Annotated in this window: 45 protein-coding genes; 24 read left to right on the top strand and 21 right to left on the bottom strand. The window is 70.8% G+C overall.

Annotated elements, in window-relative coordinates:
* Positions 1-382: 382 nt before the first annotated feature.
* The 8 genes from GV126_RS12570 to GV126_RS12535 form a co-directional block, all read right to left on the bottom strand.
* Complete coding sequence (locus GV126_RS12570) at positions 383-1,156, bottom strand: enoyl-CoA hydratase/isomerase family protein (RefSeq protein ID WP_159665715.1); 774 nt, start codon at positions 1,154-1,156, stop codon at positions 383-385.
* On the bottom strand, positions 1,153-2,364 hold the full coding sequence (locus GV126_RS12565; RefSeq protein ID WP_202036480.1) for a cytochrome P450: 1,212 nt from the start codon (positions 2,362-2,364) through the stop codon (positions 1,153-1,155). Before GV126_RS12565 ends, GV126_RS12570 begins: the two co-directional genes overlap by 4 nt.
* A gap of 125 nt (positions 2,365-2,489) precedes the next feature.
* Entirely contained in the window at positions 2,490-3,851 is a 1,362-nt protein-coding gene (locus tag GV126_RS12560; protein ID WP_159665709.1) for a cytochrome P450 family protein, read from the bottom strand.
* A gap of 13 nt (positions 3,852-3,864) precedes the next feature.
* The gene (locus GV126_RS12555) at positions 3,865-4,425 is read right to left on the bottom strand and encodes a GTP-binding protein (protein WP_159665706.1); all 561 of its coding nucleotides are present in this window, start codon (positions 4,423-4,425) and stop codon (positions 3,865-3,867) included.
* 3 nt (positions 4,426-4,428) lie between these two features.
* Positions 4,429-4,812, bottom strand: a complete 384-nt coding sequence (locus GV126_RS12550) for a DUF742 domain-containing protein (protein ID WP_159665703.1) — start codon at positions 4,810-4,812, stop codon at positions 4,429-4,431.
* Positions 4,809-5,657 (bottom strand): roadblock/LC7 domain-containing protein, encoded by an 849-nt coding sequence (locus GV126_RS12545; protein WP_236569969.1) that lies wholly within the window; start codon positions 5,655-5,657, stop codon positions 4,809-4,811. The genes GV126_RS12550 and GV126_RS12545 overlap by 4 nt, the downstream gene beginning before the upstream one ends.
* The gene (locus GV126_RS12540; protein ID WP_159665700.1) at positions 5,654-6,838 is read right to left on the bottom strand and encodes an ATP-binding protein; all 1,185 of its coding nucleotides are present in this window, start codon (positions 6,836-6,838) and stop codon (positions 5,654-5,656) included. Before GV126_RS12540 ends, GV126_RS12545 begins: the two co-directional genes overlap by 4 nt.
* A 982-nt stretch (positions 6,839-7,820) precedes the next feature.
* Positions 7,821-22,913, bottom strand: a complete 15,093-nt coding sequence (locus GV126_RS12535; RefSeq protein WP_159665697.1) for a helicase-like domain-containing protein — start codon at positions 22,911-22,913, stop codon at positions 7,821-7,823.
* A 441-nt stretch (positions 22,914-23,354) separates the two neighbouring features.
* On the opposite strand from GV126_RS12535, the gene GV126_RS12530 reads away from it, so the two are divergent.
* From GV126_RS12530 to GV126_RS12515, 4 genes are all read left to right on the top strand, one after another.
* Positions 23,355-24,167: a ParA family protein gene (locus GV126_RS12530; protein ID WP_159665694.1), complete on the top strand. Its 813-nt coding sequence runs from the start codon at positions 23,355-23,357 to the stop codon at positions 24,165-24,167.
* Complete coding sequence (locus GV126_RS35740) at positions 24,164-24,610, top strand: hypothetical protein (protein WP_201299835.1); 447 nt, start codon at positions 24,164-24,166, stop codon at positions 24,608-24,610. Before GV126_RS12530 ends, GV126_RS35740 begins: the two co-directional genes overlap by 4 nt.
* A gap of 454 nt (positions 24,611-25,064) precedes the next feature.
* Positions 25,065-26,201: a hypothetical protein gene (locus GV126_RS35735; protein WP_185948446.1), complete on the top strand. Its 1,137-nt coding sequence runs from the start codon at positions 25,065-25,067 to the stop codon at positions 26,199-26,201.
* A gap of 186 nt (positions 26,202-26,387) precedes the next feature.
* Positions 26,388-26,555 carry a hypothetical protein gene (locus GV126_RS12515; RefSeq protein WP_159665691.1) on the top strand — a complete coding sequence of 56 codons (168 nt, stop codon included), beginning with the start codon at positions 26,388-26,390 and terminating at the stop codon, positions 26,553-26,555.
* A 44-nt stretch (positions 26,556-26,599) separates the two neighbouring features.
* Here GV126_RS12515 and GV126_RS12510 read toward each other — a convergent pair whose 3' ends face one another.
* Together GV126_RS12510 and GV126_RS12505 are read right to left on the bottom strand one after the other, a co-directional pair.
* A complete protein-coding gene (locus tag GV126_RS12510; protein ID WP_159665688.1) occupies positions 26,600-26,800 on the bottom strand; it encodes a hypothetical protein in 201 nt (66 codons plus the stop codon).
* 408 nt (positions 26,801-27,208) lie between these two features.
* Positions 27,209-27,577 (bottom strand): hypothetical protein, encoded by a 369-nt coding sequence (locus tag GV126_RS12505; RefSeq protein ID WP_159665685.1) that lies wholly within the window; start codon positions 27,575-27,577, stop codon positions 27,209-27,211.
* Between the two features lie 457 nt (positions 27,578-28,034).
* Here GV126_RS12505 and GV126_RS12500 point away from each other — a divergent pair, with 457 nt between their 5' ends.
* Together GV126_RS12500 and GV126_RS12495 are read left to right on the top strand one after the other, a co-directional pair.
* Entirely contained in the window at positions 28,035-28,232 is a 198-nt protein-coding gene (locus tag GV126_RS12500) for a hypothetical protein (protein ID WP_185948452.1), read from the top strand.
* A gap of 9 nt (positions 28,233-28,241) precedes the next feature.
* Complete coding sequence (locus GV126_RS12495) at positions 28,242-28,775, top strand: hypothetical protein (RefSeq protein WP_159665679.1); 534 nt, start codon at positions 28,242-28,244, stop codon at positions 28,773-28,775.
* Positions 28,776-28,838: 63 nt separating this feature from the next.
* Here the strand turns inward: GV126_RS12495 and GV126_RS12490 are convergent, their stop codons facing one another.
* Positions 28,839-29,708, bottom strand: a complete 870-nt coding sequence (locus GV126_RS12490; RefSeq protein ID WP_236569968.1) for an ATP-dependent DNA ligase — start codon at positions 29,706-29,708, stop codon at positions 28,839-28,841.
* Positions 29,709-29,992: 284 nt separating this feature from the next.
* Between GV126_RS12490 and GV126_RS12485 the strand changes: the two genes are divergently transcribed.
* A complete protein-coding gene (locus GV126_RS12485; RefSeq protein WP_159665673.1) occupies positions 29,993-30,367 on the top strand; it encodes a hypothetical protein in 375 nt (124 codons plus the stop codon).
* Entirely contained in the window at positions 30,367-31,596 is a 1,230-nt protein-coding gene (locus GV126_RS12480) for a hypothetical protein (RefSeq protein WP_159665670.1), read from the top strand. Before GV126_RS12485 ends, GV126_RS12480 begins: the two co-directional genes overlap by 1 nt.
* An 80-nt stretch (positions 31,597-31,676) precedes the next feature.
* On the opposite strand, the gene GV126_RS12475 is transcribed toward GV126_RS12480, so the two are convergent.
* The 5 genes from GV126_RS12475 to GV126_RS12455 form a co-directional block, all read right to left on the bottom strand.
* Positions 31,677-32,189: a hypothetical protein gene (locus tag GV126_RS12475; protein WP_159665667.1), complete on the bottom strand. Its 513-nt coding sequence runs from the start codon at positions 32,187-32,189 to the stop codon at positions 31,677-31,679.
* Between the two features lie 151 nt (positions 32,190-32,340).
* On the bottom strand, positions 32,341-32,628 hold the full coding sequence (locus tag GV126_RS12470; RefSeq protein ID WP_159665664.1) for a hypothetical protein: 288 nt from the start codon (positions 32,626-32,628) through the stop codon (positions 32,341-32,343).
* Positions 32,629-32,721: 93 nt separating this feature from the next.
* Positions 32,722-33,201, bottom strand: coding sequence for a transcriptional regulator (locus tag GV126_RS12465; protein WP_159665661.1), 480 nt, complete (start codon positions 33,199-33,201; stop codon positions 32,722-32,724).
* A gap of 98 nt (positions 33,202-33,299) precedes the next feature.
* Complete coding sequence (locus tag GV126_RS12460) at positions 33,300-33,767, bottom strand: hypothetical protein (protein WP_159665658.1); 468 nt, start codon at positions 33,765-33,767, stop codon at positions 33,300-33,302.
* 58 nt (positions 33,768-33,825) lie between these two features.
* On the bottom strand, positions 33,826-34,017 hold the full coding sequence (locus GV126_RS12455; RefSeq protein ID WP_159665655.1) for a hypothetical protein: 192 nt from the start codon (positions 34,015-34,017) through the stop codon (positions 33,826-33,828).
* A 1,346-nt stretch (positions 34,018-35,363) separates the two neighbouring features.
* Here GV126_RS12455 and GV126_RS12450 point away from each other — a divergent pair.
* A complete protein-coding gene (locus GV126_RS12450; protein WP_159665652.1) occupies positions 35,364-35,738 on the top strand; it encodes a hypothetical protein in 375 nt (124 codons plus the stop codon).
* A 275-nt stretch (positions 35,739-36,013) separates the two neighbouring features.
* On the opposite strand, the gene GV126_RS12445 is transcribed toward GV126_RS12450, so the two are convergent.
* Complete coding sequence (locus tag GV126_RS12445; RefSeq protein ID WP_159665649.1) at positions 36,014-37,396, bottom strand: hypothetical protein; 1,383 nt, start codon at positions 37,394-37,396, stop codon at positions 36,014-36,016.
* Positions 37,397-37,848: 452 nt separating this feature from the next.
* Positions 37,849-38,652, bottom strand: a complete 804-nt coding sequence (locus tag GV126_RS12440; protein ID WP_159665646.1) for a GntR family transcriptional regulator — start codon at positions 38,650-38,652, stop codon at positions 37,849-37,851.
* A gap of 296 nt (positions 38,653-38,948) precedes the next feature.
* Here GV126_RS12440 and GV126_RS12435 point away from each other — a divergent pair, with 296 nt between their 5' ends.
* The 11 genes from GV126_RS12435 (at position 38,949) to holA (ending at position 47,683) form a co-directional block, all read left to right on the top strand.
* On the top strand, positions 38,949-39,236 hold the full coding sequence (locus GV126_RS12435) for a hypothetical protein (protein WP_159665643.1): 288 nt from the start codon (positions 38,949-38,951) through the stop codon (positions 39,234-39,236).
* The gene (locus tag GV126_RS12430; RefSeq protein WP_159665640.1) at positions 39,233-39,496 is read left to right on the top strand and encodes a hypothetical protein; all 264 of its coding nucleotides are present in this window, start codon (positions 39,233-39,235) and stop codon (positions 39,494-39,496) included. The genes GV126_RS12435 and GV126_RS12430 overlap by 4 nt, the downstream gene beginning before the upstream one ends.
* Positions 39,496-39,681, top strand: coding sequence for a hypothetical protein (locus GV126_RS12425; protein WP_159665638.1), 186 nt, complete (start codon positions 39,496-39,498; stop codon positions 39,679-39,681). The genes GV126_RS12430 and GV126_RS12425 overlap by 1 nt, the downstream gene beginning before the upstream one ends.
* Complete coding sequence (locus GV126_RS12420) at positions 39,681-41,123, top strand: DUF2637 domain-containing protein (protein WP_159665635.1); 1,443 nt, start codon at positions 39,681-39,683, stop codon at positions 41,121-41,123. The genes GV126_RS12425 and GV126_RS12420 overlap by 1 nt, the downstream gene beginning before the upstream one ends.
* A 163-nt stretch (positions 41,124-41,286) precedes the next feature.
* A complete protein-coding gene (locus GV126_RS12415) occupies positions 41,287-43,656 on the top strand; it encodes a hypothetical protein (RefSeq protein WP_159665632.1) in 2,370 nt (789 codons plus the stop codon).
* A 206-nt stretch (positions 43,657-43,862) separates the two neighbouring features.
* Positions 43,863-44,678: a hypothetical protein gene (locus tag GV126_RS12410; RefSeq protein ID WP_159665629.1), complete on the top strand. Its 816-nt coding sequence runs from the start codon at positions 43,863-43,865 to the stop codon at positions 44,676-44,678.
* A 117-nt stretch (positions 44,679-44,795) separates the two neighbouring features.
* On the top strand, positions 44,796-45,185 hold the full coding sequence (locus tag GV126_RS12405) for a hypothetical protein (protein WP_159665626.1): 390 nt from the start codon (positions 44,796-44,798) through the stop codon (positions 45,183-45,185).
* Positions 45,186-45,310: 125 nt separating this feature from the next.
* Complete coding sequence (locus GV126_RS12400) at positions 45,311-45,865, top strand: hypothetical protein (RefSeq protein ID WP_159665623.1); 555 nt, start codon at positions 45,311-45,313, stop codon at positions 45,863-45,865.
* A 92-nt stretch (positions 45,866-45,957) separates the two neighbouring features.
* Positions 45,958-46,203, top strand: coding sequence for a hypothetical protein (locus GV126_RS12395; RefSeq protein ID WP_159665620.1), 246 nt, complete (start codon positions 45,958-45,960; stop codon positions 46,201-46,203).
* 120 nt (positions 46,204-46,323) lie between these two features.
* Positions 46,324-46,689 carry a hypothetical protein gene (locus tag GV126_RS12390; RefSeq protein ID WP_159665617.1) on the top strand — a complete coding sequence of 122 codons (366 nt, stop codon included), beginning with the start codon at positions 46,324-46,326 and terminating at the stop codon, positions 46,687-46,689.
* A gap of 4 nt (positions 46,690-46,693) precedes the next feature.
* The gene (gene holA, locus GV126_RS12385) at positions 46,694-47,683 is read left to right on the top strand and encodes a DNA polymerase III subunit delta (RefSeq protein WP_185947962.1); all 990 of its coding nucleotides are present in this window, start codon (positions 46,694-46,696) and stop codon (positions 47,681-47,683) included.
* A gap of 265 nt (positions 47,684-47,948) precedes the next feature.
* Here holA and rpsT read toward each other — a convergent pair whose 3' ends face one another.
* Positions 47,949-48,215 carry a 30S ribosomal protein S20 gene (gene rpsT, locus GV126_RS12380; RefSeq protein ID WP_028422158.1) on the bottom strand — a complete coding sequence of 89 codons (267 nt, stop codon included), beginning with the start codon at positions 48,213-48,215 and terminating at the stop codon, positions 47,949-47,951.
* A gap of 235 nt (positions 48,216-48,450) precedes the next feature.
* On the opposite strand from rpsT, the gene lepA reads away from it, so the two are divergent.
* The 4 genes from lepA to hemW all read left to right on the top strand — a co-directional run bounded on the left by lepA (position 48,451) and on the right by hemW (position 56,020).
* A complete protein-coding gene (lepA, locus tag GV126_RS12375) occupies positions 48,451-50,319 on the top strand; it encodes a translation elongation factor 4 (protein WP_159665611.1) in 1,869 nt (622 codons plus the stop codon).
* A gap of 329 nt (positions 50,320-50,648) precedes the next feature.
* Positions 50,649-52,523 (top strand): AMP-dependent synthetase/ligase, encoded by a 1,875-nt coding sequence (locus GV126_RS12370; RefSeq protein WP_159665608.1) that lies wholly within the window; start codon positions 50,649-50,651, stop codon positions 52,521-52,523.
* Between the two features lie 344 nt (positions 52,524-52,867).
* Positions 52,868-54,742, top strand: a complete 1,875-nt coding sequence (locus GV126_RS12365; RefSeq protein WP_159665605.1) for an ATP-binding SpoIIE family protein phosphatase — start codon at positions 52,868-52,870, stop codon at positions 54,740-54,742.
* 45 nt (positions 54,743-54,787) lie between these two features.
* Positions 54,788-56,020 carry a radical SAM family heme chaperone HemW gene (gene hemW / locus GV126_RS12360; protein ID WP_159665602.1) on the top strand — a complete coding sequence of 411 codons (1,233 nt, stop codon included), beginning with the start codon at positions 54,788-54,790 and terminating at the stop codon, positions 56,018-56,020.
* Positions 56,021-56,109: 89 nt separating this feature from the next.
* On the opposite strand, the gene GV126_RS12355 is transcribed toward hemW, so the two are convergent.
* Positions 56,110-56,913 (bottom strand): DUF3097 domain-containing protein, encoded by an 804-nt coding sequence (locus GV126_RS12355; protein WP_159665599.1) that lies wholly within the window; start codon positions 56,911-56,913, stop codon positions 56,110-56,112.
* 32 nt (positions 56,914-56,945) lie between these two features.
* Positions 56,946-57,671, bottom strand: a complete 726-nt coding sequence (locus tag GV126_RS12350; protein ID WP_159665596.1) for an MBL fold metallo-hydrolase — start codon at positions 57,669-57,671, stop codon at positions 56,946-56,948.

Genomic DNA, 57,671 nt, shown 5'->3' with positions numbered 1-57,671 from the left:
GTGTTTGGCGCTGCTATGACTTCGTCGGTGCCGGAACACGATGGTCCAGCGCTTGTAATGACGTCGGCGCCCGGTGGTGTTGGCAGGACGCCTGTGTTGGGAGCCAATCGTCTTGCGGGCCGCCTAGGTATCCAGGGGGTCGTCCGCACTGCCCATCCCGAGGGTTCGCCGTTGACCCGGCGCCGCAGCGGGGCGAGATCCAAGGACCCCACGGGCTCGCAATTCGTCGAGGTCGGGCAGATGAACGCTGGGCAGTGAGTCAAGAAGGTCGGCCTGGGCGGCGCGGATGCTCCGAGAGGGTGCGTCGGGGCCGGTGCCAAGGGTGCGGCGGCTGGTCACAGCGATCATCGTACGAGGGTTCCGCTCGCCGCGGTGCTGCTCGCTACGACCGCGGCCGGGCGAGCTGAGCGGTGAGCAGGTGGGCATCGAGCAGTGCGACGTCCGCCGTGCGGGCTGCACGGGAGTAACCGGCCAGCATGCGCTTGGTGAGCGTCACAGCCTCCGGCGAGCGACGGACGAGCGGCCTGACCCACCCGTTGATCGCAGCGTCCAGTTCCTCGACCGGCGCCACCTTATGCAGTAGGCCGAGTCGGTGAGCGGTGTCCGCACCGAAGGTTTCGCAGGTCAGCATGAGTTCCCGGATCCTGGCGGCGCCGGCTTCGACGATCAGGCGGCCCATGGCGCCGCCCCAGGCCGGCGGCAGGCCGAGCCCGATCTCCGGCATGCGGAACCGGCAGGTGTCCGCCCCGGCGCGCAGGTCGCAGAAGGAGGCCAGCGCCAGGCCTGCACCGACCACATTGCCGTGGAGTCGGGCGATGGTGACCGCGTGCGTGTTCTCCAAGGCGTCGCAGACGCGGTAGGCCTTGTCGGCAATGCGACGCAGAGCGGCACCGGTGGGGTCCTCTTCCAGCGCCGCGCGGTACTCGGTGCGGTCGGCGCCTGTACAGAAGTTTTCTCCGGAAGCGCTGAGGATGAGCACCCGGATGTCGGGCCGGTCGTGCAGACCCTCCAGGACGGCTCTGAGGTCGTCGAGTGCTGCTGCTGACAGGGAACCGTCCTCGACTGACGGGGCGAGGACTACTTGTAGGACGGGACCGTCCTCGATGATGTGCAGGGCCTTGTGGGGGAGAAGGGCGTGGAGATCGATCGTGCTCATATCAGGGTTACGTCCAGGTTCAGCAGCCGCCTGAACGCCACGCGAGGGGCCCAGGAAGGTCGTCGTGCGAGGGCCAGACGCGGGAAGCGCGTGACCAGCTGATGGAGCAGGGTCTGGGCTTCAAGGCGGGCCAGGGGGGCGCCGAGGCAGTAGTGGATGCCGCCACTGAAGGCGAGATGCGCCGGTTTGCGGTGCAGGTTGAAAAGCTCAGGATCCTCATGCTTGGCCGGGTCGCGGTGGGCCGCCGCGACCATGAGGTGGGCCATTTCGTCCTCGCGGACCTCTACACCGCCCAGCACGCAGTCCTTCGCCGCCACGCGGCTGATCACATGCGTGGGTGGGTCGTAACGCAGGGCCTCTTCCACCGCCGCCGGCACGAGGTCGGGCTGAACGGCGAGCCGGTCCCACTGCCGAGGGTGCTCCAGGAGGAGGAGGGTCGCGGTCGACAGCAGCGTAGAAGTCGTCTCCAGCCCGGCCAGAAGCACGAAAAGCGCCAGGAGGTAGACCGCCTCGTCTGCCCTGTCGCGGTCGCTCTCCAGCGTGTCCCACACCGTTATCCAGCGGGAGACGGGATCGTCGCCCGGTTGGCGGCGGCGCTCGTGCACCAGGTCGGTGAAGTAGACGCGCAGCTCTGCCGTGGCTGCGTCGGACAGTGCCAGCTGGCTGGCCGAGGGCAGCAGTTCCTGGGTGAAGACCTGGTCGTGCGTGAGTGCACGGAGCCTGGGAAAGTCCGCGGTGGGCAGCTTGAGCCAGTGTCCGATCGTGGCCACCGGCAGCTCCTCGCTGACCAATGCGTGGAAATCGGCCTCACCGTCCTGCAGTCTCTCGGCAAGGGAGTCGAGAAGTCGCCTCGTAATGTGGCTGACAGGGGCTCGCAGCTGCTTGAGGGTGCCGCGGTCGAACATTCCTGCAGAGCGGCGCACCCGGGTGTGCTCTGGGGGGTTGAGCGCCGGCAGGGTCTTGCTCATCTCGCGTGAGGAGGGCGCCCCCCAGCGGGTGCCGGTTCCCTGTCGCTCCCGCCAGTCCGCGTCGGGCTCCAGCCAGTTCCGGCTGCGCAGAATCTGGTCGCACAGCTCGTAGCTGGTGACGATGTGCCCTCCCCAGGGGGCTGCGATGACTTCGCCTTTCGAGCGCAGTTCCGCGTAGAGCGGGAACGGATTTGCCTGTCCCTGCTCGGTCCGTAGTCGGGAGAAGAGCGAGACAGTCAAGCGCCGACTGGCGGTTATCGCAGTCTCCACGACGGCCCTTTCATGATCTGGTCACCAGCCGCCATGCATACCCTTGCATGGCGGCGTACATACAAGATGACCATTCAACAAGGCAGTTGCCTTCGTCACTCTCCTCTGGTCCATGCCAAGAACTTGCTCCACAGACCCGGCTTGGGCTTGGCCGCGGCCGCCGACGACGTACGGCGAGTGGTGTCCGCGTCGGCGGGGGCGGACGCGGTTGCCTGAGGCGCGGGGGTCGACGCCGGCGTCGGCGTCACGGTGCGGGGAGTGAAGCGGACGGGCAGCTCTACCAGAACACGGCTCCACGGAGCAGGAACCCAGTTCAGGTCCTTGAGAGGGACACGGGCCTCGACGTCCGGCAAGCGGTTGAGGAGGGACTCCACGGCGGCCACGGCGATGGTGAGAGCCGGGTCCTTGGCAGGGCAGGCGTGCGGCCCAGCACCGAAGGCAAGATGCGCTTTCGCGCTGAGCTGCTCGCGGTGTTCGGCCAGCTGAGGGTCCGTGTTGGCGGCGGCGAAGCTGATCAGTACCGGGTTGTTCGCCCTGAGGACCCGGCCGCCCAGCTCCACGTCCTGCGTGGGGTAGTGGCCCGCGTAGTTGGCGATCGGCGCATAGTTCCACAGGACCTGGGTGACCGCGTCCTCCACGGGCCGGTCCGCCTGCCAGTCCTCGCCGATCATGAGGGCGCTAGCGGTGCCGATTGCCCCGGTCAACGGGGCAGTGCCTCCGGACAGCAGCGTGACCAGCTGATGCAGCACTTCCTCGTCCGTCAGCTGGGCCGAGTGCTGCATCAGCCGGGTCGTCACGTCGTCGCCGGGCCGGCGGTGCTTGAGGGCGATCAGCTCGGCGAGAGCCTCGCCCAGTACCTCGTCCGCGCCGACCGTACCGGCGAAGATGCCGGTGATCCCGGTGATGACGCGGTCACCGATCTCGGGCGGGCACCCGAACAGGTCGCTGAAGACCAGCAGCGGCAGAGGCTGCGCGTACTCGGCCATCAGCTCTGCCTCGCCGAGGCGGTCGCTGCTGAAGCGGCTGATCAGGTAGTCGGCCGACTGCCGGGTCTGCCGCCCGAGCTGGAGCGAGCTGATGTGAGCGAGGCTGTCGGTGACGGCCTCCCGAAGCCGGCCGTGCGCCGCCCCGTCACTGAACAGGGCATTGGGCCGGTAGCCCATCATGGGCAGTGCAGGGCTGTCCTGGGGGATGCGGCCTTCCTTGAGCGCGTTCCAGCGCCGCGAGTCCCGCACGAAGGTTGCCGGGTTCTGCAGAATCCATTTGGCGGCCTCGTAGCTGGTGACCAGCTCGACCTCCACGCCCGGTGCGACGTCGACCGGCGCGCTGGGTCCGAGGCTGCGCAGGTAGGCGTAGTGACCGTCGGGGTCCGCTCCGAACTGTGAGCCGTAGAGCTGGGTGTTGCCGTGTGCGGGGCAGCCGGCCGGCGGCCCCTGTATGTCGGGACGATGCTCCATGAGGGGTGAGCTCCTAATCGCTGAGGGACAGCAGATGTTCCACGAGGGTGATCAAAGCCTGTGCCGCCGACTTCTGGTCGCGGACGTCGCAGTGGGTCACGGGGGTGTCCGCGGACAGGTTCAGCGCCTCGCGCACCTCCTCAAGGGGGTAGTCCGGCGTGCCCTCGAAGCGGTTCACGCCGATGGCGTAGGTCAGGCCGAACCGCTCGACCAGGTCTAGGACCGGGAAGCTCTCCGAGAGTCGCTCAGGGTCGACGAGGACGAGCGCGCCCAAGGCACCGCGGGACAGCTCCTCCCACATCTCCTTGAAACGCTCCTGGCCGGGCGTGCCGAAGAGGTAGAGGACCACCTCATCGCTGAGGGTCAAGCGGCCGAAGTCCATGGCGACCGTCGTCGTGGTCTTGTCGGGGGTGCCCGACAGGTCATCGAAGGGGACGCTGGCTTCGGTGATCTCTTCCTCGGTGCTCAGCGGCTCGATCTCGGAGATGCTCCGGATGCACGTCGTCTTCCCCACCCCGAAGTGCCCCACCACGAGCACCTTCACTGCGGTGGAAACCCCTGAATCCAGGTACACCAATCACGCTCCGAATCGGGCTCTGAGGCCGTCGAGCACGGCGTTGAGCACGTCTCGATCCACATGTTCCGCGCGAGGAATCGGCTTCCTCGCCGCGATCAGGCCACGCTCCTCCAGCTGTGCCAAGAGGATCCGTACGATCCCCAGCGGCAAGTGCGTATGCGCCGCCACCTCCGCCACGGACAGGAAACCGCCCGTGACCAGCTCCAAGACCTGACGAGCCTCGGGGGAGAGAGTGCGCGCTTCAGCGGAGGCATCCTGGCTGGCCGACACCAGTGTCGTCCGCTCGTAGGCGTGCTCCGGCGGCAGGGACCGCCCGTTCGTGATCACGAACAGTGGGACTAATGCCGAGGTCAGCTCCAGTCCCGGTTCCGGCTCGTCGGTCACCTGCGGCTCGCCTCCTTGCTCGCTGCGAGATGAGTGCTCAAGCGCGGTACGACGTCCTCGTGCAGCTGCGTGGCGAACTTGGCGATGTCCGTCTCCGGCTCGGCAGCTGCGGCGAGCAGGGAGCCGCCTCCTGCGGGGACCAGGAAGACCCACCCGTGGGAGAACTCGATGACGGTCTGGCGCCAGCGTGCGTCCTGGACGCCGGCGAACCTCGACGTGGCGCGGCTGTACGCGTGGAGGCCCTGCATCGCCGCCGAGATGGTGTCCACCAGGTCGCGGCTCATACTCGTGGTCGCGCCCCGGGGCAGGCCGTCGCTGCGCAGCAGCACGGCATTCCGTGCGCCACGTACGTCGCCGAAGGCCGCGTCCAGGTCCGCGATGGCGATACCCGCCCCGGCGCCACCTCCTGCCCGCTCCCGCGCTCGATCAGCCTGCTCGGCCCAGGCATCAGCTTTGACCCGGGGAGGGGTGGTGAGGTTGGTGCCGAGGCGGGCGACGAGCCGGTGCATGCGGAAGCTGATCGCGCCCATGTCGACGTCAGGCTCCGCCGCGGCCGCCAAGTAGGCGCCCTGACCGGCTCCGATCAGGAAGACCCACCCGTGAGAGAACTCGATGATCGTCTGTTCCCACGTCGCTTCCGGCTCCATGCCGGCGAACTTCGCCGCGGCGCGGCTGAGGGACTGCATGCCCGACATGGCAGCGGAGATCGTCTCCACGGCCCTACGGTCCATACCGTCGCTCGCCCCGCGGGGGATACCGTCCGCGGACAGCAGGACAGTGTGCAGCGCCTTGGGCACGTTGTCCACGATGTCCTGCAGCATCCACGACAGGTCGTCAGTCGTCATGCGTCATCGGCTCCTTCGGACGGCGCGACGGTCAGCTTCCGGCCCGACAGCGTGCCCCGCTGGAACGCGCCCAGGCTTCGCCTGGCCGCCTGGCCCGCCTCCTCCGGCTCGGGGGACGCCGCCGTGGTGGTGTCCCGGTCCGGGACGCTGGCCACGGGTACCTGACGCGCGCCGCGCCGCGGCAGGCCGTGCGCAGTGCGCGGCGCCGAATCCGATGGTGGGACCGGTCCGCTCACATGGCCTGTCTGGACCGTCTCGGTCGGCGGTGCCGTTTCCTCCATGGTCCAGAGCTCCTCAGGAAGCAGGACGACCGCCCGCACGCCGCCGTAGCGTGAGACACCGGTGACGTCCACACGGAAGCCGTACTGTTGCGCAAGCAAGGCGATGACGGGGAAGCCCCACTTGGGCTGGTTTCCCAGTTGCGACAGGCGAGGCCGGTAGTCACCCGACAGCAAAGCGGTTGCCTGCTGCCTGTCCTCGTCGCTCATGCCGACACCGGCGTCATCGATGATGATGCACAGATTCTTTTGAACCCGCTGGAACGTGACCTCGATAGGAGCGTTCTGCTGCGAAAAGCTGGCAGCGTTGTCAAGAAGCTCGGCGACAGCAAGCGCGACGGGGGAAACAGCGGACGCCTTCAGGGCGAAGCCGGTCTGCTGCATGATGGCGACCCGCTCGAAGTTGCGGATCTGCCCCATCGCGCTACGCACCACGTCGTACACGCTCGCAGGCCTGTTGCGGCGGCCCAGCGGCGCGCCGCACACGACCGCGATACCTTGGGCCTTCCGTGACATCTGCGCATTGGCGTGGCTGACTTCGAGCAGGTCGCCCAGGACGGAATGGCCCCCGTACTTGCGCTGGATCGCCTCAAGCAGCGTCTGCTGCTCGGCGGCCAGGCTCTGCAAAAAACGCGCGGAACCCTTGAGGACAGCCTTGGTGCTCTCCTCGGCCGCCTCCTCGGCTTGTCGAATACGCTCGGCGTGCTCGTCCTTGAACTGCTGCAATTCGCGGCTGAGGGTGGCGATTTGCTCGTCCGCGCTGCTCAGCTGTTGGTTGAGTTCCGCCTCTATCTCGGCCTTTCTTTTCGCTACGGCCTTGTTGCGACGACTGAGGATCCCGACCGCGGCGATCGCAATGACCGCCACGGCAACCAGGAACCAAACAAGTGCGTCTTCAGTCATGGAAACCTTTCCTGGCGTATGGCTGCGGCCGTTGGCGGACGGTCCCGCACGGGATTCCGTGGCCGGCATCAATACAGCGCCTGAGGCGAGTGGTCCAAGGTCGCAGACGCGTGGATGCTACCACCCGGTTAGGCGGACGCCCGCACCTCATCAACGCCCAACTACCTGTTGCTTGAGGGGCGTTGCCTCCACACTGCGGGCTGGGTCACAACCCGGGTGTGGCCGTGGATCAGGGCAGCAACGTTACAGCTCGCGAAAGAGTAGATGGAACGTGAATGGAGGCGGGTGAGGGGGCGGGAAAAGAAGGCCGAATAGGTATCCGCAGGGCATATCGACTCAAACAGGTGGATTCCCCGAGAATTGGAAAACCGGGGGCGCCGAGGCGGCAGTTCCTCGCTCCCGGCGAAGTCACTGCTTTACTGCGCGCTCTTTGTGCGCACTCCCCGGTCGTTACGGAATAGTGGCCAGCCGAGTAGCAGGCCTGCGCGGTGCAGTAGCTGCCCCAGCCGTGAGGGAGCGGCTTCTCGCCGGGGTTTACGTGGCGGGCCGTCTCCCGGCCGACGGTATCGCTGTTGTGCGCGTAGGGAGGCCGGCGGGAAGGGGAGGGGTGCCTGGCTGGGGTGCGGTGTGCCGACTGCCGGGCGGACGGTGGGCTGGCCGCCGTACTGCCGCCGTCGTGGATGCGTGAGCGTGAGCAGACCTTGCCGTCGGGGATGGGCTCAGGGGGAGCAGCTGCTGCCGCGATGTGGCTGAGCCCGTCATCGCTTGGCCAGCGGTGCCGGCATCGTCGTGGCTGAGCGCCCGTCTGCAGGCCGGGGGGTCAGTCTCTCGAAACGGATCCCCCGGGGCCTGCCTGCTGTCGGCTCGGCTGCCGTTGCCGCCGGCACCTGTCGCGGCGGCCCGACTGGGCCGCGGCCATCGTTGTGCACCTACAACGAGACGGCGCGAGACGCTCCGGGTGCGTTGTTCTGGCACAACCGCGTTAGCGCTGGGTCGGCTTGCGCCCATGCTGCTGTTCTGGACCGCCGCGCCGCAGGTGCCCAGCCTGCTCCACGGTGTCCCCAGGACGCCGTGCTGCCCTCCTGATGGTGGTGGAGCGGCCGCGGGCTGCCAGGGAGGAGACTCCAGAGCCGGGCCCTGCCACTTTGTTCACGGTCGGCATGGGCCGTTCGAGGGCTTCCCCGAGCTTGCGCAGCTCTGGCAGGTCCACCGTCGCGGCCGACGTGCCCGATGGGATCTCCGCACGGCCGCCGCGCTGGCTGCTGTAGGACAGCGCCGCGTCACCGAGCCGGAGCAAGGCCTCGGCGCTCGGCAGGTGGGCGCGCTGCGCGTCGGGCCGGTCGCTGTCGCGGAGCAGCCGCTCGGCGCCGGCCTGGGCCCACTGTCCGATGCGCTCGCACGCGCGCAGGGACCACTTGCGGAAGAAGTCGCCGACGCGGCCGTCTCCGCGCAGTTGATCAAAGTGCTCCCTGGCCCTTTCCCGGATGACCCGCCACAGGTGGCTCCAGGCGCCACGCACCGTCTGGATCTGCCGCCATTCGGGGATTTCCTGCAGTGCACCGACGTGGGCGTCGGCTCTCCGCAGGGCGGTGTTCACGGCTCCTACCTCCGGCTGCAACGCAGGAAGCGCCCAGGCGCCCAGCCCTTGCGGGGAGGCGTGTTCGAGGTACCAGGTGGGTGGGGCGTAGTCCGGAACGAATGCCTCTTCCGGCCAGGCGCTGGATGCGGGCTGAGCCGAAGCGGCCTTTGAGGCCTGCGCATGTCCGGCGGTGCGCGTTGGTGCCGAGGCCGGTTCAGCCGGAGCCGGAGCGGGCGGCACCGACGCGATCGGGGCCGCCTCCACCGTGGTCGGCGTCGCGCTGGGGACGGCGTCGTCGAACATCCGCTGCAGGACGCTCAGCTCAGTCTCCACGGCCTGATACAGGTCTGTAGCGCTGCCGTACTCTGCAGGAACGTGCTCCGCCCACGCACGCTGAACCTCCGCGAAGTCCGCCTTGATGTCCTCGAAACCGGCCGGCGCTGGTGCCCTTTCCGTGTTCGCGCCGGTCGACAGGGCAAAGTCCTCGCCCGACGCAGGCTCGCGCTCCGGGGAAGCCTCGGACGAGTCAGCCGTGAGCGGACTGGCGTCCCGTTGGTCCTGGCGGACGCCCTCAGCGGCCATCACAGGAGGGGACGTGCTGGCAGGAGCAGCCGGCGGGGCGTCGTGAACGCTGTCAGGCCGAACGGCCTGCCGTGCGGCGCCGGAAGAAGTGGCGCTCTGGGGTGACTCGGCAGGGCTGGCAGGCGCCGCTGAGACCATGTCCGATGCGATGCCGGGAGTCTGTGAGTCCGGGAGTTCGGGACTCCGTGACTCTGTGGGTTCCTCGGACGCTCCGTTGTCCGCCGCGGCGGTGGGCTCCGGCTGCACCTCGGGCCCGGGACCGGTGGGCGCAGCCTGCTCACGGACGGCGGCCCGCTCTGCCTGGACCGCGATGAGCGTGGCCTGCACCTGGTCCTGCAGGCGCCGGGAGTCGTACAGGAGGGAGGCCAGCGGGAAGGCGAGCTGACCGCGTACGGGATGGCCCGGGTCGACCGGCAGTGCGCCGCCCCAGGCGTTCACGGCCCCCTGCACGGCGTCGAGGTGCTGCATCATCTGCTGCGAGCCGTAGTTCTCGGACACCGCGGCCGCCAGGCCGTCGAGGGCGCCGACCAGGGCCTGGAAATGCTCGGTCTGCTCGGCATTGGGGTAGGCCCGGGCGGCGGCGAGGGCCACCGCCTCGCGGTGCTGCAGGGCGACGTCGCGCAGGGTGGCCCGCAGCACGTCCACCCGCTGTCGCGTCTCGTCGCCCACGGCCGCGCCCGCCGGCGGGCCGTAGGGGGTGCCGGTGAACGCGGAGTGCATGACCGCGGCGTAGGCGGCCGCTTCCTGCGGCTGATCCGCCAGGTAGGTGAAGTCGGCGGGTTCGGCGGCCAGCCGTGCGTACCAGCCGCCGTCGCCGCCCGGGTGGACCGTGGCGATGACGAGGCCGTCCCGCAGTACCTCGCCGGAGTCGACCGGCTGGCCGTCCAGCCCGGACAGGCGCAGCTGATAGCCGGGGTCGCCCGCGAGCGCGACCGTCTCGAAGTAGCGCTGCGGTGCGGGCGGCTCCTCGGTGATCGGTTCGTCCGGGGTGTCGGTGGTCTCCGGGATCGGCGGGGTGGTCATGGTCGGCTCCTCCGAAGCGTCTCGCGCCGTCTCATCACTGGGGGCGTCCTCCCCCGCCGGGGCCGGGGCCAGGGCCGTCGGCGCGGCCGCCGTGTCGGGCTCCGGCGTCTGCTGTTCGCCGTCCGCCGTCTGGGCTCGGTCCTGCTCGTGGAACGACGCTTCGCGTTGTGCCTCGTGCATCGCCTCATCCGGGACCGCGCCTGCGGACTCCGGCGCGTCCTGGGGGACCGGCACGCCATCCGGTGCCGGATCGCTGCCCGCGGCGGTATCGCCTGAAGCGGTGTCCGCCGCGGTGTCGCCCGGAGCGTCGTCGGCGGCGGTCGGCGGCTCCGGTGCTTCCTGGGGGTCCTCCGGTGCCGGGGTGTCTTCCGTGCTCGCCGGCTCGGTGTCCGTCGCGGTAGGCGTGCTCGCGGATGGTTCCCCGAGGTCTTCAGCGGCCGGGGCGTCGGGGCCCGGCTCGGTGCGGGTCTCCGGGGCGTCCTCGACCTCGGCGGGCGGCTGTTCGGCGGGTTCCGTGTCGGCGGCCGCGCTTTCCAGGGCGGTGGTGTTCTGCTCTGCCGAGTGCGCGGTGAGGGTGGCCAACTCCGCCTCGAAGGCGGCGACCGTCGCCCGCGAGCGGGAGGCCAGGAGGGCGGCGGCCTCCCGTACCTGCCTCAGTGGGCCGCGCAGGTCCTCGTCGACCACGGGCTCCAGGACGCCGCTCCAGACCGCCACCGTGTGGACCTCAAGCACCAGGTCGTCGGGCGAGACCGCGGGCCCCTCCCGCAGCATCCGCTCGGCGTCCCGATAGGCCGCCGCCAGCTGGGCGACGGGGTTGGTCGGGATTCGCTGGCTGTCGGGCCGCTGCTGCCGGTCCGCGTCGTAGAAGCGCTGGACGGTGGGCAGGGCGTCCCACCGTGCCCATACCGTGCTCAGCCGGTCGATGTCCGCCTGTGCTTCCTCGTCGGTCTCGTACGGCCCGGCGACGTCGAGAGTCGCCAGGTCGACGTCCGGGAGTGCCACGTCCAGCTGCGGCAGTTCAGCGGCGGCCGGTGCCTCAGCCGCTGCCGACGTCTCCGCGTGGTGGGCCTGGCGGTGCGCCTGTGCCAGTGCCTCACCGGCGGGGGCGCGGTCGGCGTACTCGGCGACATCGGCGCGCTCGGTCCAGCTGCACACACACCACGCCTCGACCCACGACGTACCCGGGCCGCCGAGGGTGACGGCCGTGGCGTGCGGCACACCGTCAGCAACCGCCGTGGCGTGGAGGCGGAGTCGTTCGAGCATCGGTGCCCACGCGGACATGGAGCTGTCGACGGCGGTGCAGGATGCGATCAAGGTCCCCGCCTGGTCCTCGATCAGGAGCGGCGCCAGGTCACCGGAGGGGGTGCGGCCTTGCCACTGCCGACGGACTGTGTAGAGGGCGCCGGTCTCGGCGGTGATCGTCCACGAGCCGTCAGGGTGGTACTGGATCGCCTCCGACTCCCCGACTTCCGGCAGTATCCACAGTCCGGCGTCATAGTGCATGCGGCGGGCGACGGTGAATCCGGCGGCCAAGTCCCCGCCCGTCTTGGTCGCATGCTCAGCGACGGCCGCCAGGGCCGCGCTCTCGCCTTTGCCGGCACCGATGCTGATCACGTCCCACCGACCCGACGGCTCTGCACCGTGCCAGGTCGCCCGCCACGTGATCCCCCGCGCGCCCCTGCCCTGGGCATCGTGGGAGATCTCGTACTCGCCGACGGTTAGCCCGGGGCCGGTGACGGTGAACTCATACGAAGACGGCTCGCCGTTGCGGTCCTTCGGGCTGACGGTCAGCGTATTGACGTCGACGACCTTGGGTGCCGCCTCCTCAGCAGGCTGTGGCGCCGCGTCGCTGCCCTCTACCCTCCAGCCGGCGAGTCCGAGGATTGCTACGGCCACGCGGTCGTCCTCGTTCGCCGCTTCCATGTGGGTCATGCCACGTCGGGCGACCAGCGCGGCCCGGTCCTGGCGTGCTGCGGCCACTTCCGCCGCCGCCCGCTTCTGTGCCTTTGTGTTCCCGCCCGCAGCCTTCACCTCCGCTCGCGCTTCCCGCATAGCGCGGTCGTCGCCGGCTTCGCACGCCTCGGTGAGGATCTGACTCGTCAGAGCCTGGGTGGGCCAGGGGGCGGTCTCTCCGGCATCCAGCGCGGCCGACAGCATCTGTCCGGCCAGCTCAGCGATTCGGTCGGGCCACTGCTTCCAGTGCAGGGCGCCCACCTTCGGATCACCTTTGGCCAGGCTTTCGGCGAGGCTCTGCACGTCGCGGTGACTGATGTGCCTGTCCTCATCGTTCAAGAGCCGGTGAGACAGGCACCGCGCGCACATGGTGTAGCAGCCAAGCTCGCTGCCCTGGTCAGTGACGACGGCGACCGTGTATCGGGCGCCCGAGCGCTTCGCCGAGCACTTGCCGACGTACGGCGTCGACGCATCGCAGTACGCGTCCGGCGTGTCCGCCATGTCGTCCGTGAGCTGGGCCACGACGCGTAGCCGCGCGTTCGGAATGGCTTCCTGGGCGGAGTTCCAGATCTTCCACTCGGCGACGTACTGCCGGTTATCCGGGCCCTTCCGGGACCAGTCCTCACCGGTGCGGCCCTGCGCGCCGTCCGGGTCGGTCAGGTGCTCCCAGCCCCACCGGCACGACGCGATAAGACCGACGCGGCCGAACCGGCTGACCAGGTACACGCCCTCTTCGAGCTGGACGCGCTCCGTGGTCGTCTTGAACTGAGGGGCCTGCGCCGTCAGGTGCCCGTACCGGGCCCATAGGGAAGCGAACCGGGTACGGGTCGCCGAGTCCTCACGGATCCGCGCCAGCACGGCGGCAAGGGGCCGGTCCTCCACGTTCGCGGCCCACCAGTAGGAGCCGTCAGCGTCGTGACCGGCCTCCCACTGGTCCTCATCCGGACGGGAGTACGTCAAAGGGCGCAGCCGGAACGTGTGCCCGCCCGCCGTCGTCAGGACCCAGCCCGCCGCCGGTTCGCGCCGGTCGGTGAACGACACGGGGGCGATCGTCTCGCCCTCGATGAGCGCAGCCCGAAGCTGCGCCTCTCGCCCGTCCTCGGTAGGAACGGCCCGGCTGCCCGTGGCCGTCTCCGGCTCCGCCGGGCCTTTTGACGGGTCCTGTGTCGGATCGCCGAACAACCCGAGCTGTTCTGTCCCTGCGCCGGGCGCGGCCGCGCTCCCCTTTCTCCGGGCGCGGGTTCGGGTGGGGGCGGGTGTCGGCGTGGGCTGCTCGACGTCGGCCGGCGCCGCCACGAACGGGTCGGGCCGCCAGGCTCGGGGATCGTCCGGGCGGGTGGCCGCCAGCAGGACGGCCAGTTCCTCAGCCGCCCGGGTCAGGTAGGGCTCGGACGTGTCGCCGAAGTCGGCTGCCCAGAGCAGTTCGTCGTGCACCAGCGCCAGGTCATCCGCGAGGTCCGTGCTGGTGAGCTGTCCAGCACTCAGGTTCTCCACGATCTGCTGCAGGGCCGACAGGCGTGCGGCGGCTTCCTGGTCCTCGCCCGCGTAGCTGAGGGAGAGGCGGATCGTGCCGAGCGTGGCGTTGAGGGTCCAGGCGGTGTCCGCGTCGATGGCCTCCCGGGGCACAGGCATCTGGAGGGCGCGGGCCACCAGTTCCGCCACCGCCGCCTGGCTGTCTTCGAGCAAAGCCGATACGGAGTCCCTGTGGCCGAAGGGGGGCCGACTCTCGAAGCGGGGCCTGGGCGCTTGCCGCATCCCGGCAGGCCACGACTGGTCATGTGCCGCCCCCACCGTCTGGTTCAGGTCCGTGACGTAGCCGATCAGCCGACCGTCGAGCCAGACGGTGGAGGACGACTCGCTCGTCGGGATGATGTCCGCCCGGTCCGCGTACTGGGCCAGCTGCTCGGGGCCGCCGAACCGCTGCTCGCTCTGTTGGAGGGGCTCCGGGGTGTCCGACGAGGACGTCGGCGGGGTGGCCAAGACGACGGAGGGCTCAGGAGGCGCGGGCGGGGTGCCTTCCGGGCCGGCGGGCGCGGCTTCGGTCTGTGCCTCTTCCACGGTCATCTGCCCGTCCGGGACGCCGTCGGCGCCCTCCCTCTCCGCGTCCGTCTCCGGCTCATCCTGCGGAGCCGGGTTCGGGACGCGTTCCGGCGGCACGAGACCGAACTCCTCGTACAGGTTGGCCGTCCCGTACCCGTCGCTGTCTTGCTCCGGGATCGGCTCGGTCGGCTGCTGGCTGGTGTTGCGCTGTTCGGCCGTCGGCGGGGGTGTCTCGCTGTCCGCCGGGTCCGTGTCCCGCTTGTGCAGTTCGCGCAGGGCGTCATAGTGCTTGCTGGTGCCGTGCTCCGGCTCGCGCACCATGTAGTTGCCGTTCCGGGTATAGCTGATCACGGTGCCGATGAACTCAGGCAGCGGCACGTAGGTCTTGCTCCACGTGTCGTAGTTCATGGGGGTTACGCGGACCTGCTCGCCGGGTGCGTACAGGGTGGTTACGTCTTCGACGGCGGACGATTCCACCTCTGCTGATTTCGTCTCACGAGTGGCAGCCGCCGTTGCCTTTGCCGAGGGGTCTACCTGCCGCACCCGGGCCTGAGACAGGGCACGCCGGTAGTCGGTCAGCGTCACGTATCCGGGCAGAAGGCGACCGCCAAGCTCCGCCCCTGAGCGCTCTGTGTCGAACGTCCAGCGCTTAGCGCCTTCCGCCTGAGTCCACATCAAGGACAGAACGGCGAGCGACTGCCCACCCCGGCTGTTGTCGTGGGTCGTGCCGGACGCCTCGCACTCCCACACGCCGAGCAATGATTCTCCGTCCTCAGTCGCGACGGACCCGGCGCGCAGCGCCACGGCCCATCCCGCCGCCTCCGCCTCAGACGCGAACTTGATCAGGGCGGACGGAACGCCCTTGCGTCCCACGTTGGACGTGTCCCACTGGCCGTAGGCACCCACCCACCAGGAGCGGTCGATCGCCGTGCCCGCTGGGGGCGTGATCCGGGTGATGAAACCAGGCCTGGGCTGCTCCTCCGTTCCGGGACCGGGCTCGTCGCCGGGCGGCTCGCTGGTCTGCGACTCCCGGACTTCGGGACTCTGGGACTGCAGGGGTTCCTCGGTGCTGCTGCCGTCCTCTGCCGGCGGGGCTTGCTCCGGCGGTGCTTGAGCCCCGTCCGCGGGACGGGTGTCGGAGCTGCCGGTGGGCCTGGCGGCCGCAGCATCGGGCTCCGGGGCGGCGTCAACGGACCCGGCAGTGCCATCGTCGGACGCAGGGGCGGGCTTGTCCGCGGGGGCCGGTGCTCCCAGCCCAGCCTCCCGGTTCTGCTGAACAATGATCCGTTGCCGCTCTCGCCACTGCTCATAGGCCTCGTCCGTGTCGTTGTCCTCCGTCCAGCTGTCGACGAGCACCACGGGTTCGGGAGCGGGGTTCTCCGCGTCGAACGCGGCCAAGCTCGCGACCGCCGCGTCCACCTTGGCCTGGAGCGGTGCCCGCTTCTCGGCGTTCTCCTGGAGGGCCTTCTTGCGGCTGCTCTCGGTGGGATATTTCTTCGGGTCGAGCATGGACTCGGTCAGCTCGGGGATCTTGTCCCGCTCGGTGATCGCGCCGACGACCGCGTCGAGCAATTCGACCCGCCGCCGCGCGTGCTCGATGGCAGGTCCGTAGTTCACTGCTTCCTGCTGGGCCGTCAGTACCGCCACTTCCTTCTCCAGGCTGGGGAGGCGCTCACGGTCCATCAGCTGGTGATCCTCGGCCTTTTCGAGGGCGGTGGCCAGGCGGCCCAGCATGGTGGCACCGATGTTCCCCTTGGCCAGGTCCTCCATGGAGCACCGTGACTCGCTGTGGCGCAGCTCGGGGAACCCGATGTACGCGCGGATCTCGCCGCTACCGTGGGCGATCTCCGGCTGAACGGCGAAGTCGAGGCCCCCAAAGGTGCCCAGCTTCTTCCACGCGCCAAGGCCCTCCCTCTGGTGGGCGCGCACAGCCTCGATGACGGCCTGGCGCAGAACAGGGGCGGCCTCGCCGAACCGGTCGAATTCGCGTCCGCCGATACGGATGCGGAAAGCGGCACCGCGGATCGTCTCGGTGATCTTCGGCAGTGCCTTTTCGCGGGCTGCGATGGCCAGCCGGGTGCCGACCAGCTCGCCTTCCTTGATGCCCAGCAGCTCCAATTGGCGGACGCGGTCGGCGGCTGCGTTCCGACGGTCGGCCTCCAGGCCCTGGAGGTGGAGCTTGGCCTCCATGAACTGCCGCATGTAGGGGTTGCCGCCGATCTCGGCGGCCATCGTGGCGTAGTCCCAGTCGCTCTCGCCGATCTCTTCGACGGTGTCGTTGTCGTCGTCGCCCTCGCCGGGCGGTCGTTGGATGTCGCGCAGGCCCTCCGCTTTGGAGGTGAGCAGTCCGACCTGCCAGGCGTCCATGCTGCCCTTGGTGGCCAGGAAGTAGATGTTCACTTCCTCGTGCTGGTTGCCGGTGCGGATGACGCGGTAGTTGCGCTGCATCATCATGGCCGGGGTCCAGTCCTGATCCAGGTGCATCAGGGCGTAGGCCCGGTTCTGGCCGTTGAAGCCAGTGCCGAGAACTTCGCTGGAGCCCATGAGTACCGCGATGCCGCCGTTGTTGGCGGCGTCGGTCATCGCGGCTTTCTTCTCGGGGGTGTGGTGGTCCTGGGCGAACTGGACCATGTCGCGGGGCACGCCGCGGGCGGCGAGCAGGTCGCGCAGTTCGGCGTAGAGGTCGAAGCCACCTTTGTTGTTGCCGCCGGGGGTGCCGCTGTTGCAGAAGACGATGAACAGCCCGCCGGGGACCGGGTGCGGGGTGTCGTCGCGGCTGGAGACGGCGTAGGTGCGGTCCTTGTGGGCGTGGTAGCCCTTCGCAATGATGTCGGCCGCAGTTACGAGCTTGTTTGCCGCGGGCGCATTGGGGTCCACCAGGCGGGGGTCCAGCGCGACCGCGCGGCCCTCGCCGGAGACGGCCAGCATGTTGTCCTCGTCGCGGGTGACGTCACCGGCGTGGATCGCCTGGCCCCTGGCCACCAGGGTCTGGAGCCGGGCGCGTTGGTCGGCGGTCGGTTCCACCAGCACGAGTTCCGGGGCGCCGCCGGCGAGCTTGGGCCGCTGGATCCCGACGTCGTCGCCGGTCTTGGTGTCGGCGGCCAGCCCCCACATCGTCTTCATCGTGGACTTCGACACGAACCGGGAGAAGCGCTCCACGACCGTCAGGCCGCTGCCGTCCGGTGCCATCTCGATGCGCTGGACCTTCTGCCCGAAGGTCTCCGCCCACAGGTCCGGGCCGTGCACTCCGAACTGGTCCAGCAGCCACGGCGTCGCCAGTTCGAGCACCGAATACTGCTCAAAGATGGAATTCTCCATCGGTGTGCCGGTGCCGAGGGTGACGGTGGGGCGGCCGCCGTGGGCCTCCGCCACCTGGTGGTGCCACCTGAGCTTCTGGTGCAGGTCCACCGCGCGGACGCTCGCGGTCTCGCCGCCGGCCTCCTTGGAGCGGAAGCCCACGGCGGTGAAGCGGTGGGCTTCGTCGATGAGCGCGTAGTCGAACCCGAGGTCGTCCCAGTACACCTCGCCCGGGGTGCGCATCGGCGCGTCGTTGCGCCGGATGCGGGCTTCCACCGTGGTCAGGCGCCTCTCCAGCTGCATCAGCGCGAAGTTGTTGTGCGGGACTCCGCGCTCGCGCTTGAGCTGTTCCTTCAGGGACTCGATCTCGCGGAAGAGGTACAGCTCTTGCTGCTCGGGGCTCATCCGGATCGATCCGAACGCGCCCTCGGTGAAGATGACCAGGTCCGGGGTGTTGGCGCGCAGCCACTCCAGGACCCGGCGACGGTTGCCGTCGGCGAGGTCGTCGGAGGTGATCAGGTGGATGTCGGCGTTGGGGTAGAGCAGCTTGGCTTCGTCCAGCCACTGCCGGGCCAGGTGCGGCTGGACGACCGCGAAGGGCTTGGTGATCTGCCCGGAGGCCTTCAGGGCCTGCGAGCCAATCACCATCGTGGTGGTCTTGCCCAGGCCCATCTCGTGAGCGAGGACCACGCCCCGCTCGAACTGCATTCGCGCGGCCGCCGAGAGCTGCCACGGGAAGGGGGTCCGCTCAGTCGTGAGTCCGGTTAGGGTCGGGGCGAGACCGTCGTAGTTGCGGACGACATGCCCGTTCATCTGCCGGTTGTAGGCGTCGGTGAGCAGCGTCACCCGGGCGGTATTGGCGGTGCAGTAGTCCTCGAACGCCGACCGCATCGCGTCGGCCTTGTAGCGCATCGCGCGGGTGGCGTCCTCGTCCACCCCGTTGCCATCGAGGGTGTTGACCACCATTGAGGCCCGCCCGAGCAGGGCCTTGGCGATGTGCACTGCCGAGCGGCGTTCGGTGCCCTTGAGCGCGTTGATTGCGTCGGGCACCTTGCCCGCGGCCAGGGACCAGCCGTAGCGCTCGTTGTGGCTGACCTGAAGGGTCGGGTCGCCGAGGTACTCGCGCAGGAAGCCCTGTACGAGGGAGGCGGGAATCCAGTGCGCGCCGAGCTGGGCAGTGAACTGCCCCAGGCGCTTGGGTGGCGGCTGCACCGCTTCCAGCGCGGCGACGTTCACCGCGTACTTCGGATCGGTGGCGGCCGCCTCGCGGGCCTGTTCGAGCTTCACCCGGACCGGCCCGGACAGGTAGGCGCCGGCGTGCTCCAGCTTCTTGGTGACCGGGTTGTCGAAGACCTCGGTGCCCAGGCGGCGCCGGGCTTCTTCGGGGGTCGTGCCCAGCAGGGAGGCGATCAGCGGCAGGTCCACGCCGCCGGTGGCGCTCATCACTGCCGCCAGTGCAGCCTTCGGGTCGTCGGTGGGCTCCAGCTCGCTGCGGCGGGTGCCCGGCCGCCGGGTGAGGACCTCGGAGGGCACTGGCCGGTCGTTCGCCCGGTCCCAGTGCTCCAGGCCCAGGACGACGGCGGCGTGCGGGTCCTGGCGGAACCAGCCCCAGCCCGTGGGAAGCCGCTCGTCGTCGGCCAGGTCGACGCCGGCGGCGCGGGCGGCGGCCCTGGCCTCGTCGGTCGGCAGCGCCATCCGGGTCTGCCGGGGCCGGGACAGCGGCCCGTGCGCCGTGGTGTAGGCGGTGTGCAGCCGGGCGAGCTGGCTGCGGACCTCGCGCGCACGGTCGGGGTCGCTGCCGGTGCGGTCCAGCTCTTGCAGCTCGCTCGCGGTGTCGCGCAGCGACAGCAGCATCCGCAGCTGCTCGGTGCCACTGGCGCCGTCGGCGGTGATGACCCGGATCGGGTCCTCGCCGTTGACGTGCTGCCAGATCTGCCCGTCGTCGTCGATGTAGAGGCGGCCGGTGAAGTCCGTCGCGTGCTTCTCGCGGGCGGTCTGCAGCAGCAGCGGCGCGCGGTCGGGCCCGTCCTCGTGCGGGACGTAGCCCTGGCCGTCGGCGACCGCCGCGGCGGCGGAGGCCTCCATTCGTTCGCGCAGCAGGCGGGGGGCCTCGTCCGGGTCGCCCTGCACCGTCACCCGGGGCCCGTACGGCCCCGTCTCGGACGTCAGGCGGCCCAGCACGTTCTCGGGGTGCTGGGTGAAGTAGGCGTTCACCGGGAGGGTGTGGCCGCCCAGGTCCCGTTCCGGTGCGTCGATCCACGTCTGGTCGCCCGGTTCCTCGCCCTCCGCGCGGCGGCGGAAGACCAGCACGTCGGCGACCACGTCGGTGTCGGCGGTCTCGCCGAAGGTGCCCGCCGGCAGGCGGTACGCGGCCGCCAGGTCGCCCCAGCGGGACATGGCCCGGCGGGCGGAGGTGTCCTCGCCGTCCAGCGTCCACCGCGAGGTGATCACGGCCATGTAGCCGCCCGGCCGCAGCAGTGCGAGCTGCTTGATGATGAAGCCGTTGTGCAGCGAGTGCCCGGCCGCGCCGTAGCGGCGCTCCCCGAACGGGGCCTGCGCGAACGGCACGTTCCCGATCACGAGGTCGAATGTGCCGACCGGGGCGTCGGTGTCGGCGAACGACTCGGCCAGCACGTTGGCGTGCGGGTAGATCCGCGCCGCGATCGCCGCGGTGGTGGGGTCCACCTCAACGCCGGTCAGCCGCGCGTTCTCCGGGGCCACCCCGAAGAACGCACCGGACCCGCACCCAGCCTCCAGGACCTCCCCGCCGTCGAAGCCATACGCGGCCAGGCCCTGCCACATCGCCTCAGCGACGCCTTGCGGGGTGTAGTGAGCCGACAGCACGGCCCGGGACGCCGCCCGCCACTCGAAGGGGTCCAGCAGCTCCCGCAGCTCGCTGCGCACCCGGTCGTACGACTCCCAGCGGGCATGGTCCGCCTCGAACCTGCCCTCCCACTCGCCGCCGGGTGCGTAGATCGGCTCATCGGGATCCGGCTCGTCGAGGAAAACGGTCGGGACCGAGCCCCATCCCGACCAGCGGGCCAGGATGCGCTTCTCCTCGGTGGTGGCGCCGCGGCGGGCGCTCTCCAACGTCCGCAGCACCTTGATGGCTTCGAGGTTCGCCTCAGCCCGAGCCAGCGGGCCGCGCGGCAGGTCCGCCGGATCGGGGCGGAACCGCGCTACAGGTTCTCCAGCTCCCTGCGGATCGCCGCCAGCTCCACTGCTTCCGGACTCAGCGGCGCCGCCGGGCTGTCCGCGTCCTCCGGCGGCGGCAGCATCTCGCGCAGCACCTGCTCCCGCGCCGTCGCCCTGATCTGCTCCAGCTGCCCGACCCGGGCCTGGTAGCCCGTCTCCGGCTCCAGGCTCTCCTCCAGGTCCTCCTCCGCCGCGGCGATCGCCTCGCTCATCTGCGCCGCCAGCCTGCGGAAGTGCCGGTCCGGATCCTCCATCGCCGCCAGCTCCTGCGGCCGGAACTCCTCCCAGTGCCTGCGCAGCAGCGTCTCGTACTGGCTTGTCGTCGCCATCGGCCTCGCCTTCCTCTTGCTCGTTGACGGTACCGGCCAGCGCCGCCATCTGCGCCGCCAGCCGGGACTGGTCCACCCCGCGCCGCTCGACGTCGCCGCCGGCGGCACGCACCTGCTCGATCACCGCGTTGATGCCGATGAGCGCGGCACCCATCGCCGGGATCCGCCGCTTGGCCGCCTCCCTCTCCCGCTTGGGCAAATTCTCGTCCAGCGACTGCTCGCGCAGGTCCTCCGTGGTCCGCTCCGCGATCCGGGCCAGCTCCCCGAGCAGCCCTTCCTCGAAGTGGAACGGGTAGGCCCGCATCACCTGGTTCGTGAGCGGGTTCACCACCTTCGTCTGCGTCGGCAGCTGGAAGGGGGTGAGGAGGGTGAGCACCCGGTCGTACTCGCGGGAGAGTTTCGAAGGCCTGCGCCGCAGCCACGAGACCAGCGGGTCGTAGGCGCTGACCGGCAGGTCCACTTCCCGCTCCAGGCCCCAGGTGCGCCGCGGCAGCGTCTCCGGGTCCTGGTCGTAGCGCTGCACAAGGGCGGCCATCGCGGCCGGCGCGGAGTCGAAGTCGCCGATCCTGCTGCGCTGGTCGTAGTCGGTCAGGGCCCGGAACTTCTTTCCCTGGCGCTCGATGTAGCCGTAGGCGCGGACCGAACCGTCGATCAGCACCGAGCGGCGGCCGGTGATGCTCCCACCCAGTTTCGCGCGGGCCGCCTCCGGGTGCTGCTCCATGCCTCGCTGGAACCACTCCTCCTCCACGGCCTTCAGCCGCGCGGCCCGGGCCTCCCTGACCGCATCGCTGTAGGAGTAGGCGGACTGCTCGTTGCGGGCGTCGAGGCTCGACCCCAGCTCGGCGCTCTCTGCGATCAGGTCTTCCAGCGTCATCTCGCCCACCGGAGTCCGCTCGCTGTAGGAGCGTGCCCGGCGGGCGATCCGTTCCTCTTGGACGGCCTTGCGGTAGTCGGCCACCTGGTCGTGCAGCTCGTGCTCGGTCGGCAGGCGCGTCCACGTCCGGCCGACCTGCTCGTAGGTGCGCTCCAACGCCTCATCGTCCAGGTCCGCCGCCGCCGGACCGGCCAGGATGGTACGGGCGATGCGGGCGTACCGCTCGGTGCGTACCGCCCTGAAGTGACGCTCCAGCGTGCGGTACTCCTCATCCGAGGAGTGGAACGGCGTCTTGTAGGAGTTCGCCTTCCACCAGTCGCTCTCAGCCGCGAGCTCCTCGCCGCTCATCTCGGTGACCGGCACCGCCGTCGCCACCCGGTCCAGCAGCCGCCTGCCGCGCTCCTGCCGCAGTGCCCGATACCGGGCCTCCGCCGCGGTGCTGTAGTCCCGGGACCGCTCCACGGCGGCGGCGTCCTCCGCCTCCACCAGTTCCTCGTACGACAGGCCGGTGAGATCCAGCGGCTCCGGCTCCGGCTCCGGCTCGGGCGGGGGAGCGGGCGCGGCCGTGGCCGGCGAGGCTTGCGGCGCCGGGACGGCCGCAGCCGCAGTCGGCGAGGCGACCAGGTCCTCCGGAGTCTGGCCCGGCCCGAGCACCACGATGTTGCGGTCCTGCCGGGCGAACGCCTGCAGCACCGCGGCGAGGTTGCGGTCACGGGTCTCCGGATTCCACCTTCGGCCGGTCACCCGCGCCTGCCGCTGCCCCGACCAGTACAGGTTCCCGGCCTTCACCGCCCGCAGGTCGTCGTCGTCGTACTTGTCGGTGCCGTATACCGCGGCGACGCCGTCTTCCTCCCACCGCACCCAGACCTTGTCGCGGGCGCTCGGATCGGTCGCCGCCCGGTGGTGGCGCGCGGCCAGCATCGCGAACGACGACAGCCGCCTGTCGCCGTACCCGTCGCTCACCAGGCGGACGTCACCGACCCGGCCCACCGCGACGCCGCCTTGACGGGAGCCGGAGGCGATCTCGGTGCCGTCCGGACTGAAGACGGTGACCGAGCCGCCCTTGATTAGCGCGTGATAGCCAGGTACGCCGTCGACCGGCTCCGCGCCGTCGGGAAGAGGCAGCGGATCAGATGGGGCGGCCGATTCGGTTTCGGACGCGGTCTCCGCTTCCGTGTCTACCGTCGCGAACCGATCCCCCATGCGCTCTCCCCGTGTGACGTACTCACCACGTGGCACGCCGGCGGGCGGATGCCACGTCGCACCCACCGGAACGCGAGTGCAAAACGGCAGATGGATGCACTCAAGCGGTTCGCTTGATCGCTCCAGGTGGGTGAGCCTCACGTTAAGGCGGAGCGCAGGAACGAGCCATTGCAAAGGTGCACAACCTGCGAGAGGTGAATCGGGGAAGTGCACTGCCGGGCGCCGTTCGCCCTGTAGCGGTCGTGACGGGTGGCGCTCAACGCCCTGTCCTGACTCGCAGGGAGCTGCCGTGGCCCGGCCGCGGTCCATGTGCCGGCGGCAGCAGGGGTGAAACCGGCGGGTTCCTCGCAGAGCCACGCGGGGCGGGTGCCAGACTGCCGAAGTAACAGACTCTGGATCGTCCGGAGTCGCAGAGTCCCGCAGCGGAGAAAGGAGAAGCCCATGCCGCAGCGCAGGAGTAAGCGCGTCGCCGCCGGCAACAACAAGGGCGGCGTCGGCAAGACAGGCTGGGTGGAGTGCGTCGCGGCCGCACTCGCCGACGAGGGGTGCAAGGTCCTGGTGGTCGACGTCGACCCGCAGGCGAACCTCTCGCGCAGGATGGGCCGCCCCTACCGTAAGGAGAAGCCGCTCGTCACCACCGCCGAGGTCATCAAGTCGGGAGAGGTAGGCGTAGCCGCCGACGCGATCGTGCCCTGCGGATGGGACGGCATCTACGCCCAGCGCATCGACATCATCCCCTCCCGGTTCGACCTGGAGAACCGCATCTCCGAGGCGGCCGTGATCGGGTCACGAGGGCGCCTGGCCCGGGCGCTGCAGGGCGCAGATGACGATTACGACTTCACCCTGTTTGACTGTCAGCCCTCCCTGGGGCACCTCACCCAGCTCGCCCTGGCGGCTGCCGACTACGCTGTTGCCCTGGTCGAGCCGGAGTACGACGGCGTCGAAGGCGCTGTGCGGTTCCGGGACTTCATCGCGAGCGAGATCAACCGCAAGGAAATGGGCAACCCGGACCTGGTGTTCGCCGCAGCCATCCCGTCCATGGTCGACAGCCGCCTTGCCGCTCACACCCACCACCTCGGCACCCTGCCGCAGATCTTCGGTGAGGACAGGGTCTGGGACCCGATCCCGCTGCGGTCGGTCGTGAAGGACGCCGCCGACGAGGCCATCCCGCTCGCTGAGCTGGGCAGCCGTGCCAGCGAGATGCGGGAGGTCTACAAGGCCGCCGCGCAGCGCATGATCAAGGAGTTCGCGTGACGAGGACGCGGTCAGTCGTTCCCGCCGAATCGGGCATAAACGGTGAGCGGAAGCCGCTGACCCCGGAAGTCGAACCCATCCTTGGCAGCGAAGGGGAAGGCCCCGGCGTCGAGTCGCCGACTCCCGTAGTCACGGAGCCCCCCAGCGACGGTGGCCCGAAGTGGGCGCAGCTGGAGCGCAAGGAGGCACGCCTGAGGGCGGACCAGGTTGCCGACCTCGCCGCGCTGCGCCGGCACGTCAGCGCCCGCCGCCGGAACCGATCCGAAATCATCACGGACAACACCCTGATCCGGGTCGCGGTCGACCTGCTCATGGCACACGCCCACCGGCTCCGCGGTGACACCGAAGAGGACCTGCGGCGCTCCGTCCTGCCGCGCAGCAAGGGGCAGACGGCCAGTACCGAGGCGGATCCAAGGCGCAGGAGTCCGGGAGTGCCGGAGTAACAGATTCTGTGATTCAACTCAACGGGCACGGTCGCGCCGACCGTGCCCGTTTGCTGTGCGGACACAACGAGACTTCGCTGCACTCCCCCTGTTCGTTGTTCGGAGACAACGCGAGGTCGGATGGAGGGTGTCGAGAACGCGGTGCAGCTGTCCGCCCTCGCCGACGCAGGCCTCGCCGACGATGCGGGACTGGCAGCCTCCGGATGGAAACCAACCCTGCCGACGGCCATCGACCGGGCGTCGGGCTGGGGCCGGGGGGCGCTCCGCCTCGCTATGGTGGGAGCGGCCGCCACGCGTCGGCCCGACTCCGAGCCGGACCCGCCCACGCCGGGACGGCGACGAGGACAAGGGGCACAGCCTCACGCGACGTCAGCGCCGCCCCGTAGTGCCCTCGTGGTCCACCGACGCTACGGCGGCCGATGCGTGGGGTCCGCCGCCGGGAGAGCGACCGGTCATGACCGCCGACAAGCACGCCAAGCGGGCCGCCCGCAACCTCGCGGCGCGGGAGGGCATCTCGTACGCAGCCGCCCGCCGCCGCCTCGCGGCCGCGCCGGTCGACGTCGACCAGGAGCACCAGGAGCCGCGGCCGCCCGTCGCGGTGCCGATGGTCAGCGCCCCGTGCCCGGAGGGTTGCGAGGGGTCCGGACACCCGGGCACCGCGTGCTGGGCGTGGAGGCCGGCCGACGTGGGCAGCGGCACGAGCTGGGCGGTGCGGCGCGCTGCAGAACTCCCCGGCGGCCGCGCGGAGCAGCTCGCGGAGCGGGTGGAGCGGCCCTGGCAGAAGACGCCGGGCGGCCCGTGGGCGTCCTTCCACGCGTGGGATGACCGGTGGCTCCTCGCCCTGGTCTACGCGATGCTCACGGACCAGCGGCCCGAGCTGCGCCCGGACAGGGGCGCGCTGCGGGCCGCCGTCGAGGCGGACGACCTGGCGGCGGTCGACGCGCTCCTGGAGCCGCTGGACCGCGCGGCCGCCAGGCTGACGACGAAGGTGCCGGCCGTCTGGTGGGGCGAGGTGAAACCCCTCCTGGACGCGTACGCCGACGACGTCGAGAGCGACGACGGCCGGGACCTCCTCGTGGTCTCCTGGCAGGAGGTCGAGGCCCGGCACGTCGTCGGCCGCCTGGTCGACCGGTGGCGGAAGGCGTGGGTGCCGGTGCGCAACCACAACGGCTACATGGACCCGCCGGGCGTGATGTGGATTGTGGTCAAGGAGTGGCTGGACGCCCGCCTGGTCGACCAGCACGGCGGCCACGCTCCCGGCGCCCGGGTCCGGCTCGGCGACGGCCGCCCCGCCGTGGTGCGCGCCGTGGAGTGGGGCGAGGACGGTCCGCCCGTCGCCTACCGCGTCCGCGAGCTGGAGCCCGGCCGACACGGCAACGTGGGCCGCCTGGTGCCCTCCCTGACGAGTGACGTCCTGGTCCCGGCCGCCGACTGCCGGGAGGACCGGCCGTGCGGGGTGTGCGGCCGCACGGCCGGCATGGCGGAGGCCCTGTGCGACGACTGCGCCCCTCGGGTCGCCCCTGACCGGCCCGGCCGGGCCGTCGGCGGACTGCAGTCGCCTGAACGGCCTTCTGGCAGAGTCCCGGAGTAACAGACTCCGGTCTCTGGACTAAGGCGCCTGCTCCGCTCTGTCGACCCACCGCGCCGTTCCTGTCCGACGGGGCCCGAGAGCAGCTAAGGGGTACAGGGCCGCCCACACGGGGCGCGCCCCCCGTCCGAGAGGGAGACGGACCATGACTGACCCCGTCCGCACCTACCTGGTGATCAACCCGAGCGCGTGTTCGGCCCCGGTGCTCGCATCACCTTCCGCAGCGCCGCCCCGGCCGGCTCCGTCGTCACCCAGGTGATCGGCGGCAGCCGCGTCCGCGTCCTGCTCGACGACTACGTCGTCCTGGACGACCGCGGCCGCCGCTACTTCGCCGCGGAGCTGCACTGCTACCTGTAGGCCCTGCCCGTGGGGCGCCCGGGCTGGGCGCCCCACGGGTGCCGTCACCGGTTCCGGTGGGTGATGGTCTTGCCGAGCGCCACGACCGCCGTGACAGCGAGAGCGACCGCCAGGCCGGGGTACTTGTCCCAGGCGAGCACGGCCACCGCCTCGGCGAGACCGAACAGCGAGAGCTGCGTGCCGGTCGGGGGCACGACGTTCACGCCGCGGCGCCCCGGTTCCATGATCTTCATGTTGCCTGCCACTATGGAGACCTCCGTAGTAGTCGGTGATCTTGCTGATGCGATGTACGGAGACCCCCGGGGCCGCCCCTTGCCGGAGGGGCGGCTCTCTCCGTCCGAGGACATTGAAGCGCAGGTCGGAGCATGTCCGGTGACGCTCCGGCGGCCCAACAACCCGCTAGAAAGCGGTCTTTGCGCGTGTCAGCGATCACCGCAATTGAGAGACCCTTCAAGGTCCGGAAAGGGCCCGCTGAGCTGCGCGAACGTCACGGACGAGATTTGCGTCTGGCGGCTTCGTCGGAATTCGCGTATCGGCCGGGCGCCTACTTGCGGTCTGACCTGGGCAAATGGCCTCCGTAAGATCCCGCAATTGGGAGTTCTTCCAACCCCCCGCCAGCAAAGGACAACGAAAACCGAAAAATGTGTCGATCGTCACATGGTGGGGTTGCTGGTGGAGCCGCCCGCGCCTCCGGGGCGACGCGGCATCCCACCCTGCCGCGTCTCGTCCACGCCCGTCGTCGGCTTGGACCGGCTGACGTGGGCCAGGCGCAGCCCGGGCTGCGGCCACTTGTAGAGCTGGCTCGTCACCGAGGTGTCGCCGTTCAGGTCCACCGCCACCCGGTAGTAGGTGGAGCCGTCCGCCCACACCTGCTTCGCCGTGACCTCTGCCCACCGCCAGCGACCGCCGGACCACACCCACAGCGCGGGCCGGTCGGTCCGCGGCCACGTCCACACCTGGGGTTCGGGCCCGTCCTCCGGGCGCCACGGACGGGCCTCTACCGGCTCCGGGATCGTGCTCATGCCCTCGACTGTATGGCGCCGCCCCTGCCTCGGATCGCCACCGGTCAGCAGGGGGCACCTAGCCAGGCGTCGCCGCCCACGTCGACCAGACTGCCCACGCTCTCGTGGTCGTCGTCGCCGTCGCCGTCGCCGTTATGCGTCTGGCCCGCGAGTCGACCGGAACGGCGTGAAGCCCCCCGCGCGATGGCGCGGACTCGGTCATGTACACACTCCCGTCATGAGCACCACACGCCGCCCCCTGGGCACCGGCCCGGTCACCTCGCCAACTACCGTCCCGGCCCAGAAATCGACCCGATCGCTGCCCGTCGAGCGGGCGGCCGGCGATGGGCACCAGGAGCCCGGCGAACCGCGCGCGCGAGCGGCCCGGGGACCGGTCGCCGGCCGCCGGCCGTTGGGCTTCCGGGGGCAGTTCGAGGACGCAGCGAGGCAGCAGTGAGTGGCCGAGTGGAAGCGCACGATGATCGACATCGGCGACAAGCCGCTCTGCGGCAACCACGGTGGCCCCATGGGCTTCCAGGTCATGAGCAACCTGATGCGGACCGGGGACTACGACGACAAGTTGAGGGCGCCCGGCAGGGCTACATCAATGCACGCTCAATCCTGGACGGCCAGGCTCCTGGCAGTGCAACAAACTTCGGTTGATATTTCTACTTAGCGAGTAACCGTGAAGCTCTCTCAAACCTCGACCCGACACCTCACCATCACAGCCGGAATCATTGTCCTTATTGTCGCACTCTCAAGCTGCGGAGGGAGCCAGGATAAACGGGAATACTCGGTGCCGAACTCACTGTGTGGTACTCCCGTCGATGCCAAGGCGCTCTCCCCATTCCTCCCCCCGGGGGGAGGCCTGACAACCAAAGCGAGCCAGACCGCACAAGGGGCGACGAAGTGTGGCGTGGCCGTTGATGGCAAGTTGATCGTCACCACTTCACAGGAATGGTGGAACAACATGTCAATCATTGATTTCGCGAAGGGAATGACCCTGGAGAACTCTAGCCAGCAAACGGACGATGGCAGGTTCGCATACTCGGGACATCAAGCATTCGGCAAAGCGGACAACTGTAACAGCAGCAAGCACGAGAATCAAACGCTGTTCACAGCGATTCAAGCCACTGGTTCCAAGCATCGTGACGCCAACGCCATGAAACGGCTCATCATGGAATACACGCATGCCGCCACAAAGATGCAGTGCGGTTGAGCTTTCCTAGTTGACCACAGAGCGAGAGTGCCCAGTGCTGCCGATGCGGACAAGACCCGACCTTCACCGGGTCCTGGTCACCGTGAGCACTGCGTGCCGGGTGCTGCCCGCCAGTACCTCGACTGTGGGCCCGTCTTCTACGAGCGCCCGGTAGGGATCGCCTCCCGACGTGCGAGCGCGGCCACCGGCAGCTGTGCCGGCCAGGCGCTCGCCGAGCTGGGCAGCGAGGATGCTCGTCAGTCGCTGAGACAGTGCAACGCGGCCATCGGGGAGTCGCACGGCCACGGCGTGAGGGCGGACGTGCGGCCCGGTGAAGCCGACGATCGTGCCGTCCAGGGTGTCCGCGTGGCGCTGCTTGCGCCAGATCCGCCGGTCGCCGCGGTACGGGCTGGCGGCGTGCTTCCACACCAGGCCCTCGATGCCCTGGTCGATGAGCGTGTCGTACCAGGCTGCGGCCACCGTACGGTCGTCGGTGGCAGGCACGGCCTGCAGCGGCGGGCCGATGTCCTCCAGAACGTCCAGCAGGAAGGTGCGCCGCTGCAGCCAGGGCAAGTGGCGCACGTCGCCGAGGTCGGGGTGCTGCAGGATGTCGAACGCCGCGTAGGAGGCCGGATGTCGTTCGGCGAGCGCGCGGGCGCGGGCGGGGCCGGAGGCGCCGCGGGCCTGCGCCGCAGAGAAGTCGACACGGTGACCCGCGTACACCACGGCCTCGCCGTCCAGGACGGTCCTGGGGCGGAGCCGTCGCGCGGCCGCAGCCAGGTCCGGCCACTGGCGGGTGACGTCCCGGCCTGCCCGTGTGTGCAGGCGGACCGTCTCCGGCAGGCGCCAGATGGCAACCCTGTGGCCGTCGAACTTGGGTTCGGCCCACCAGCCCGGTCCTGCCGGCGGAGACGAGACGGCCTGCGCCAGTGCGAGCGATGCGGGGTACTCCACGACCCCACCTTGCGTCTGTCTATGCCAGCACGCGCGCCAGAACAGAGGCGCGTCGACGCCTGCCCGTGACAGGCTGCGATCGGCTCCAGCTGCCTGGCCAGCCCGGAGTCGCCCTGAACCTGCGAGCTCCGGAGTGCCGACACACCGAAGTCCCGGAGTAACAGAGTCTGTCATTCGGCCAACCGGCACGGTTCGCGCCAACCGTGTCTGTTCGTTGTATCGACACAACGCAAGTCCGCTACCCTCCCCCCGTTCGTTGTTTTGGCGCAACGGGAGGTTGCCGGGTGGAGAACGTCGACATGATGGGCGCGGAGATCAGCGACCTCGTGCAGCAGGCCGGGGAGGCGCCACCGGCCGACCGCGTGCAGCTGCTCGCCCGCGCGGTCGGGCTCGCCGTCGATCCCCTCCAGCGGCTGCAGCTGCTCATGCTGGTCGCTGACGCGGCCGGACGCGCGGCCCACGACGCAGCGGGCCGCGCCCTGCGCGGCGAGGGTCTGCCGGAGGAGAAGGCAGCGACGTGGTCGCAGATCGCCGCGGCGGCCGCCATCTCCAAGGACACCGCCTTCCGTCAGTTCCACGGCGGGCAGGCTCTGTCGTGGTCCTCGGCCGCCCGCGGGGTACGGCAGGCGGTACGGCGGCCCGCCAAGGAGGCCCGCTGATGGCGCTGAGCCCCGAACTGAAAGGCCGGCAGCTGCTGCTGGCCGCTGCCGACGAGGTCCGGTCGCGGAGCGAGATCTCCGACTCCCGCGGCCGTCAGGTGCGCTGGGTGGCGGGCGAATACGGCCGCGCCCTGGCCCATGCCGAGCATCCACTGACGGACGATGCCGACGCGGCCGCCCTGCTTGCACGCGACGCGATCGACGCCTACCTGGCGCTCGCGGCGCGTGGTGAGCTGAGGGTGCGCCGGGCCGCGAGGCCCGAGAGTGGCGAGCACTCCCGGCAGATCCGCATCGAAGTCCTGGCCCTGCTGGCGCAGGCAATGGGTGTGGACGCCGACCTGCCGCCGCAGCCGGACCCCGCCCGCAAGGACCCGGTGACCAAGCGGGCCCGCTCACTGCTGCGGGCCTCACTCGCCGACCTCGCTGACCGCGCCGACGCCCTGCCCGGCCAGATCCGGATGCTCGCCATCGGCGCGATGGTCGCCGACACCGGAGCCCGCTCCGGGGAGCTGTGCGCCTGCGGGATCAATGACCTGTCACCGTCCATGGAGGAAGTGCGACTGGTGCGCCGCCCGCAGGGCTGGAGTGAGGCGGAGGCTTACGCCGAAGTGCTGCAGCTGTCCGGGCTGTGCAGGGCCGGGCTGCGCCGCTGGCTGCCGGAGCGCCTGGCGCTGGTGGAGCGGCGCAACGGCAGCATCCTGGCCCTGTGGGTGACTCTGCACGGCAACCACCGCGAGGGGCACCCCGTCCCGGCCGGGATCCCGCTGCAGGCCCGGGGCCTGGCCCGCGCCTGGAGCCAGGCCGTCGACGCGGCGAACGCGACGATGGCCGGCGAGCCGTCCTGGACGCCGCTGCCCACCCGCATGGAACAGCTGCGCCGCGGAGTGAGCCCGAAGGCCTCCCCGGCGCCGATGCGGCCCGACGCCGAGCGGGCCGCGGCCCTGCTGGAGGACGTCGCCCGATGCGGCGAGGAACTCGCCTCCGCCCGGCGCTCCGGCGAGCCGGGCAGCACCGCCGACCTGGAGGCCCGCGTCGCGGTCCGCAAGGCGGTGCGCGAGGCCTGGGTGGAAGGCGTCGAGCACGCTGTGCAGCTGTCCGTCCTCGCTGACGCAGGCCTCGATGACAACGCGGGCCTGGCGGCCGCCGGATGGGAGCCGACCCTGCTCGCCGCCGTGGACTGCGCCTTGGGATGGGGCCGGGCATCCCGTCAACAGGCCGCGGCCGTCTGACCGTAAGTGACAGGGGCACTGACAGCGACCGCCCGGCGGGACGCGTGCCGGACGAGGAAAGTCGTCGATCGCCGACGACCTCACAGCTTGCCGAAGACCACCCCACGCCAGGTCCAGCCGGACCTGAGCACGGTGTCGCGCAGCGGCTCACGCATCTGGGCACTGTCGAAACGGAAGGTCTCCGTCGCTTCGAGGCGAGCGCCGTCCCTGCGTCCGATGGTCCACTGGCGGCTGACGGTCCGACTCGGCCCTCGCGTGTACTCCGACGTCATCCTCAGCCCGGTCGGAGTTCCGGCCCGGCTGAGCTCCCACTGCTCTTCGAGAGCGCGGACCTCGTGCTCCTTGTGGTCCAGCCGCATCCGGATCCGAACGGCGTGGCTCATCTGGGACCGGACGAAGACCTGCTGCCAGGCGGGCTCGGTCAACCGCCACTCCGCCAGCAGGTCGCACTGCTCACCGCCACCGTAACGGACCACGAAGGGAACCTCGGGCGCGTTGAGACCGACCAACGCTGCCCGCAACTCCTCCCCCGTAACCGCAGGAACGCCCTCTGGCGGGCGCCGGGTGCCGGTCAGCTTGTCGAAGAGTCCCATGGCCCCCCAAGCTACGGAGGACGGACCCGGCCACACAAGCCTCACCCACTCCCGGCCAACCGCTAGGACGCCGGGGCCGACTGAGACGGGGGTCGTGCGGGAGTCCAGAGTCTGTGACTTCGGGACTTCCGCACTCGGTGAGTCGTGGGCATCAGATGAGGAAGTCGCCCCCGCAGAAGGGCTGGACGTGGCGGCAGTAGTGGCAAGTCGCTCCGGCCGGGCGGTCCACGGTGGAGCCGCAGCACCGGGGGCACTCGCCGCGTTCGAGGACCGGACCCGTGCCGGTCGCGCAGGCCGGGCAAGCGTGGCCGTCGGCGCCGAGCCGCCAGCCTGCAGCGGCTAAGGCCGTCTCGAAGGGCTGCCCTTCGGGACGGTCATCGGGTTCGAGGTAGACGGCCAGGCAGTTCGGCCGGTCGCAGGTGGCAGCATCGCGGATCATGGGGTCCCTTCGGTCACGGGCGGCCGGGCTGTCCGGCCCTGTGCACCGCCCCGCCCGGCCGGCGAGGCCCGGGCGGAACAGCACGCAGGGCCGTCAGACGGTGGCGATCAGCACGGCCGCGACGCCCAGCCACAGGACGTGCCAGCTTTGATCGAGTGCATAGGCGCCCGTCCCGATCGTGGGCGCGTACTCGCCCTTCGCGGTCACCGGGTGCTCGGCATGGGCGGGCGTGCCCAGCGAGTAGAACGCAGTCTGGCCGCACCGGTCGGCGAGGCGCTTGAGGGTGGTGCGCCGGTCTGCCCAGTAGTGCGTGGCTGCGTCGATGCCGAGCCCGAGGACCAGGCCCAGGGTGGTCACCGGCAGGTCGAGCACCAGGACGACGGGCGCGAGGACCAGACCCTTGGTAAGCGTCAGGCCCAGGACGTGGCGGCCGCAGGCGAGCCGCCCGGTCCACCCGGGCAATCCCTTGGTGGCGGCCTGGCAGCTGGACTGCACCCAGTGGTCACCCACGCTGTGGGCGACGTACAGCGCAGCGAACACGGCGGCGAACACGGCGGCGGCGGGCTGGCTCATGATGGTGGTCTCCTGTCCCTGATGGATGGTGAGCCCCGGGGGGCGGGCCGCTCTTGCTTTGGCCGGCGGACCGGTCCGCCCTCTCGGGTGCGCGGCGGCTACTGGCCGTCGCGGTCGTCCTGCGGGGCCTCGCCCCCGTGCTGCGGGCCGCCGAAGACGGCCCAGTCCTCCCACGTGCTCTTTTGTGAGCGGCGCAGGACGTCCCGGCGGTACTGCGCGGTGCTGCGAGGAACGTCCATGGCCAGGGCCAGGTCGCCGACGCTGCCGCCGCTGCTGTCGTGGGCGCGGATCAGGGCGTCGCGGATGCCCTCCAGGCGCGGCAGGAGCTGGTGGTCCACGTCGTTGATCATCGTGTGCCAGGTGGACGACGGCACGCCGTCGGCGGCGGGGTTCACGGTGCGCAGCATGGCCAAGGCCCACAGCGCGCTGTGGAACCAGTCGGCCAGGATGCCCGCCTCCATGCCCAGCTTCTGCGACTGCTCGGGGGTCAGGCTGATGACGATGTCACCGCCGCCGAGGCGGGATTCGTTGGACGGGACGTAGGTGATCGGGTCCTTGGCGTTCATCGAGCGTGTGCTCCCTCGTGTTTGGTCAGCGGTGCGGATGTCTGCGGTCCGGTCACAGTCAGCGTTCGGTGATGACCCAGCCCTGGCCGGGCCGCTTGCGGAGCACGCCGACGTTGGGCAGGTGCAGCTGCCCAACCCCCTCTCCCATTCCGAGGGCGTCGATCTGGTCGAGGATCGCGGCGGCCTGTTCGGCAAGCTCGCGAGCCTGGGCTTGACGCTGGCGGAGTTCCTCGGGGGTGCCGTTGAACATCGGTTCTCCTTCGCAGGGTGTACGGAAGTCCGTACACCGAAGACTGTACGGACTTCCGTACACCCACACAAGGGGTGCCCGGAAGATTTCTCCACCCGATCACCGCACTATGGCTTTGACCTGCATATCTATGCACGAAATTACAGAGTCTGGGAGTCCGGAAATATCGAGCTCCGAGACTCCGTGACTCCGGCAGTTGAGGCTGGGGGCGGCGTCCGCCGGCGGGTCGCCCGGACCCCGCGGCGGGACAGGGCCGGTGACACCGCACCTGCGGAACCGCTGGGCACGCCCGCCGCAGAACACCCCCGAGAACACGCCTGGACGGCGCCAGGAGCCCCGTTCCCGACACCGACGCCCCGGAGTGCCGATCAAGCGCTGAGAGCCGCACAGGGACGCTCAGGGACGCGCCGACTCCTCTTGTGGCTGTCGCCCGTAGGGCGTCCGCTGTCCCATCGGTGGAGCCTGGGGCGCCTGTGGCGCCCCAGGCGGAGCCGATTGGGCTGTGTTGAGTCGCCCCGGAGGGGCGTCCCCTTTATGGGTTGACCTGCACGTACGCACTCAGGCCAGCCACCCACGGCGCGGGCCCGTCACCCGTCGGGGTGACGGGCCCGCGCCCCTCTCTCTTAACCCCTAACAGGCCCTCGGGCCCTTGATCGACGGTGGAGCCTCGCTCCGCCCGTCGGTCCCCTGCAACTCCACCAGGGTTGCGGCTACGACCTGCGCTTCCAGCGCGAGGGGGTCGGCCTTCGAAACGGTGGTGAGGGTGGGTGGTGCCCCAGTACCGGGGTACTGGGGCACCACCGATCAGAGGCCCGAGGGCCTGTTAGGGGAACGAGGTGGGGAGACCGTTCGGCAGGGCCGGGCAGGCGGCACCGACCTTTCAGGTCTGTCTGTAAGGGGGGAGGGAGGCGTATCCGGCGCCGTGGCGCCGTCGGACGCGGCGAAGCCGCCCTCACGCGCGCTCGCGCACCACTACAGGTACTTAGCCCTCCGGGCGTCACCACGGCGCTCACGCGCCGAAGGCGCTCTTGTGTTCTCTCGTCTTCTAACCAACCCAGTCTTCTAAAGAGAGTGCAGGGTCCCCCGACTGTCGGGAAACCCGACAGTCGGGGCTGACCTGCGAAAACGCTTCGTTTAACGAGGTCAGCCCCGAGTGCGGGAATTCCGACACTCGGGGCTGACCTGCGAAAACGCCTCCGGGAGGGTCCGCCGGCGACTCCGACAGGTGGTGTGCGCATTGCGCACAGCGGCCGCAACGACGGAGTGTGCGCAATGCGCACGGCAGGGAGGCAAGATTGGCGTGCGCAACGCGCACACCACCGTCAGGACAACGAAGGGACTCCCCCGTGGCCGTGACCGTCACGCCGCAGACCGAGCTGCGCATCGAGGTCGCCTGGACCCGCCTGGACGACCGGCACGGCCACCTGGCCCGGGCTGTCACCTCCGGACGCCTCGCCCACGGCCTCCAGGCGCTCGCCGACGACTACGGCGCCGGGTACACGCCGCAGGCCTCAGCCGAGGACGCGCTCGCCGCCGCACGGGCCACCACGCAGCTCGCCCGGCTCCTGGAGTCCCGCGCCGCCGTCCAGGTCGTCCACCTGCGCGACGACCACAAGCTGTCCTGGCGCACGATCGCCGAGCACCTGCACGGCGACCCCGAGAAGCACTCCACTGTCCGGCGCCAGTACGACACGGGCCGCCGGCACATCGAGGGCGGCTGACCGTACGCAATGGCACGCCGCAGGGCCAGAGTCCGTGAGCCCGGCAGTACCGGACTCACGGACTCTGTAACTCTGGAGTTGCGGCAGGCACGAACGCGCCACCCGGCACCGTTCTGGCCATCATTGTCTTGTCTGGTTCGGCGAGGCCGCCGGCGCCGAGGGCGCGACATGCCGAAGTCCCGGAGTCACAGACTTCGGGACTTCGGCATGTCGGCGACGGTCCAGCTGGTGTCCGCCCGCGCTCCGGTGGGGCGCGGGCGGACGTGGCAGGTCGGTCAGCCGGTCTGGGAGTACGCCAGCAGCTCCGGGTGCTGCCGGGCGATCTCCTCTTGCAGGCGGCGCCGCTCGGCTTCCTCCTCCGCCCTGCGCCGGGCCTGCTCCTCCTGGCGGGCCCGTTCCTCGGCGGCCGCCTGCTCCCGCTCGGCGTGCTCGGCGTAGGCCTCCTCCAGCATCGCGTCCCACTGCTCGGCGGCGATGCGCTTGCGCTCCTCTTCGGCCTGCAGAAGCCGCTCCTGCAGCGCCCGGGCGGCTGCCTCCGCCTCCTCGGTCTCCCGGCGGCACTGGCGGCACAGCCTGTCCTCCGGAGCCTCGCCCCTGCCGAGGGTGGTGCAGCCCCGACACTTCCACCGGGTCCGGGTCGGGGCCGCCCCTGGTGAGGTCTCACCGCGCTGCTCGGGAACTCCGGTGACGCGGTCGGCCTTGTGGTCCTCGCGCCGCTGCTTGCAGGTCCGGCACGGCAGGCTGGTGTCGAGGATGACGCCGTCCTCGCACATCGGCTCCGGGCAGTCCGTCGACGGTCGCACCAGGGCGACCGCCACGCCGACCGGCGAGCCGATCCCCTTGCCGCCCGGTGCGGCGGCCTCCTCGTAGCCGTGCTTCCACCAGCGGCGTTTGATCCGCTCGGCGACGACATCGGCCGTGCGCGAGTCCAGCGCCTCCAGGATGGCGTCACGCAGCACCGCCGGACGGTACGACGGCAGCAGCAGCTGCAGCTCCGTGGGGAAGGCCTCCTCCACCAGGCGCATCGCGGCTGCCTGCTCCCGCGACAGCCGTTTGCCCGGCGCCTTCGCACCGGCCGCCGCCCTCGTCGACTTCGCGGCCGCCGTCTTCCGCGGCTGCTGCGCAGGTGGCTTGGCCTCGGCCGCCTTACCTTGACTGCCGCGGCCGCCGGCGGCCGCGGCCCCCCTGGACGGAACGGTGAAGTTGATCCCCTTTTGCCCGCGCTGTCGGGGCAGGAGCTTCTCCCGCCGCTTCGCCGCCGCCTCGAAGGCCTTCTTGGTCGGCTGGATGACTTCCGCCGTGCCCGGGCGTACCTGCGGCTCAGCGTCGATGGTCTCCAGGAGATCCTGGATCTCCTCATCCGTGGCGGGCACCTCGTAGACGACGACCTCGGTCGCCCACTGGTTGTTCTCGACCAGCTGGTAGCGGACCTTGACCACGTACTGGGCCACCTGCAGCAGACCCATGGCCCCGGCCATGGCGTCCCGGCCGTAGCCGTACTTCTCCCCGATCTCCTTGAGCGTGATCTCCCAGCCGTCCTGGTGCCGCAGCAGCACCGTCAGCAGGGCCAGGGCCATGAAGTCGAGGGCGACCGCGTTGTCGATCGTCTCGTTGGGGACCGCGGCGAACTTTGGCGGCCGCCCTGAACGCTTCCTCAACGCACACCCCCTCTCGGGGTGGCGGAGTCCGGCTGCGGCACGATCGTGCCGAGCGGTCGTGCGATGGTGCGCATCGTGCTGGGGTCTCCCCTGGTATCGGGGAGCCGTACGGAGGGCGGATCGTCACCAGATAGAAGTGACGCGGCACACGCGAGCTGTTTGCTGCGGCCGGGTCTGGCTATTCTGATATCGGTACCCGGGCCCTTAGGGCCAGGTGCCCGGCGATACCGCCGACGTACGACTCGGAGCTTTGGTAGGCGGGCGAGTCGACTCACAGACGGCCGTTCCTGTTGGCGCAGGGACGGCCGTCGCCATGTCTACGGGGGCTGTTCGTACTTCACGGAACCCATCTTCCTCTTCACTCACTGCTGCCCAACGGGTGGGACACGAAGTTGTTGCGGCGCCCGAAGCCCTCGGTTGGGTGAAGACCGGCAGGACCAGGCGCCATGGCGCTACTTCGGTCTGACCGGGGCGACTGGCCAGCGTGCCGAACGAGCTCGCTGCAGTTCGCTGAACAGCTCCACCCGGTCGCCCGGGATCACACGAACGGTGACCTCGATGGGGCGTTCCGTCCGGGCAGACCTGCCGATGATCGTGGTCTCCAGGACAGGCATGGCCGTCGAGATGTTCAGCAGCTGTGCTTCATCCCGCTCGGGCAAGCGGATCCGGATGGTCTCTGTCCAGGCGATCGGACCGTGGCCAGCCTCTTCGAGGCGGTCGAGGTATCCGCCCGGACCGGTCGACGCCTCCGCAACCTGAGGAGCGTCCTCTACTGCTTCCGGGCTGAGCCATGTGTCGACCAGCTGAAACGGCGGCTCGCCGGCCGGGGATGTGACACGTCGGCGACGCAGGGTCTCGGTGCCGGGCTCGATGCCGAAGTGCTCCGCCACCTCCTTTGGGGCTGGCACGAAGGATCGGACTGGACGACCGTGGACCTCCCACGGCTCGTCCGGACGGGCTGCCGCAGGGAAGACGTAGCCGCGAGCCGGGTCACGGGTGACTGTGGTGCCGCGAGTTACGCGCCGGCGGCCTGGCGCTTGCAGCACGACGAATCCCGTCCGCTTGACGCTCCGGACCAAGCCTTCGGACTCCAGTGCCTTATACGCGGCGCGCATGGTCTCGTACGACACACCGGCCGCCTCTGCGGCGGGCTTGAGCTGCGGCAACGCCGATCCTGGCGAGTACGTGCCGTCTTCAATCTGACGGCGTACCTCGTCGGCGAGCTGTCGCCATTTCGGCGTCCTTGGCTGAGTCATCGGAGTGCGTCTCTCCCCGTGGTAGTTGGCCTAGGCGATCAGCCTAGGACAGACCTAGGTTTAACGTCGATTCGGGGTCTTGTCTAGCGTGTCGGCAACTCGTTTAGATCTAGGTTCTTGACATCTCTTGATCGGTAGTGTGTCATCGAATCAGCCGGAAGAAACCTAGGTTTCAATGGTCCGGTGAACCTACAGGTGCCCTTCCTGTGAGGGCACCGCCATGCCAAAAACGGCTCCCCAGCCGCGCCAGGCCGGGGAGCCGCATGAGGGCCGACCGAGTAGAGGGGCACGACCCTATGAAGACCATCGTTGCAGGTCGAATCGTGGACAGCGAGACCGAGTACATCGAGGCCGCGCTGGGCTTCGGCATCGACTTCGCCGACCTGCGCGCCGCCTCCCCCGAGATGCAGGCCGCCTTCCTGGAGTTCGTGGAGGACACCAGCGACCCGGAGAACGGCATCGACCGCGAGAACATCGCGCACCTGCGCCGCACGCTGAGCATCCGCCCGCCGGCGAACGTGGTACCGCTGCCGCGGCGCGGCACCGCCGCCCTGGCCACCGCGAAGGGTGGTCGGGCCGCATGAACTTCACGACCTCCAACCCCCGCCTGATCGTCCTGTTCTCCCTGCTGCCCGTGATGCTGGGCCGACTGCGGCTGTTCGCCGCGCTGGCCGGCGGCGCCTGGCTGTGCGGGATCGAGCTGGACGTCATGGCCCGCGTCGGCATGGTGCTGATCACCCTCGTGGTCATCGCCCTGGACGCCGTCCTCACCCCGCCGGGCGCCCTCGCCTCTCCCGCCTTCCGCACGGTGGCGGGCGGCTTCAGGGACAAGGAGGCGGCGTGATGCAGACCGCGATCACCCGGCATCGCGGCCGCCGGGCCGCGACCGCACCGCAGTCCGCGGACATGACGGACTGGACCGGCGCTGACTTCGACTCCTGGGAGGTCCTGACCTCCCTCAACGTCTCCGACCCGATTACCCGCGTCACCCGCGCCCGCCAGGGGCGCGGCCAGGAAAGGACTCGCTGATGGAGACGACGACCTACGAGGGCCGCCGTCAGCTGGACAGGATCAAGGCCCGCGTGGCGGCTGCCCAGGCCGAAGCGGAGGGGCGACGCACCAACGCCCTGGCGGACATCGAGATCTCCGAGGCCCGCGAGAAGGCCGCCGAGCGCAAGGAGCTGCGCAAGCAGGCGGCGAAGACGAAGAAGCTGGAGGAGAAGGCCAGGCGCCGGGAGAAGCGGGCCGCCGCCCGCAAGGCCCGCAACGAGCGGTTCGCCGCTGCGATCGCTGAGCCGCTGCCGTGGGTGATGACCGTGGTCGTCACCAGCATCGCGTTCGCCTTCCCCGGGCAGTTCTCGGCGGTGGTCGGCCTCGGTGTGATCTGGGTGCTGGCGCTGATGGTGCCCCTCTTCATTGAGGGCGCGACGTGGGCGATGGCCTGGCTGCGCAAGTGGGCGGTCGCCAACAACAAGCCCGCGGGCCTCTACACGGTGATGACCTGGCTGTTCGCCTCGGTCGCGGCCGGGCTGAACGCCTGGCACCACGCGGACAAGCCGCAGCTCGCGGTCGTGTTCGCCGCCTCGTCGCTGTTCGGCGTGGCGGTCTGGGAGATCTACATGCACTCCCAGAGCCATGCGGCCGGCGGCCGCACTGCGGAGGAGATCCGGATCGCACTGCTGCGGCGGATCACCCACCCGCGCGTCACCTGGCGGGCCATGTGGCTGCGCACCGCGACGATCCCGCCCCTGTCGAAGGCGGAAGCCTGGGACCGTGCGTGGCGCCAGGAGCACGGCGCCGAGCCGGGCGTGAAGAGGAGCATCCTCAAGCGGTTCGGGAAGCGTTCGGGCAAGGTCGCCGGGCTCGTCGAGCAGTACGACGAGCTGAGGCCCACAGCGTCGCTCGCGATGTTTGACGCGCCCGTCGAGCCGGTGCGCGAGGTGCCCGCCGGCGAGGGGTGGATGATCGACCCGGAGGCCATCAGGAGGATCCTCGCGGACCCCGCGAACGCCCTGCGCGCGGACCGCACGAAGGCATCCGCCGCGAAGATCAAAAAGGGCGCCGAGGTCCCCGGTGGGGAGCCCGCGCAGGGCCCGCGTGCGGCGCGCACGCGCGCCAAGAATGAGCAGGTCAAGCCCAACAACCCCCCCTCCGCGCGGGGCCGTCAGAAGGGCTCTGACGGGGGCGGTTCGAAGCTGTCCCGCGTGGCCCGCGCGCTGGCCGCGGAGACTGCCCGCGCGGCCACGCCGGAGCAGGCCGAGGCCGAGAAGAAGGCGGCCCGCGAGTGGGTCCTCGCGCGGCTGCGCGCGGACCAGGAGACCGGCTGGCGGGACGTGCAGCGGTACTTCGAGAAGGAGGTGCCGGAGCACATGCGGGTGGTGCGCGGGGAGACCTGGTGCCGTCAGCGGATCAAGGAAGCCGAGCGTGAGTACAACGGCGACCCGGTCCTGCATCTCGCCGCGACCAGCTGATACGCGCGACAGACACCGAGGCAGACACCGGAGTCTGTAAGTCCGTGACTACCGGAGTCACAGAGTTCCCAAATGACAGAGCGAGACGGGGCCGGTCCCTCACCGACCAAGACGATGGCCGTCCCCGTCTCGCCACCACCCCAGATGAGGAGGCAAGACCAGCATGAACGAGACCGACGAGCGGACGGCGGAGACCGGCCGCGGCGAGGCGGTCGCGAAGGTGATCCGACTGCCCTTCGCCGACACCGCGCCTGAGGTCTCCGACACCCCGGCGCCCGAGACCCCCGCGCCCACGCCGGCGGCCCGCGTCGACATGACCAAGCCCGAGCCGCCCGCGCCGGTCGAGGGGAGGGTGTTCACCGCCCAGGAGTGGGAGCTGGGGGAGGACCCGGAGGGTGACGCGCCGTGGATCAGCCCGGCGCTTCGCACCCCGGAGGGCCGCACGGCCCGCCGTGCGTACGTCCAGCGCCAGGCCCGGCGCCGGATCCGCCGGTGGGTGGCGCGGCAGCGGACGCCGCGCGGCATCGTGCCCACCACCATCCGTGGCGGCGTGCGCATCCACCGCTGGGTGCGCGGGATCGAGGGGCAGAACGCCGATGCCGCCAAGCGCCGCGCCGAAATGCTCGCGCGGGAGGCAGAGCGGGCGGCCCGCCGGGCCCAGTTCGCGCTGCTGCAGAAGGACGCGAAGAAGAAGGCCGCCGACATCGCGCAGCAGGAGTCGTCGATGGCACTGGTCCAGGCCACCGCGGCGGCCGCCACGGCCCGCAGCAAGTTCCTCCAGCGCGCCGCCGCTGCCTACCTGCCGATGGCCGGGATCGACGCCGCTGGATTCGTGTTCATGGACGGCATGATCGGTCTGGGCGCTGGCGTGCTGGTCAACCTCGCGGTCCTGGCCCGGGTCGGCCGCCGGCCGGACATGAGCCCGGAGGAGCTGGAGGAGCTGGAGCGCGCCGAGGCCGGTCTGCCGGACCGGTTCGAGATGGGCATGACGCCGCGCGCGTTCGAGGCGATGCTGCACGAGGCGCTGACCAAGGAGATCGGCGTCGCCGTCCACTCCTTGCAGGTCCGCCCGCGCAACTGGGGCTTCGAGACCGTGGTCGTACTCAAGAACCAGACCCCGGAGAAGCTGTCGGCGAACCTGGGCCTGCTGGAGGCGTGCCTGCCGGGCGTGCGCACGAATTCGGCGCTGCTGCAGCAGTCCGCGCAGGCCCGCAACGAATGCGTGCTGCGTATTCCGGGCGACGACCCGTGGAAGGCCGTGCCGGAACTCCCCTACCGTGCGCCGAAGTCGGTCACCACTCACGAACTGCACAAGGCGCAGTTCGGCGCCGACATGTCCGGCCGCCCCCTGGCCCTTCCGGGCAAGCGGACCAGCGTTGCGTACATCGGCAAGTCCCGCTCGGGCAAGTCGACGATGCTGCGGGCCCGTCTGGACGTGCTGACCGCGACCAACGACCGCATCATCGTGGGCATCGACCTCGGATCGTACGGTTCGGGCTTCGGCCCGTACCGCAAGTGCATGTCCGCGGTCGCCCGGACGCCGCAGGAGGCCCGGGTCGTTCTCGAATGGGCCCTGGCGATCGGAATGGGCCGGCCGAAGCTGTTCGACCGGCTCGGAATGGGCCTGAACTGGGAAGCCAGCCCGGAGCGGCCCGGAATTACCGTCGTCATCGACGAATTCCCGGCCCTGGTCATGGCGGCCAAGAGCGAGACCTTCCCCGAGCCCGAGGAAGGCGAGGAGAAGCCGCTCCGCCTGGACGAGCTGGTCAAGCAGATCAAGCTCACCTCGGAGAAGTCCGACGTGGACTTGGAGATCGCTTCCCAGGGCGTCACCCGCGACCGGGTGGGCGCGAACATGTGGCTGGCCGAACTCCCGGTCCAGGTCATGTGCGCCTGCGACAAGGACGACATCGTGCAGATCGCCGGCGGCGGCGCGATGGCCCAGGGCTGGCGGCCGGACCGGCTGCTGCCCGCGATGGGCGACGCCGTCAACGACGCGTCGGTGGCGTACGTGATGGCGGGCGGCGACTACTGCGAGCCGATCCCTTACCGGGCCTGCATCACCAGCGACGAGGAGGCCGACCGCCGGGCCACCGAGCGGGCCGCGGCCGGGATGTGCGAGCTGGACGCCGAGTCCAGGGCGTTCGTCCCCGGCGTCGTGCTGCCGAACCCCGGCGGCGGCGACCCCTGGGACGACGACGAGGTCGAGCAGGAGCCGCTTCCGATCCTGCTGCGCACGATCCGCACGATCTACCGGGACCTCGGTGACCCGAGCGGCCTGACGGAGGACGAGCTGTTCGACCAGCTCCACGGGTTCGACCCGACCTCGTGGGACTTGGACAGCTTCGTCCCTGAGGGCGGCAAGCCGGTGACCAAGGGCGCGGTCCTGGCCCTGGTGCTCGACAAGGTCCTGGCCCCGCGCGGCCAGAAGTGGGCCAAGGAGTCCTACCGGCCCAAGGGCGCCTCCAAGACGGTCAAGGGCTACCGCCTGCGCGACCTCAAGGCTCTCATCGGTGAGGGCGACGAGGCCTGACCCGCTTCCGGAACACCGGGAAACATGCAGGTCAGCGGGGGGAACCGGGCCGGAACAGGTCCGGAACCCCCCGCCCCCGGCCGGAACATGTTCCCCCGTCCCGGCCCCCGTTCCGGCCCTGTTCCAGGGCTCTGACCTGCACGTTTCCCTCAGTTCCCCCGCTGTTACGTCCGGAAGATCCCAAATGTTCCCCCGGAGGAGGTCCGATGCCGATCAGCCCGTGGAGGGCCCTCAGCCCCGACAACGGTGATCACTACCTGTTCTTCGAGCGCCGCTTCCGCTACATCGTCGAGGACCCCGAGCACACGTGGCGCCGGGCATGGATTCCGACCGTGATCGCCTGCCCGGTGTGCGAGGCGGACACCGGCCTGCGGCTGGCCTTCAAGACCGGCATGGACGCAGTGGTGGAGGCCGCCTGCCCGGTCGGACACACCTGGGTCGAGCCTCGCGTCGACGTCTCGCAGTGGATGGCCTACTGCCGCTACCGCGCCGGGCAGCAGGAGATCGACTGGCTGTGGCTGATCGAGGCCGGGTTCGGAGAGGAGCCTCCCCCGCCGATCGACTATGCCCAGGAGATCCGCAAGGGCGCGGTCGAGATCGCCAAGTACGGCCGGCGCAAGGTGAGGGCGAAGATCCGCCGCGAGGTCCGCTCGGTCAAGAAGAAGGTCAGCAAACGGGTACGCAACGAGGCCATGCGCCCGGTGGCCGCCCTGCTTCGGACGGCCTGGACCATGCAGGCCGGAGGCGTCGAGCCGGTCAAGACCGCCCGCCGGCGCCCGGCGGAGCCGAAGCCGCCGAAGACTCCGCCGGTCGCCGCCTATCGCAAGGCCTATGGCGTCCAGGCCCCCGCGAAGGGGCCGACGTGCCTGGTCTGCGAGGACACCGGCCGGATCACCGCCCCCGGGATCTCCGTCCCTTGCGTCGAGTGCGACGGCCCGGCCGCGGCCGCCCTGGCGGCCGCCGAGCGCCGCGCCGACCGGGCCCGCCAGGGCAAGGACGAACGCCGCACCACCAGCAAATAACCAGCTCGGGCGCTCGCGCCGAATCCCGAACTCTGTAAGTCCGGTAGTCCCGAAGTTCGGGATTCGGCGGGAACGCCCGGCAATCCGGCCGGATTCCCCGACGACGAAGGAGCCATCGTGAACGTCCCCTCCAAGCTCACCGCCCTGGCCGCCCGCATCCTGGGGAAGACCTGGGCGTACGAGAGCACCGAGGAACTCGCCGCAGCGCTCGACAGGCAGGTCGAGCAGCTGCGCGACGAGACCATGCCGGAGCACCTGGCCGGCGCGGCGAGTCTGACCAGCGCCCCCGCCTACCAGCCGGGCCTGATCGACCTGCGCGGCGACATCTACGACGCCGCCGTCTACCTGGACGCGCTGACCACCAGCGCCACGGCGCTGGGCGACGCCGACCTGGTCGAGGCGCTGCGGGAGGCGGGCGAGGCCGCGCACGAGCTGGTCGCCCTCCTCGCGGCCGCCGCCCACGCCACGATCCCTGCCCCCTCCGTCCCGGCCTCCCGGATCGCCTGACCAGCGGAAACAAGATGGTGCCTATAAAAAGTAGGCACACTCTAGACAGGCCTACAAAATGTAGGCATCCTAGAAGTGCGGCACCCGAACGGGGGGCCGCGCACCGAAGGGAAGGAACCCCGCTCATGACCGCGATGCACCTCAACTCCGCCGACGGCCACGGCCACGGCCGCGCCCTGCGGGCCCGGCGCTGCACCACCCGCGTCCTGCGCCTGGTGGGCGACCACATCTCGACCGTCGCCGTCGGCGTCGTCGGCGCCGGTGCCCTCGCCTGGATGATCAACCACGTCACCGAGTTCGCCCCGGTCCTGAACATCACCGACAACATGGCGATCCTGCTGATCCTGGCCACGTGGGGCACGGCCCATCTGGTGAAGGGCTTCGCGTACGACGTCGCCGACGGCATCGACCCCGACGCCCGCGACGGCGACGACCTGTGGAAGGCCGCCACAGCCTTCCGGGACACCGCCGAGGACATCACCAACGGCGCGAACTACGACGACATCCGGCTGGCCCTCCAGACCAGCCAGGTCCTGCCCGCACTGCACGAGCTGACCGTGCACCTGCGCGGCGCGTACGCCCTGGACGGCGAGATGGAGGAGGCGGCCGCGCTCAGCGACACCGTCGCCCTGGTCCGCGTCGCCGCCGAGTCGCTGGGCCACCGCGACCTCAGCGAGTGACTTCGCCCCGGGGCGGCCGCCATCCCGGCCAAGGTCAGCCGGCCGCCCCGGGCCCCGAACCTCCCCTCCTTCGCAGAGACAGGACGGCAGTCATGGGATTCCGAGACAAGATGCGCGAGACCTTCATCAACCAGACCACCCGCGCGGACGGGGAAACCCCCGCCCTCGCTCAGCGGGCCACTCAGGTCTGTTCCCTGGCAGCCGACATGGCGAGCCACCACAGCGCCGTTGCCGCCGCTGGCATCGCCGGTCTCGGCGCTGCTGCGGTCGCCGCGGAGGGCGCACTGACCAACTACGTGTACCCGAAGGGCGACTACGCGACGTTCCGCGAGGACTGACTTCGCCCCGGGGCGGCCGCCATCCCGGCCAAGGTCAGCCGGCCGCCCCGGGCCCCGAACCCGCTCCAGAACGGAGCAGGAGGAGCACCCATCCTCCCCTATCCAGAAGGAGCTGACGAAATGCCCAAGTCCGACGCCGAGAAGGCCGCCGAAGCACAGCGCGTACAGCAGGTCCAGCAGCGCCTGGCGGCCGCGAAGGCCACCCGCGACCAGCGCAAGGCCGACGCCGAGTTCGACTTCTGGGCGGCCGTCGCCGCCGCGATCGACAGCGGCGAGGTCAAGCAGGCCGAGGCTTGCGAGGCCATCGGCTACAAGCGCGAGTACGTCCGCCGCCAGCTGATCGAGCACCGGGCCCAGGCCGCGGCCCGGGCCCGGTGCTCGATCAGCTGGCGGCCTGTCTCTTATACACAACCGACGCGGCCGACGACACGCCCGGACCCCCGCCCCCGTCGCGGCCGTGTTGTCAGTGGCCCGTGGGATGCTTGACGCGATGCCCAGGAAGACCGCGAACGACGATCCTCTCGCCCCGGTGACCCTTGCCGTGGGCCAGGAGGAGCTGCTGCTCGACCGTGCCGTGCAGGAGGTGGTGGCCGCCGCGAAGGCCGCCGACGCCGACACCGACGTACGGGACCTGACCCCCGACCAGTTGCAGCCCGGCACGCTCGCCGAGCTGACCAGCCCCTCGCTGTTCGCCGAGCGCAAGGTCGTGGTCGTGCGCAACGCGCAGGACCTGTCCGCCGACACCGTCAAGGACGTCAAGGCGTATCTCGGGGCGCCCGCCGAGGAGATCACCCTCGTGCTGCTGCACGCGGGCGGCGCCAAGGGCAAGGGGCTGCTGGACGCCGCGCGCAAGGCGGGGGCGCGGGAGGTGGCCTGCCCGAAGATGACCAAACCGGCCGACCGGCTGGCGTTCGTCCGGGGCGAGTTCCGCGGCCTGGGACGCTCCGCCACGCCCGAGGCGTGCCAGGCGCTGGTCGACGCGATCGGCAGCGACCTGCGGGAGCTGGCCTCCGCGGTGTCCCAGCTCGTCGCCGACGTCGAGGGCACGATCGACGAGGAGGTCGTCGGCCGCTACTACACCGGCCGGGCCGAGGCCTCCAGCTTCACCGTCGCCGACCGGGCCGTGGAGGGCCGGGCCGCGGAGGCCCTGGAGGCGCTGCGCTGGTCGCTGGCCACGGGCGTGGCGCCCGTGATGATCACCAGCGCGCTGGCGCAGGGCGTGCGGGGGATCGGCAAGCTGATGTCCGCGCGCGGGGGCCGGCCCGCCGACCTGGCGCGGGAGCTGGGCATGCCGCCCTGGAAGATCGACCGGGTCCGGCAGCAGATGCGCGGCTGGTCCCCGGACGGCGTGGCCATGGCCCTGCGCGCGGTCGCCGAGGCGGACGCCGGCGTCAAGGGCGGCGGCGACGACCCGGAGTACGCGCTGGAGAAGGCGGTCGTGACGATCGCCCGCGCGGCCCGTTCCCGAGGCCGCGGCTGACCGAGGCTGATCTCCAGGACCGCTGACAGCTGATCTCGGAGGACCGCTGACAGAGGCTGACAGCCGACAGAGAGGACCGGGGCACGCCGAAGGCCCCGGTGCCTCCCCCTGGGGAAAGGGGACGGTTCCGGGGCCCGCGGTTCGATAAGGCTGAGCCCGTACCCGCGTGGCGAACGCAGGCCGCGTACGGACTCGGAGTGCCGGTCGGGGGCGGATGAGAGAGGGCCCGCCCGGGGTCCTTCCGGCGGTCAGATCAAAGGGAGCTTCAGCCCTTGAGCGCCGCGACCTTCTGAGCCAGCGCCGACTTCTTGTTGGCGGCCTGGTTCTTGTGGATGACGCCCTTCGAGACGGCCTTGTCCAGCTGACGCGCGGCAACGCGCTGCAGCTCGGTGGCCTTCTCGACGTCACCCGCGGCAGCGGCCTCGCGAGCCTTGCGGATCGCGGTCTTCAGGGAGGACTTGACGGCCTTGTTGCGCAGCCGGGCCTTCTCGTTGGTCTTGATCCGCTTGATCTGGGACTTGATGTTCGCCACGAAGGAGCCTTCTCAGGTTCTGGCCCGGGGCCGCAGGGGTCCCGCGCCGGTGTTTTCTGTGAGTCGCGCCTCGCGACCGAGCGGGCATGCCGAACGGGCATGAGGCACAGCCAGTCAGACTACCAGCGGCCCTTGTCCCGGCCCAAACCCGCTCCCGCGGTCCGTACGTGGGACCATGGAGACTACGTATCGATCCGACCCGAGGCATAAGGCGCCTCAAGAGACAGGACCCTGCGTGCCCGCGACCACTGACAATGTGCCCGAGCCGAGCCGTACCGACCCGGCTCTGATCCGCAATTTCTGCATCATCGCGCACATCGACCACGGCAAGTCCACCCTCGCCGACCGGATGCTCCAGCTGACCGGGGTGGTCGAGCAGCGGCAGATGCGCGCTCAGTACCTCGACCGCATGGACATCGAGCGCGAGCGCGGCATCACGATCAAGTCCCAGGCGGTGCGTCTGCCGTGGGCTCCCACCCACGACCCCGGCAACACGCACATCCTCAACATGATCGACACTCCGGGGCACGTCGACTTCACCTACGAGGTCTCGCGGTCGCTGGCCGCCTGTGAGGGGACCATCCTCCTGGTCGACGCCGCCCAGGGCATCGAGGCGCAGACCCTCGCCAACCTCTACCTGGCGATGGAGAACGACCTCACGATCATCCCCGTGCTCAACAAGATCGACCTGCCGGCCGCGCAGCCGGAGAAGTTCGCCGAGGAGCTGGCGAACCTGGTCGGCTGCGAGCCGGACGACGTGCTGAAGGTCTCCGCCAAGACCGGTCTCGGCGTCGAGGCGCTGCTCGACAAGGTCGTCAGGGACATCCCGGCCCCGGTCGGCGTGGCCGACGCCCCCGCCCGCGCGATGATCTTCGACTCGGTCTACGACTCCTACCGGGGCGTCGTGACGTACGTGCGGGTCATCGACGGGCAGCTCAACAAGCGCGAGCGCATCAAGATGATGTCGACGGGCGCCACCCACGAGCTGCTGGAGATCGGCACCAACTCGCCGGAGATGCTGCCCGCCGACGGTCTCGGCGTCGGCGAGGTGGGCTACCTGATCACGGGTGTGAAGGACGTCCGCCAGTCCAAGGTCGGTGACACCGTCACCAGCCAGAACAAGGGCGCCACGGAGCCGCTCGGCGGCTACAAGGACCCCAAGCCGATGGTCTTCTCGGGCCTGTATCCGCTGGACGGCTCGGACTACCCCGAGCTGCGCGAGGCCCTGGACAAGCTGCAGCTCAACGACGCCGCGCTGGTCTACGAGCCGGAGACCTCCGCCGCGCTCGGCTTCGGCTTCCGCGTCGGCTTCCTCGGCCTGCTGCACCTGGACGTGATCCGCGAGCGCCTGGAGCGCGAGTTCGGCCTCGACCTGATCGCCACCGCGCCGAACGTGGTCTACCGCGTGATCATGGAGGACGGCACCGAGCACACGGTCACCAACCCGAGCGAGTTCCCCGAGGGGAAGATCGCCGAGGTGTACGAGCCGGTCGTGCGGGCCACGATCCTCGCGCCCACCGAGTTCATCGGCGCGATCATGGAGCTGTGCCAGACCCGGCGCGGCACCCTGCTCGGCATGGACTACCTCTCCGAGGACCGGGTCGAGATCCGCTACACCCTCCCCCTCGCGGAGATCGTCTTCGACTTCTTCGACCAGCTGAAGTCCAAGACCCGCGGCTACGCCTCCCTCGACTACGAGCCCACCGGTGAGCAGTCCAGCTCCCTGGTCAAGGTGGACATCCTGCTGCACGGCGACAAGGTGGACGCCTTCTCGGCGATCACCCACAAGGACCAGGCGTACGCGTACGGCGTGCGGCTCGTCGCCAAGCTCAAGGAGCTGATCCCGCGGCAGAACTTCGAGGTGCCCGTCCAGGCCGCCATCGGCTCCCGCGTGATCGCCCGCGAGACCATCCGCGCCATCCGCAAGGACGTCCTCGCCAAGTGCTACGGCGGTGACATCTCCCGCAAGCGCAAGCTGCTGGAGAAGCAGAAGGAGGGCAAGAAGCGCATGAAGATGGTGGGTTCCGTGGAGGTTCCGCAGGAGGCCTTCATCGCGGTGCTCTCCAGCGATGACAGCGCGGGATCGGGCAAGGCCAAGAAGTAACCGCCGGTGGCCCGGGTCGGCCGGCCGGCGCCCCGGCGAAGCGGGTGAAAAGGGGCCCGTCGTACGAAAGTGCGGCGGGCCCCTGTGCGTCCCGGGGCCCGCTCTGTGTACGAAGTGACAGGCCACAGCCCCTTACGCGGTGGCCGGTCGCCCCTTACCCTGTCCCTGCTCACTGGTTACTCGTGAGTTAAACAAAGCCCGAACCACGCGCGGACACACACCACCGCCCGACCTCGAACCACCCGTCCGAACCCCCCGCCCGAACCACCCGTGAGTCAACCCAGCCGCACCTTGAGCCAGCCGCACTGTCGCGGGCCCCGGAGGATGTCGTGAGCGACGCACAGACCCTGATCGAGAACCGTCCGCCGTCCGTGGCGGCCCTCTTCCTGGAGCGCGTGGCCGCCACCCCGGACGCGGAGGCCTACCGCTACCCCGTGCCGTCGGCCTCCGGCCAGGGCCCGGACGACTGGAAGTCGCTGACCTGGGCGCAGGCCGCCGAGCGGGTCTACGCGATCGCCGCCGGACTCATCGAGCTGGGGGTGCACCCCGAGGAGCGCGTGGCGCTGGCCTCCACCACCCGCGTGGAGTGGCTGCTCGCCGACCTCGGCATCATGTGCGCCGGCGCGGCCACCACCACGATCTACCCGCAGACCAACGCCGAGGAGTCGGCGTTCATCCTCTCCGACTCCGAGAGCAAGGTCCTGATCGCGGAGAACGCCGAGCAGCTGGCCAAGGCCCTCGACCAGCGCGCCGGGCTGCCCGACCTGCACCACGTCGTCGTCATCGACCCCGCCGGGGTGGACGGCGACGACTTCGTGCTCACCCTCGACGAGCTGGAGCGGCGCGGGGCGGCGTACCTGGAGGAGCACCCGCAGCTGATCAAGGAGCGGGTCGGCGCGCTGACCAAGGACCAGCTCGCCACCCTCATCTACACCTCGGGCACCACCGGCCGTCCCAAGGGCGTGCGGCTGCCGCACGACAACTGGGCCTACATGGCGAAGGCGATCGCCTCCACCGGCCTGATCGGCCCCGACGACGTGCAGTACCTGTGGCTGCCGCTCGCGCACGTCTTCGGCAAGGTCCTCACCTCCGGCCAGATCGAGGTCGGTCACGTCACCGCCGTCGACGGCCGCGTCGACAGGATCATCGAGAATCTGCCGGTCGTCCAGCCCACCTACATGGCCGCCGTCCCGCGCATCTTCGAGAAGGTCTACAACGGCGTCGCCGCCAAGGCCCGCGAGGGCGGCGCGGCCAAGTACAAGATCTTCCAGTGGGCCGCCGGGGTCGCCCGCGAGTACGCCCGGGTCACCCAGGACAACTTCCGGCGCACCGGCGTGCACTCCGCGCCCGCCCGCCTGGCCGCCAAGCACAAGATCGCCGACGCGCTGGTGTACTCCAAGATCCGCGAGGCGTTCGGCGGCCGGCTGCGCGCCTGCGTCTCCGGCAGCGCGGCCCTCGCCCCCGAGATCGGCTATTTCTTCGCCGGCGCCGGCATCCACATCCTGGAGGGCTACGGCCTGACCGAGTCCTCCGCCGCCTCCTTCGTCAACCCCGGCGAGGCCTACCGCACCGGCACCGTGGGCAAGCCGCTGCCCGGCACCGAGGTCCGCATCGCCGACGACGGCGAGATCCTGCTGCGCGGCCCCGGCATCATGCAGGGCTACCACAAGCTGCCCGAGAAGACCGCCGAGGTGCTGGAGTCCGACGGCTGGTTCCACACCGGCGACATCGGCGAGCTGTCCCCGGACGGCTACCTGCGCATCACCGACCGCAAGAAGGACCTCATCAAGACCTCCGGCGGCAAGTACATCGCGCCCGCCGAGGTCGAGGGCCAGTTCAAGGCCGTGTGCCCGTACGTGTCGAACATCCTGGTGCACGGCGCCGACCGGAACTTCTGCACCGCCCTGATCGCCCTGGACGAGGAGGCGATCCTGAAGTGGGCCGATGAGAACGGCCTCCAGGGCAAGTCGTACGCCGAGGTCGTCGCCGCCCCGCAGACCGTGGAGATGGTCGACGGCTACGTCCGGCAGCTCAACGAGGGCCTGCAGCGCTGGCAGACCATCAAGAAGTTCCGCCTGCTGCCGCGCGACCTCGACGTCGAGCACGGCGAGATCACCCCGAGCCTGAAGCTTAAGCGGCCGGTGGTCGAGCGCGAGTACAAGCACCTGATCGAGGAGATGTACGCGGGCACGCGCGAGGCGTGAGGACCGCGTCCCGCGCCCCTTGCGGGCGACCTGTCCCTCGCCCTCGGGGGGACCCCGCCCGCTCTTGCGAGCACCCGCCCCGCGACCCTCCTGAGGACTGTTCCCGGTCCTCGTATGGAGCCCCGCCCCGCGCCCTCCCAGGGGCGCGGGGGCGGACGCCCGCTTTCGCTTCCGTCGCCCCTTTGCCCACTCTCGCCTGAATCCGCCCGTCTTCGATCACTCCCGTAGCGCAGTTCTCCCGTACGACCGCCCACTTCGGTAACTCGCCGCTTATGGGCGCAGCCGGTCTGTCACCCTGTCCCCGACGACAGAACCGAGTTCGCGCGCATGCCCGGGAGCCGCAGATGGGGGTCATTCCGACACAGCGGGAGACCGCGTCCCCCGCGCCCGGCGCGCCCGCGCGCCCGGGCGCCCCGGCGTGCGCGCAGGCGCGCGCCACTCTGCCCGGCGGTCCTCTCGCGCCGGGCACCGCCCGCGCCCTGGTCCGCGCCGCCCTCGCCGAGTGGCGCGAGCGGGGCCTGAACGTGCCCGACCGCCTGGACGACGAGATCCTGGTCGTCGTCAGCGAACTGGTCACCAACGCCGTCGTGCACGCCGGCACCGATGTCGAGCTGACCTGCCGGCTGGAGCCCGACAGCGGCACCTGTGTCGTCGAGGTGGCCGACCGCCACCCCTCGCGCGCCCTGCGCCACCACGCCCCCGAGACGGCCTACGAGCCCCCGGAGTACGGCCGGGGCCTGCGCCTGATCACCGCGCTCGCCGAGGAATGGGGCATCACCTACCGCACCGGCGCCAAGACCGTCTGGGCCCGGCTGCCCGCCCAGCGCGACCCCGGCACCGAACCGCCGGACGACGACGAGCCCGCCCTCGGCGTCGCCGAGATCCTCGCCCCCCAGGCGCAGCGCGCCGAACGCGACCGCGAGTGGCTGGGCCGCGGCGCCCTGTCCTTCCTCGCCGAGGCCTCCGACCTGCTCGCCGGACAGCTCGACGAGAACCTGGTCGCCGCCCTGACCGGACAGCTCCTCGTGCCCCGGCTGGCCGACTGGTGCGCGGTGTGGCTGGAGGACGAGTCCACGCTCCGCGGCGGCTGGGGCGACGGCACGCAGGCCGCCGGACCGCGCCTGGCCCGGGTCTGGCACGTCAGCGAGAACCGCATCGAGGAGCTGCGCCGCGCCCTGGAGAAGGACCCGCCACGTCCCGGCGAGGACCCGGCCGCCGGCCCGGTGCCCTACCCCTGGCCCGGCGAGGCCCTCGGGCCGCGGGCGGCCGACGGCGCGGCGCTCGCCTACCGTCTGGTCGCCGGCGGCCGCCCGCTCGGCACGCTCGTCATCGGCCGGGCCGGGCTGGTGCGCTTCCCCGACGAGGTCACCGGGCTGGTGGAGGACCTCAGCCGCCGGGTCGCGCTCGGCATCGGCGCGGCCCGGCAGTACGCCCGCCAGGCCACCATCAGCGCCGTGCTCCAGCGCGGCCTGCTGCCCGGCGCGGTCGCCGAGATCCCCGGAATGCGCAGCGCCCTCGTCTACGAACCCTGCGACCAGGGCGGGCCCAGCGGCGACTTCTACGACCTCTTCCCGGCCGGCGACGGCCGCTGGTGCTTCGCGGTGGGCGACGTGCAGGGCAAAGGTCCCGAGGCCGCCGTGGTCATCGGGCTCGCCCGGCCCTGGCTGCGGCTGCTGGCCCGCGAGGGCTACGGCGTCGCCGACGTCCTGGACCGCCTCAACCAGCTCCTCCTCGACGACGCCACCGAGGCCGCCGACGCCGCCGCCCGCGCCCTGGTCGGCCCGGTCGCCCCCGGCGACGGCCCGCAGACCCGCTTCCTGTCCCTGCTCTACGGCGAACTCGCCCCCTTCGACGGCGGCGTCCGCTGCACCCTGGCCTGCGCCGGACACCCGCTGCCGCTGGTCCTCACCCGCTCCGGGGACGTGCGCACCGTCGCCCGCCCGCAGACCCTGCTCGGGGTCATCGAGGACGAGACATACACCTGCGAGACGTTCGAGCTGCGCCCCGGCGACCCGCTGCTGTGCGTCACCGACGGGGTGCCCGAGCGGCGCCCCGGCTCCCGCCAGTTCGACGACGGCGACGGCCTCGCCGCCGCCCTGGCGAGCTGCGCCGGCCTGGACGCGGAACCCCTCGCCGAGCGCATCCGCCGCCTCGTGCACGACTTCGGCGAGCGGCCGCCCGAGGACGACCTGGCCCTGCTGGTGCTCCAGGCCGAGTGAGGCGGGCGATCGGAGGTTCCGCGCCGGTACGGGACAATGGAAGGCATGCCTTCCGCACCCCCCGACGGCGGGCCCGTCCCCGCCGACGGCACGCTCCCCGCGTCCGCGCTCGCCGGGGCGGCCGACCGCCCCCTCGGGTTCTACCTGCACGTCCCCTACTGCGCCACCCGCTGCGGCTACTGCGACTTCAACACCTACACCGCCACCGAGCTGCGCGGCACCGGCGGCGTCCTCGCCTCCCGCGACAACTACGCCGAGGCCTTGGTCGAGGAGATCCGCCTCGCCCGCAAGGTCCTCGGTGACGACCCGCGCCCGGTCCGCACGGTCTTCGTCGGCGGCGGCACGCCCACCCTGCTGGCCGCCGGCGACCTCGTACGGATGCTGGGCGCGATCCGCGACGAGTTCGGCCTCGCCCCGGACGCCGAGGTCACCACGGAGGCGAATCCGGAGTCCGTCGACCCGGCCTACCTCGCCGTGCTCCGGGAGGGCGGCTTCAACCGGATCTCCTTCGGCATGCAGAGCGCGCGGCAGCACGTGCTGCGGATCCTCGACCGCACCCACACCCCCGGCCGCCCCGAGGCGTGCGTGGCCGAGGCCCGCGCGGCCGGTTTCGAGCACGTCAACCTCGACCTGATCTACGGCACCCCCGGCGAGTCCGACGACGACTGGCGGGCCTCCCTGGACGCGGCGATCGGCGCGGGCCCGGACCACGTCAGCGCCTACGCGCTCATCGTGGAGGAGGGCACCCAGCTGGCCCGCCGCATCCGCCGCGGCGAGATCCCCATGACCGACGACGACGTCCACGCCGACCGCTACCTGATCGCCGAGGACACCCTCACCGCGGCGGGCTTCACCTGGTACGAGGTCTCCAACTGGGCCACCTCCGAGGCCGCCCGCTGCCTGCACAACGAGCTGTACTGGCGCGGCGCCGACTGGTGGGGCGCGGGCCCGGGCGCGCACTCCCACGTCGGCGGCGTGCGCTGGTGGAACGTCAAGCACCCCGGCGCGTACGCCGCCGCCCTGGCGCAGGGACGCTCCCCGGGCGCCGGGCGCGAGCTGCTGTCGGACGAGGACCGCCGCGTGGAGCGCATCCTGCTGGAACTGCGGCTGCGGGAAGGGGTGCCCCTGTCCCTGCTGAAGGAGGAGGGCCTGGCGGCGTCCCGGCGGGCGCTCAGGGACGGCCTGCTGGAGAGCGGCCCGTACGAGCGGGGCCGGGCCGCACTGACGCTGCGGGGGCGGCTGCTGGCGGACGCGGTCGTCAGGGATCTGGTGGACTGAGCGGCCTGCCCCCGCGGTGGCGGGGAGCACGCACCACTCGGGCGAGTCGCCCCCCTGCGCAGCCGTTCACGCGGCGGGTCCCGGTGGGCTCAGGGCACGGTCACGTGGTCGATGAGACGCTCGACACATCCCAGCAGCTCGGGCTCCAGGTCCTTGTAGGACCGCACCCGCGACAGGACTCCCTGCCAGGCCGCGCCCGTGTTCTCCGGCCAGCCCAGGGCCCGGCACACGCCCGTCTTCCAGTCCTGCCCGCGCGGGATGTCCGGCCACGCCTCGATCCCCAGCGACGACGGCTTCACCGCCTGCCAGATGTCGATGTACGGGTGGCCGACCACCAGCGCGTGCTCACCGGTCACCGCCTGCGCGATGCGCCACTCCTTCGAGCCCGGCACCAAGTGGTCCACCAGCACGCCGAGCCGGGCGTCCGGGCCCGGGGCGAAGGCCTCCACGATCGCCGGCAGATCGTCCACGCCCTCCAGGTACTCCACGACCACGCCCTCGATGCGCAGGTCGTCGCCCCAGACCTTCTCCACCAGCTCGGCGTCGTGCCGGCCCTCGACGTAGATCCGCCCGGCGCGGGCCACGCGCGCGCGGGCGCCGGGAACCGCGACCGAACCGGAGGCCGTACGGGTGGGCCGTACCGGAGCGGTCGACGACGGCCGCACCAGCGTCACCGGGCGGCCCTCCAGCAGGAACCCCCGCGGCTGCAGCGGGAACACCCGGTGCTTGCCGAAGCGGTCCTCCAGCGTCACCGTGCCCGCCTCGCAGCGGATCACCGCCCCGCAGAAGCCGGTGCCGGGTTCCTCCACCACCAGGCCCGTCTCCGCCGGTACCTCCGGCACCGGCTGGGACTTCTTCCACGGAGGGGTCAGGTCGGGAGAGTACTGCCGCATTCGAGTGACGATAGGGAGATACGCCGCGCGGATCAGCGCGACACGCCGAAACGCGCGGCCAGCGCCTCCCGCTGGGCCCGGACGAAGGCCGCGTCCACCACCGCTCCGTGACCGGGCACGTACACCGCGTCCTCGCCGCCCAGGTCCAGCAGCCGGTCCAGGGCGGCCGGCCAGCGGGACGGCACGGCGTCCGGGCCCGCCTGGGGCTCGCCGGACTCCTCCACCAGATCCCCGCAGAAGACCACGGCCGGATCGCCCGGCACCACCACCGCCAGATCGTGCCCGGTGTGGCCCGGACCCACGTCCGCCAGCAGCACCTCCCGGTCCCCCAGGGGGAGCGTCAGGCGCCCGCAGACCTCGTGGCCGGGCCGCACCAGCGCCGCCACCGCCTCCTCGGCCGCCCGGGCGTCCAGCCCGTTGCGCACGGCGTCCTCGCCCAGCTCCGCCCGCCCGCGCTCGTCGTCGTAGACGGAGCCGTGCCGGCCGTGGACGCAGTCGTGCCCGCTGCACCCGCTCTCGTGCGCGCCGTCGCGCCCGGAGTGCGCGCCCCGCGCGGCGTAGATCTCCGCGCCCTCGAACGCCGCCGCCCCGAAGACATGGTCGAAGTGCGGATGCGTCAGCGCGAGAAGCGTCACACGGCCGCCGGCGAGCGCCTCCGCCCGCGCGCGCACCCGCGCACCCTCCGCCAGGCTCGACCCCGCGTCCACCAGCAGCGCCGCGTCCCGCCCCACGACCAGCCCCACCGTGCGGTCCCACAC

This window comes from Streptomyces mexicanus (genome assembly GCF_902506575.1).
In the GTDB taxonomy this organism is placed as follows: domain Bacteria; phylum Actinomycetota; class Actinomycetes; order Streptomycetales; family Streptomycetaceae; genus Streptomyces; species Streptomyces mexicanus.
Note: the sequence above shows the minus strand (reverse complement) of the source record. Positions and strands in the feature narration are given on the sequence as shown.

Excerpts from the sequence above, each read along its gene's own strand:
- GV126_RS12440 (WP_159665646.1), bottom strand. The coding sequence starts at position 38,652 with ATGACTCAGCCAAGGACGCCGAAATGGCGACAGCTCGCCGACGAGGTA.
- GV126_RS12500 (WP_185948452.1), top strand. The coding sequence starts at position 28,035 with ATGATCGACATCGGCGACAAGCCGCTCTGCGGCAACCACGGTGGCCCC.
- GV126_RS12395 (WP_159665620.1), top strand. The coding sequence starts at position 45,958 with ATGGGATTCCGAGACAAGATGCGCGAGACCTTCATCAACCAGACCACC.
- GV126_RS12365 (WP_159665605.1), top strand. The coding sequence starts at position 52,868 with ATGGGGGTCATTCCGACACAGCGGGAGACCGCGTCCCCCGCGCCCGGC.
- GV126_RS12460 (WP_159665658.1), bottom strand. The coding sequence starts at position 33,767 with ATGAACGCCAAGGACCCGATCACCTACGTCCCGTCCAACGAATCCCGC.
- GV126_RS35735 (WP_185948446.1), top strand. The coding sequence starts at position 25,065 with ATGACCGCCGACAAGCACGCCAAGCGGGCCGCCCGCAACCTCGCGGCG.
- GV126_RS12535 (WP_159665697.1), bottom strand. The coding sequence starts at position 22,913 with ATGGGGGATCGGTTCGCGACGGTAGACACGGAAGCGGAGACCGCGTCC.
- GV126_RS12475 (WP_159665667.1), bottom strand. The coding sequence starts at position 32,189 with ATGGGACTCTTCGACAAGCTGACCGGCACCCGGCGCCCGCCAGAGGGC.
- GV126_RS12470 (WP_159665664.1), bottom strand. The coding sequence starts at position 32,628 with ATGATCCGCGATGCTGCCACCTGCGACCGGCCGAACTGCCTGGCCGTC.
- GV126_RS12540 (WP_159665700.1), bottom strand. The coding sequence starts at position 6,838 with ATGACTGAAGACGCACTTGTTTGGTTCCTGGTTGCCGTGGCGGTCATT.
- GV126_RS12420 (WP_159665635.1), top strand. The coding sequence starts at position 39,681 with ATGGAGACGACGACCTACGAGGGCCGCCGTCAGCTGGACAGGATCAAG.
- GV126_RS12415 (WP_159665632.1), top strand. The coding sequence starts at position 41,287 with ATGAACGAGACCGACGAGCGGACGGCGGAGACCGGCCGCGGCGAGGCG.
- GV126_RS12505 (WP_159665685.1), bottom strand. The coding sequence starts at position 27,577 with ATGAGCACGATCCCGGAGCCGGTAGAGGCCCGTCCGTGGCGCCCGGAG.
- GV126_RS12410 (WP_159665629.1), top strand. The coding sequence starts at position 43,863 with ATGCCGATCAGCCCGTGGAGGGCCCTCAGCCCCGACAACGGTGATCAC.
- GV126_RS12570 (WP_159665715.1), bottom strand. The coding sequence starts at position 1,156 with ATGAGCACGATCGATCTCCACGCCCTTCTCCCCCACAAGGCCCTGCAC.
- GV126_RS12435 (WP_159665643.1), top strand. The coding sequence starts at position 38,949 with ATGAAGACCATCGTTGCAGGTCGAATCGTGGACAGCGAGACCGAGTAC.
- GV126_RS12390 (WP_159665617.1), top strand. The coding sequence starts at position 46,324 with ATGCCCAAGTCCGACGCCGAGAAGGCCGCCGAAGCACAGCGCGTACAG.
- hemW (WP_159665602.1), top strand. The coding sequence starts at position 54,788 with ATGCCTTCCGCACCCCCCGACGGCGGGCCCGTCCCCGCCGACGGCACG.
- GV126_RS12430 (WP_159665640.1), top strand. The coding sequence starts at position 39,233 with ATGAACTTCACGACCTCCAACCCCCGCCTGATCGTCCTGTTCTCCCTG.
- holA (WP_185947962.1), top strand. The coding sequence starts at position 46,694 with ATGCCCAGGAAGACCGCGAACGACGATCCTCTCGCCCCGGTGACCCTT.
- GV126_RS12425 (WP_159665638.1), top strand. The coding sequence starts at position 39,496 with ATGCAGACCGCGATCACCCGGCATCGCGGCCGCCGGGCCGCGACCGCA.
- GV126_RS12560 (WP_159665709.1), bottom strand. The coding sequence starts at position 3,851 with ATGGAGCATCGTCCCGACATACAGGGGCCGCCGGCCGGCTGCCCCGCA.
- GV126_RS12465 (WP_159665661.1), bottom strand. The coding sequence starts at position 33,201 with ATGAGCCAGCCCGCCGCCGCCGTGTTCGCCGCCGTGTTCGCTGCGCTG.
- GV126_RS12530 (WP_159665694.1), top strand. The coding sequence starts at position 23,355 with ATGCCGCAGCGCAGGAGTAAGCGCGTCGCCGCCGGCAACAACAAGGGC.
- GV126_RS12400 (WP_159665623.1), top strand. The coding sequence starts at position 45,311 with ATGACCGCGATGCACCTCAACTCCGCCGACGGCCACGGCCACGGCCGC.
- GV126_RS12545 (WP_236569969.1), bottom strand. The coding sequence starts at position 5,657 with ATGACGACTGACGACCTGTCGTGGATGCTGCAGGACATCGTGGACAAC.
- GV126_RS12480 (WP_159665670.1), top strand. The coding sequence starts at position 30,367 with ATGGCGCTGAGCCCCGAACTGAAAGGCCGGCAGCTGCTGCTGGCCGCT.
- GV126_RS12455 (WP_159665655.1), bottom strand. The coding sequence starts at position 34,017 with ATGTTCAACGGCACCCCCGAGGAACTCCGCCAGCGTCAAGCCCAGGCT.
- GV126_RS12355 (WP_159665599.1), bottom strand. The coding sequence starts at position 56,913 with ATGCGGCAGTACTCTCCCGACCTGACCCCTCCGTGGAAGAAGTCCCAG.